This is a genomic window from Arthrobacter sp. 35/47, from assembly GCF_000520475.1.
Classification (GTDB): Bacteria; Actinomycetota; Actinomycetes; order Actinomycetales; family Micrococcaceae; genus Arthrobacter_D; species Arthrobacter_D subterraneus.
This window is the reverse complement of the sequence record NZ_KI914585.1, coordinates 28,457-79,355: the sequence shown is the minus strand read 5'-3', so window position 1 is coordinate 79,355 and position 50,899 is coordinate 28,457. Positions and strand designations below refer to the sequence as shown.

The following is a 50,899-nucleotide window of genomic DNA, read 5'->3' as shown; positions in this document are numbered from 1 at the left end:
AACTCAACGCGGGGGTGGTGGTTCTAGCTGCCTTGCGTCACGGGGTTGGTCAACGTCCCCACGTTCGACACCCGGGCCTCCGCCACATCCCCGGGCTTGATGTGGATGGCGCCCGGCGTGCCGGTGGAGATGATGTCGCCCGGGAAGAGCGGCATCACCTTCGAGTGGAAACTGACCAGGTACTCCGGGCTGTACCGCATGTGGGATACGGTGTTGGTCCGCAGCACCTCGCCGTTGACCACGGTGGACACCTCCATGTCCGCGAGCGTCCCGTTCCCCACGGCCTCGGCAAGCGGCACAATCCGCGGCCCGAAGGAGAAGAAGCCCGGGAAGTTCTTGGACCGGGTCAGGAACCGTGGGTTCCGCTGCAGGATGTCCTCGGCGGTCTGGTCCAGCACGGGCACGACGCCGGCAACATAGTCCAGCGCCTCCTCTACCTCCACATTGCGGCAGTATCGCCCGATGACGACGGCGACCTCCCCCTCCGCGGTGGTCCGCTCGCTCTGCGACGGGATGGGGATGTCCTCGCCCGGGCCGATGACTGTGTGGTCACCCTTGATGAACGACGCCGGTTCCTCCGGCACACCCTCGGACAGGTCGGACGCGTGCTCCATGTAGTTCAGCCCGATGCCCCACAGCATCCGCGGGTGCCGGTAGGGGGCACCGTAGGTGACGGAATCGGGGTCGCGGAAAGCGCCGTCGTCGACCGTTGAAACGAGGCTCTCCAGCTTATCCAGCAGTTCCTCGCTGAGGATGTCGCGGACGTCGCCGTGCCAGCCGGGCAGCAGGTCGCGGACCAGGGCGAGGCCGCGTTGCGGGTGCACGACGGCGGCCAGCTCGTCCGAGCCCTCACGGACGGAGCAGAGGTTCAGGGTGTGGTTCATGTTGCTCTTTCTTTTCTCTCAACGGGGGAGGGGAGGGGATGGGTTAGTAGCTACGGACCAGGCCGCCGTCGCAGCGGATCTGCTCACCGGTGACATAGGCTGCGGGCACGCTCGCCATGAACGCGACGACGGCGCCGAACTCCTCCGGCTTCCCGTACCGGCCCGCGGGGATGGTCGCTTCCGACGAAGCACGGGCTTCCTCGGGCGTCTTCCCGGTGCGCTTGGCAGCGCCGGCATCGAGGGACGCCACGCGGTCGGTGTCGATCCGCCCGGGCAGCACCATGTTGACGGTGATGCCATCGGCAGCGACCTCGTTGGCGAGCGTCTTGAGGTACCCGGCGAGCCCGGCACGGCCGATGTTGGACAGCGCCAGGTTGGGCAGCGGCGCCTGCACACCGGAAGATCCGACGGCGACAATCCGGCCCCAGCCGCGCTCCCGCATGCCAGGGAGCACCAGGGACACCAGCGTGATGTGCTGCAGCAGCAGCTGGTTCACGGCCGCGAGCGTCTGTTCACCGGTGACGTCGGTCGCTCCACCCGGGGCGGGTCCGCCGCTGTTGAGCACCAGCACGTCGATGGGCCCAAACGCCTTCTCCGCGGCGGCCACCAGCTGCTCCGGCGCGCCGTCCAGGTTCAGGTCGATCCCGACCCCGACGGCGGACGGCAGCTTCTCCGCCTCGGCCCGCACCAGGTCCTCCCGGCGGGCGGCGAGCACCACGTTGGCGCCCTCCTCGGCCAGCGCCTGCGCAATGGCCAGCCCGATCCCGGAGCTTGACCCCGGCACCAGTACGTTCTTCCCCTTAAGTCCGGTATCCATTTAGCCAAGCTCCTTCACAGCGTCGAGGTGTGCATCGATCATGTCGGCCAGTTCCGCAGGCAGTTTGGGCGACGGCGGGCGGACGGAAGCATCGGCAATGATCCCGCGCCGCTTGAGAATCTCCTTGCGCAACGCCAGGCCGATGCCGGGCTGACCCTCGAAGTTCGCCAGCGGCAGCCACGGCGCAAAGGCGTCGCGGGCAGCGCGGAAGCCGCCGTCGTCGTTCGCCTGGATGGCCACCTGCAGCGCTTCCGGGTGGGAGAAGCCGGTCATGGCGCCCGAGGCGCCGGCGGCGAGCTCATCAATGAGCCCCACGCCGCCGAGCCCGCCGAAGACGGGCACATCGGTCGCGCGGGTGAGAGCGGCAATCGCCGCAGCGGTGGGCGGCGCCTCTGACTTCACGGCCGCAATGAACGGGCAACGCTCGACGACGGCGAGAATCTGGGCGGTGCTGATCTTCACGCCGGACGCCACGGGGTAATCCTGCAGCACGATGTCGGCGCCGGTTGCCTCGTGGATGGCGGTGAAGTGGGCGGTCAGCGCGTCCGGCTGCGGCGTGTTCACCTGCACCATGAGCGCGGCAAGGTTGGACCCGGCAGCTTCTACGGCGGTGCGGGCCTGCTCGATCGCCACGTGGGTGGACCGCGCCGACAGACCGACCACCAGCGGGGTGTCTCCGGCCGCCTCGGCGACGGTCGAGACGATGAGCCGCTGCTCGGCGGTGTCCAGTGTGCTGCCCTCACCGAACACCCCGAGCACCACCATGCCGGTGGACGGGATGCCGGTGTACAGCGCCACCTCGCGCTTCAGCGATTCGGAATCGACATCGAACGACGGCCCGGAGAACGGCGTGGCCAGCACACCCCAGAGCCCCTTCTTCAAGTGCGTCATGCAACTTCCTTACTATCGGAATCCAGTACAAGGGAAACAATGTGTTCGGCGATCGCCAGCGATGACGTTGCCGCCGGGGACGGCGCGTTCCGCACCGCCAGCACCGAGCCCTGGCGGGTGATGCGGAAGTCGTCCACCAGCGAGCCGTCGCGGTCCAGCGCTTGGGCACGGATGCCGCTGGGCCCGGGAACGACGTCGTCAATGGTCAGCTCCGGCACGTACTTGCGGGCCTCGGCAACGAAGCGGCGCTTGCTCAACGAGCCCACCATTTCGACGGCGCCGGTCTTCCAGTGCTGCTTCGCGAAGGCCCGGAAGCCGGGGTAGCCCACGGCGTCACCGAGGTCGCGCGGGGACACGGTGCCCCAGCCGTAGGCCTCACGGGCCAGGGCCAGCACCGCGTTGGGTCCCACCATGACCTCGCCATCGGTGCGCGGGGTGAGATGCACGCCGAGGAACGGGTAGCGGGGGTCCGGCACCGGGTACACGAGCCCGCGGACCAGGTCCCGCTTCTCGGGGCGGAGGAGGTAGTACTCGCCGCGGAAGGGCACAATCTTCGGGTCTTCCCGGTCCCCGGCCAGCTTCGCCACGCGGTCCGCGTGCAGCCCGGCGCAGATGATGACCGTGTCGAAGACCTCCCAGGTGTCGGTCCCAAGATGCGTCCCGGTGATCAGGGTTTCCTCGCCGCGGCGGGTGATGCCGGTGACCTCGAACCCGGTGTGCACGGTGCCGCCGGCGGCCTGAACGTCCTCGGCGAAGGCCCGGGTGACGGCGCCGTAGTCCACGATTGCCGTGTGCGGGGAGTGCAGGGCGCCTACCCCCTCAACATGCGGTTCAAGTTCGAGCAGCTCGGCACGGCCGATGATCCGCACGCCCGGGACGCCATTGGCCTGGGCGCGGGTCATGATGTCGCCCAGCCGCGATTCCTCCACCGCGTTCCGGGCGACAAGGACCTTGCCGATCTCGTCATACGCCAGGTCTTTCGAGCCGCAGTACTCCTTGAGCAGCTCCACCCCGCGGCGGCACAGCTTCGCCTTCAGGGACCCGGGCGTGTAATACAGTCCGGCGTGCACCACGCCGGAGTTCCGGCCGGTCTGGTGCGCGGCCAGCGAGGATTCCTTTTCGAGGACGGTCACTGTGGCGTCCGGCTGCTGCTGGAGGAGCCGGCGCGCGACGGCGGTGCCCAGAATGCCGCCGCCGATCACCGCGAAGCGAGTGGATGTCATGAAGTCTCCTTGACAGGGTTGGTGAATGGACGCCGCAGCGTAAACACCGGAACACCCCGCGATTTGCGGATCATCCGGCGGCCGATGCGGAAGGTAATGGCAGCGGCCAGCGCTACGAAGCCGGCCACCACCCATGCAGTGGAGTAGGAGGTGGCGCTGACCAGCAGCCCGAACAGCAGCGGCCCGCCGGCGGCGCCGAGCGACAGCCCGGTCTGCACCACGCCGGTTGCCGAGGCGGCTGCCAGCCGGTTATCGCGGACGACGGCGAAGTGCAGCAGCCCGGGCCAGGTCCACCCTGCGCTGTAGGCGAGGAGGGTGCCGATCACCATCAGCGCGGCGGAGCCGACACTGAGCATCCAGTAGCCGACGACGCCGGCCACCAGCAGGTTGGCGATCAGTACGTAGGGGCTCCGGGTGGGCATCCTGTCCATGAGTGCGCCGAGGAGGATGCGGATGCCAAGGCCGATGACCGCTGCCCCGGCGAAGAGGTACCCGGCAGTGCTCGGCGCGATACCGGACTGCACCATGGAGTCCACGAGGAACACGCCGAGCGAGGTGGCTGCCGCTGCGGCGAGCCCGGCCCCGATGGTGAGGACCACCAGACCCGCGCGTGGGGTGCCGCGGTCTTCGGGGTGGGCTGCCGCCGTCGTCAGTGCCATGGGTGCCTGGCCGCGGACCAGCGCCCAGAAGGCCAGGCACAGCGCCAGTGCGGCGCCGAAGAAGAAGGCGTACCGCCAGCCGAGCAGCAGTGCGACGCCGGGGACGGCGAGTCCGCCCAGCAGTGAGGCCATCGGGATGGAGGACTGCTTGACGCCGAACGCCAGGCCCAGCCGGTTGCTGCTGATGCTGCGGGAAATGCCGAGGTTCGCCGAGGGCTGGGCCATGGCGTTGGCCAGGCCGCCGATGAACAGCGCCGCCACCAAAACGGGAAATGACGGTGCTGCACCGGCGCCGGCCAACGCCACGGTGGCAAGGCAGGCCGAGTAGACCATGCCGCGCCCGGCTCCCACCCGCTGGACAATGCTGCCCATCGGGCGGGCGAGGGTGCCGGCCACCGCAAACAGGGTTGCCGCGGCGATGCCCATCTGCGCCGGCCCCAGATCGAGGTCGTCGCGGATCTGCACCGCCAGTGCGCCCAGAAGGAACGCAGGCAGTACCCCGGTTGTGGTGACCGAGACGGCCTGCAACAGGGTGGTCACAGGCCGTCCGGAGGACGGTAGGTTCACTGGGCTCGCGCGGGTGCCGGGCTAGCGGTGTCTTTGTGCGAGTGCCGCTTCACGCGGATGACATGCAGCACGAGGCCGACGGCGATCAGAGCGGCACCGACCGCGAGGAACATCGGCTCCATGACCAGCAGCGGCAGCGAGCCAAGGCCGATCAGCGCCCGCTCCAGCCAGTTGGCCGGTGCCATGATCCAGCCGCCTGTCGCCACGGCGAGGGAAGCGACGGCGACCGTCGACACCACCAGGGCAAACAGCACCGTGGCGATCCCGCCCTGCATCAGCAGGCCAATACCGGGGCCGGTGAGCACGAAGATGAACGGAACCAGGAACGCCGAGAGCGTGTACCGCCAGGTAAGCCACATGGTCTTGATGGGCTTGCCGCCGGTGATGGCCGACGCCGCGAACGGGGAGAGCGCGGTGGGAGGCGATACCTCGCTGAGCACCGAGTAGTAGAAGATGAACATCGCCGCGGCGAACGCGGGAACGCCGACGTCCTGCAGGGCGGGGCCGATGATCACCCAGGAGATGATGAAGCTGGCCGTCACCGGGACCGCCAGACCCAGCAGGATCACCGAGATGGCGGAGAACAGCGCCGTGAGGAACAGGGAGCCGCCGGCGAAGTCGACGATGATGTTCGCCAGTTTCAGGCCGAGGCCGGTCAGGGTCATGATGCCCACGATCAGGCCAGCCGCTGCCATCACCGGGATGACGGAGAGTGCGCCGGTAGCGCCGGTGGCCAGTGCGTCCCAGATTTTCTTGGGGGTCATCCAGGACTGCTTGTCGAGGAAGCTGAGCGCGAAGGCCAGGATGGTCGAGTAAACGACGGCGCGGAACGGGGTCATGCCCATGGCCATGAAGACCACGATCGCCACCAGCGAGCTGAAGTGGTAGCCGAAGCGCAGCAGCAGCTTGCCGGCCGGGGTGGTGTCGATCTCGACCGCGTGGGTCTTGAACTTCCTGGCGTCCATCTCGATGGCGAGGATGATGCCGAGGTAGTACAGCAGTGTGGGGATGGTGGCCCAGATCAGTACCTGCAGGTAGGACACTCCGAGCAGCGCAGCGATGATGAAGGCCGCCGCTCCGAGGGTCGGAGGCGACATGATGGCGCCGATACCGGCGGCTGCGAGCACACCGCCGCCGTGTTCCTTCGGGTAGCCGGCCTTCTTCAGCAGAGGCCAGGAAATACCACCGAGGGTCACCGTGGTGGCAACACCGGAGCCGGACACCGTACCGAGCAGGAAACCCGCCATGGTCACGGTACGTCCGGGGCCGGACTTGGACTGACCGAACGCGGAGAAGGACAGGTCAATGAAGAACTTCGTGGCTCCCGACGCCGTCAGCACGGCGCCGTAGATAGTGAACAGGATGATGTACGTCGCCGCCACATCCGTTGGCACCCCGAAGATGCCCTGCGTACCCATGACGTTGTGTCCCACGAGGCGAATCCAGCCGAACGAGGACGTCCCGAACGGCGCCGGGAAGTACGGGCCGAAGTAGGCGTAGGCGAAGAACCCAAGGACCACGATCGGAACCAGGATGCCGACCGTGCGGCGTGCCGCCTCCAGGACGATCAGGATAGCGATGGTGCCCATGATGAGGTCGAGGTAGGTGGGCACAATCGCACGACGGAAGAACGCGTCCCAGTCCATGATGATGTAGAGGAACGGAACAGCTGCGACGACGGCCAGCGCCCAGTCGAGAATGTGCGGGTTGTCCGCCTTGCCCTTCTCTTTGTCCTTGTCCGAGCGGCCCCAGCCGCGGTAGACGAGGAACGTCATCGACAGGCCGATCATCAGGAAGGCCGGGAGGTAGAACTGGGTGGCCATCGGGTTGAATACCCAGTACAGCCCGAAGACTGACAGTGCCACGCCGATGACCTTGATGATCAGCGCGGGCGTGCCGGTGAGATGCCGGGCAGGCTTCTCCGCCTCGAACTCGGCAATCAGGGCCTCTTCGTCCAGCTTGCCGTCGGTGTCCTTGTAGGGATCGGGAGACCCGTTGTACTTCTGGTCGGCGTTCCGGCTGTGGGTGGCCCGGTGTGCGCCGTGGGCATGCTTGTCCTTGGGGTGCGCCTCTTTGGCATCCACGCCTCCGGGCTGCGTCTCCCCCTGTTCGCCTGCTCGGGCGGGCGCGGCACCTTTGCCGTCGGGTCGCTCGGTCATCGGGTCTCCTTGATGTCTAGCACAATGAACGGATTGTCATTCCCGACGAGGGGCCACAGCTCAAGCGGCGGTTGTCCGGGAACGTGGAGAGTGCGCTGCCCGAGGTCCGTGGCAGCAATAGAGAGAGTGTCAAAGACCACCGGACGCTCCGGGTTCGGCGGTACAACGTAATTACGTCGGTCCTGTGATCCGGCGGATGTCGGGGCGCCGGGCACGCCGTAATACTCTTCGAGGACCGCAAGCTGGTCGGCCGCTATTTCAACCAGGCGGTAGGAACCGTCCGGCTGCGCCTCGTAGCGTTCCTCAGCGAGGGTCTGGTAGATCGAATTGCGGTAGCTCACCGCGAAGGTGTCCCCGTCAAGAGGCACCCGCGCCAGCTCGCCGTCGTCGTTGGTCACCGTGAGGAAGCGCTGGGATGACCCAGCGATCCCGGCAGTCACTCCGGCCAGTGTGCCGAGGCACAGGAGGACGGCGACGACGACGGCGAGCTTGCGCATGGTGGGTTGGTTACCTTTTAGCCGGCCTGGTCGAAGTAGGCCTGGGCACCCGGGCAGGTCTCGACGAACGGAACGTCACCGGCTGTGGCGGGGTCCATCTCCTCAGCGGCAGGATGTACCTGGACCAGCGCTTCCTTGTTCTCGAAGAGCGCCGTGGTGATATCCTCCTGGAGCTGCTCGTCCATGCTGGACGGGGCAACCAGGATGTTCGGCGACACGATCACGGAGACGGGTTCGGTCTGTCCCTCGTAGGTGTCGGCGGGGATTTCCTGCTCAACGTAGAACTCGCCGTATTCCTCGGCCATCGGTGCTGCGTACTCACCGATCGGCACGATCACCATGTCGCCGTCGGCAGCTAGGTCGATCATTGCGCCGGTGGGCAGGCCACCGGACCAGAATCCGGCGTCGATGGTGCCGTCACGCAGTGCGGCGACGGTTTCGGCGACACCGAGCTGGCGGCGGTCGATGTCAGCCTCGGGGTCAAGGCCGGCGGCTTCGAGGGTGCGCAGCGCAGCAACTTCCGTTGCCGAGCCGGGGGCGCCCACCGAGACGACCTTGCCCTTCATGTCCTCGACGGTCTGGATGCCGGTTTCCTCGACGGTGATCGGCTGCAGGTAGTTGTTGTAGACGTTGCCGAGCGAGCAGATCTCCTGGGGCTTGCCCTCGAAGTCGTTGACGCCTTCAACGGCGTCCGAGACAACGTCGCCCACCGCGAGGGCCAGCTGCGCGGCTCCGCTTTCGAGCAGCAGGATGTTGTCAACGGAGGCGTTGGTTTCCTGGACGGTGGCGTCGTAGCCCTCGACGTTGTCGCGGATGACGGTCGCAAAACCGCCGCCCAGCGGGTAGTAGACGCCGCCGGTGCCGCCGGTGGCGATGGAGAGCGCGCCTCCGCCGCCGTCAGCCGGTCCTCCGCCGCCGTCGCCGCCGCCGCTGGGTGCGGGGCTGCCGCAGGCGGTCAGGAACAGAGCCGGTGCAAGGACAGCGGCGGCAACGATGCGCGATCCGCGGACCTTGTTCTTGGTGCTGGACATGGATTTCTCCCTTGATTGGTAATTGATACTCGGTGCGGTGTCCATCTTCATTGGTGATGCCCCTCCTTTGGAGCGGTGTCAGCCGGGGCCCGGACGTCAGCCACGGCCAGCAGTCCTGCGAGGGTGCGGTAGTACCCCACGAGGACTGTCAGTTCTGTCAGTCCATTCGGACCGAAGTGTGTGTGCGCCTTCGCGCGGACGCTGTCCGTCACGCCGGCCTCAGCGATCAGTTCCCGGGTGAGCTCGAGCGCCGCCCGTTCACTCTCCGAGGCACTGTCCGGAACGTTGCCCGCCTCCAGCTGGGCCAGCTCCTCTTCAGAAACGCCGACGACGACGGCCGCCCGGCTATGCGCGTACCACTCGTACTCGGAATCCAGGGCTGCCGCGACGGCGCAGATCACCAGTTCCCGGGTACGGCTGGGGAGCTCTCCCTTGAAGCGGAGCGCGGCGCCGAGTTCCTGCACGGCGTTTCCGATCCCGGGGGCAAAGAGGAGTGCGTTGAACGGGCCGGCGAGGGAGCCGTCGTCGTGCATGATCCGGAACGGGCCGTTGGCGCGGGGGCCGGCGGTGATCTTTTCGTAGAGATCCTGCTGATCCGCTGCCAGTTCGGCGGGCGCGAGGAGGGGGAAGGTGTCAGACAAGGGTCCGGCCTCCGTCCACGTAGAGGACGTGCCCGGTGACAAAGGATGCCTGGTCGGAGGCAAGGAAAAGGACGGGGCCGGTGAGGTCCTCGACGTAGCCCAGCCGCCCGGCCGGGACCAGCGAGGTGTAGTGCTCGCGGACGCCGGGCTTGTCCAGGTGGGCCTTGGTCAGGTCCGTCTCGGTGTAGCCGGGGGCGATGGCATTGACGGTCACGCCGCTGGCAGCCCACTCGCGGGCCATGACGCGCATCATCTGGTTGATGCCGCCCTTGCTCGCGGCGTAGGGGCCGTGATCCGGGTGGGCGAGGAGGCTGGAGACCGAGGAGCAGTAGATCTGGCGGCCCCAGCCGGCGTTGACCATGTGCTTCCCGGCGGCCTTGCCGAGGCGGAAGGCGCTGGTGAGGTTGATGTTGATGGTGCGCTGCCAGTCCTCGTCCGTGGTGTCGAGGATGGGGACACGGTGGTTGACGCCGACGGCGTGGAAGAGGATGTCGATCCCGCCGAGTGCGTCAACGATTGCCGCGACGGCGTCTTCACAGCCCTCGACGGTGGAGAAGTCGGCGCGGAGACCGTTCTCGTGGCGCTGGAGCCGGGACTCGTCGATGTCCGCAATGACCACGCGGGCGCCGGCTGCGCTGAAGGCTGCTGTGCAGGCTTCACCGATGCCGCCGGCGCCGGCCACCAGCACGCGCCGATCGGCAAGTCCTAGCCAGTTGTCCACGAATTGGATCCTTTGCTTCGTCATCGAATGCTTGTCAGCGGAGAGGGTTATTGGAGATTGTATACAAATTCAATATCCAGTGTAACCCTCGTCACACGAAAAGTTACCAGAGGTAACTGGGGTTGGAGGGGACTGTTATCAGAGTGTGACATGTTACTGACCTATCGCGCTAGGGGTCAGTACCTGGTTCCCTATGTGGCGTCGAGGAACTTGCGGAGGGCTTCGACGGCATGGTCGCGGTGCTCGTCCATGTGTTTCACCAGGCGGTCCGCGTCACGGTCGGCGAAGGCATCGATGATGAGGTTATGCTCCTCCTCGACGCGCTGCCGGTTGGTGGGCACGCCGTAGTACACAAAGCGGTAGGTGTCGGTGGCGTCCCAGAGAACCTGGATGAGCCGGTCGAGCCGTGGCATCCCCGAGGCGGAGAGCAGCACGAAGTGGAACCTGCGATTCGCCTCGGTCATGGGCAGGATGTCCGCCGACGCGCTGGCCGCTTCAACCTCGCGGGCGGCATCCTTCATGGCCTGAAGGACCGAGTCGTCCGCGCGTTCCACGGCGGCGTGGGCGGCTTCGGTCTCCAGGAGCTGCCGGATGCGGTACGTCTCAAGCAGGTCGGCGAGCGACAACCGGGCAACCTTGAAACCGCGGTGCGGCTCGTAGACAATCTGCCCTTCACCCTCAAGGATCTTGAATGCCTCGCGCAGCGGGACCCGGCTGACGCCGAGCCGGTCAGCGAGGGCGTCCTGCCTCAGAGGTTCGCCGGGCTGCACCTCTCCGGCGATGATCATGCGGCGGAGCTCGGCCAGGGCGAAGGCCTGGGCGGTTGGCGGGCGCCTTCGCGCTGTGCCGGCCATTCTCCGCCCTCCCTTTCCTGATCCTGCTGCGTTCTCGGTGTGCGTGTTCTGCGTTCTACGTCTTGTTTCTGCGTTCTGCGTTCTGCGTACCTCGTAGCGGTACCCCGTAGCGGTGTCCCCCAGTGGTGCCCCGTGGCGGTGCTCCGTGGGAGATCCTCCACTAAGTGCCGGCGCTATACCTCCTGTTGACTCTAGTTCAACACACCAGGCAATCCCGGACAGGGTAGGTGCTCCTGAAAAAGTGCATGCTCTGCAGTCATTGCATGCAACGACTGCAGTGCCTGCGCTCTAAAATACCGACGCCGCCTCCCGAGGCTCCCCGAGCAGTTGCGTCCGCACAGGCACCCGTCTCCCGGAGCTCGCCGAGCAGTTGCGTCCGCACAGGCACCGCCTCCCGAGGCTCCCCGAGCAGTTGCGTCAGCATCGGCCACCCCTCCCGGGGTGCGCCGAGCAACTGCCTCGTCCGCACAGATCGCCGCGATTCTTGAGGAAAGCTTCGCCCAAATGCGAGCGGAGCCTTGAGACGCGTGGTTCACAGTGGTATCAGACCTCTCCGGATCGGACCGTCCGCCGATCCGGAGACTGACGTGGGGCAACAGGTTGGGAGCACATGCGGTGGCCTGGCTGACGAACAAATTCAAGTCCGCGTTACCCGGGAATCTCTTCCACCCGTTGGCACCGGTGGATAGTGTGCCTGAACCGATGGCGCCGATGAATTGCATTCCTGAGGACCTCGCGGTGCACAGGGTCGAGGTTCTCGAGCAGTTGGCTGCAGAACTGCCGGCTGCCTCCGATGCCCTCCGCTACCGCGACAACTTTGCCCGGCTGCTGCCCCAGCGCATCGAGGAAGTCACCGTTGAGATCCGGTCCGGGAATCGGCAGGCGGCCGAGACAGCCCTCCTCAGCCTCAGTGTCGGGTCCCGGATGGTGGGGGCGCCGCGGCTTGAGTATGTCGTGGGACGCTGCCTCGCCGACATCCGCAGCGGACGCAGGGCCGAGTGCCTGCCGGCGCTCATCCGGGAGGCCGAGCGGTTCCTCACCCATGTCGCAGAGACCTTCAGCGCCGAAGCGCACCCCCGGGGTACCGGCCGGCACAGGCTGGACTCCTAGCTCCTCGGCGGGCGTCGCTGCCCGTCCGGGAGCACTACTCGACCTGTATTACTGCCCACCGGGAGCAGTACTCGTCCGGCATCACTACTCGTCCGGCACCACTGCTTGTCCGGCATCGCTACTCGACCGGCATCATCCGGTAGCCGACGCCCCGGACGGTCTTGATGAACCGCGGTTCCCTGGTGTCCTCGCCGAGCTTCTTCCGCAGGTTGCGGATGTGGACCTCAACGAGGTGATGGTCGTCCGTCCATCCCTCGCCCCACACCCGGGACAACAGCGTTTCACGTGTCCACACCCTGCGGGCCCCACTGATCAGCGTCGCCAGCAGGTCAAACTCGATCTTGGTCAGCGGCAGCTCATCACCGTTGATCCGCGCCACCCGCCCCTCGACATCCACGGACAGGGAACCATGGACGACGACGGCGTCATCAATTTCCGCTGCCTCTTCCGGCTCGTTGGCCTCGGCTGCTGCCGGTCCGGGTTCCCCAATCGACCTGGGGCGGCGGAACATTGCGGCGACGCGTGCCCGCACTTCCCGCGGGCTGAAGGGCTTGACGATGAAGTCGTCGGCGCCGATTTCCAGCCCCATCACCCGTTCGATCTCCTCCACCCGCGCCGTGACCATCACGATGTAGGCGTCCGTCGTCGGCCGCAGCTGCCGGCAGACTTCCATCCCGTCAAGGTCGGGAAGGTTCAGGTCAAGCGTCACCAGGTCCGGAGTGTGCTCGCGGGCCAGGGAGAGGGCATCGCGCCCGCTCGCACTCTCGATGACGTTGAATCCCACCATGGAGAGCGTGAGTGCAAGGAGTTCACGGATGTCGGAATCGTCTTCGACAACCAAGGCCGTGCGCTCGTAAGAATCAGTACCCATAGGTAGTACCTTGCCAGAATGCGCGGCAGTCGGGGACCGCTCGTGTCGATATTGGGCCGCAGGCGATTGTGACTCAGGCCGCAGCGCTCACGCGCGGGGCAGTTCAATGGTGACCGTTGTTCCCGAACCGAGTTCGGACTGGATCGAGAACGTGCCGCCGTGGCGTTCCACGGACTGCGCTGCGATCGGCAGCCCGAGCCCGGTGCCGGGGATCTCCGCAGCAACCGAGTTGGACGCCCGGTAGAAGCGGGTCAGCAGGTGAGGAAGTTCCTCGGCGGGGATGCCGATTCCGGAGTCCTCGACCGCTATGCGCACCATGCCGCGGGGCTCATCGGCAAGGTACGTAACGGTGACCGTTCCGCCGTCGGACGTGAATTTCACCGCGTTGGACAGGACATTCACGAAGGCCCGTTTCAGGAGTTCGCCCACACCCTGCACATGCTGCGGCGAATCTGCCGGGGATACCCGGACCGAGATGTGTTTCGCCGCGGCGAGAGGCATCAGGTCCGCGACCACCGACTCGATCAGGGGCACCAGATCGACCCGGGCGTTGCCAAGCCGGGTGCCGGCGTCGAGCACTGACAGCGCCAGGACATTCTCCACCAGGGTGCTCAGCCGCTGCCCATTGCGTTCGATGACCGAGAGCATTTTCCGCGCGGCTGCCGGCAGCTCACCGGCGTCGCCTTCCTGCAGCAGCTCAACGTAGCCGAGGATCGACGCCAGGGGAGTGCGCAACTCATGGTGGATGGTGGCGATGAAACCATCCCTGGCGGCGTCGAGTTCGCGGAGCCGGTCCACCACCTGCTGCTGGCCGAGGATCAGCTGGCCCTGGATGACACCGTGGGCCAGGTTCCCGATCAGGTGCTGAAGGAGCGCAATCTCGGCGCTGGACCACTTGCGGTGTCCGCGATCGACTGCGATCCAGAGCACCCCGAAGGAGGACGCACCCTCGCCGATGGGCAGCAGCAGTCCGCTGCGGGTGAACCCCTCCATCCGGGCGCGGATGTTCGTCAGTTGGCCGGGGACCTCGTGGAGTCTCCCGGGACCCACGGCCAGAGAGCCCGACGTTCGCCAGAGGTCTGTGCCCAGCGCGCGCAGTTCATCCTGCTCGGCCGTGACATCGCTGGGTTGTCCGCAACCCTCACCGCGCAGCCAGCGTGCGGAGCCGCAGGAGACCCGTTCGTCGTCGAAGATGTGCAGGGCTACCTCGTCCGCCTCGAGCGCCTCACCGATGCCCTGCAGCGTGAGCTGGACCATTTTTTCCGGCTCATTGGTGTGGCGGATCTCTTCGGAGATCCGCCTCACGCGTTCGCGAAGGAACGCGGACTCGTGGCTTCGCTTCTGGCGCAGCCGGTTGCGGTGGATGGCCGTGTTGACCCTGTGCAGCAGTTCAGCGGAGGCGATCGGCAGCAGAAGGTAGTCGCTGGAGCGCATTGCCAGTTCAGGGTGGGACGTGACCTGGTCAGCCGAGGAAGCGGTGAGCACCACCGGGATGTCCCGCGGCAGCATGTGGTCGGCCTCCTTGGCGATGGTCGCCAGATACTCCAGAGCCATTCCGGCGCCGACGATCGCGACATCCGCCGTGCGCTCGCGGGCCTCTTCGAGTCCACGAACCAAATCGCTGTGGGCCGCAACAGTGAATCCAGCCTCCCGGAGGCTGCCCGCAATCTGAGCGAGCAGGTCGACATCCGAGTCCACCACCAGTGCGTTGCCCACAGGAGTATCGCCGGTTGCGCCCAAGACTCGTCCCCTTCGGTCGAAAGACAGACCCGTGTGTTGATGCTGGTTCTGCCGAGTCTAGCGACGAGGCCGGTGCTGTGCTGAAAGTGGCGGTACTATCGTGCATCAGCCGTGCTGAGCGAAAGGCCTGAACGTGCGCCGTGGCACCAATCTCCCCCGGATGGGGGACTTTAACCAGAGCGTCATTCTCGATGCTATCCGCCGTTCCAGCGACGGATTAAGCAGGGTGGAGTTGGTGGATCTGATCGGTCTCTCGCCGCAGGCGGTTTCCAATATCACCCGGCGCCTGCTGGCTGAGGAACTGATCGTGGAGGCCGGGAAATCCGGCTCCGGCCCGGGCAAGCCGCGGACCATCCTGCGGATCAACCCGTCGGGCCGGTATGCGATCGGCGTCCACCTGGACCCGGCGTTGATGACGGTGCTGCTGATGGACCTGATGGGGGTAGTACTGCACCGCAGGGTCCGCGAAACACCGCAGGGGACAGAGCCGGGGGAGATCATCGACGCGATCGCCGGTGAAGTGAGCGCACTGCTCGCCGAGTCGCCGGTCGATCCCGCACGTATCGAGGGCATCGGCGTGGCACCTCCTGGACCGATCGATCAGCCGGCGGGCGCCGTCGTCGACCCTCCCCTCCTGCTCGGCTGGCATCGTGTCCCGCTGCGGGATGCTTTGGCAGAGGCCACCGGCATGCCCGTCTTCGTGGAGAAGGACGTGATAGCGGCCGCTGTCGCGGAGATTTGGGGCGGCGGCCAGGAAAGCACGCAGAGCTTTGTCTTTGTGTACATCGGTACGGGTATCGGCAGCGGCATTGTGGTGAACGGCGAGGTGATGCGCGGAACCTCCGGCAATGCGGGGGAGATCGGGCATATTGTCACCGATCCCAACGGCCCCGAGTGCGCCTGCGGAATGCGCGGTTGCATTGCGGTGACCTGTGATCCGCTGTCCCTGGTTCTTGAGGCTGAGCGGCTCGGTGTGCTGAGCGAGGAACGGCACCGTAACGGCGATGTGGCCGACGGGCTGCTGCAGCTCTGCGCGGCCGCCGATCAGGGCGACGACCTCGCCATCGAGATTCTCAACCGCGCGGCTCTGCGTACGGCCCGGGCGGTGTCGGTCCTCGCGAATGCGCTGGATGTGGACCGCGTGGTGTTCGGCGGGCCGTTCTGGGAACCGCTGGCGAGCCGGTATCTGGAGGTTGTGCCGTCGTCGTTGTTGGACTTCCGTGCCGCGCGGAGCATCCATCCGGTGGAGGTGGTGTCCACCGGAATAGGCGACGACGTTGCGGCGGTCGGGGCGGCATGCCTCATGCTCGAGCGCACCCTTGGCCCCCGTGCTGAACGCCTGATGCTGGCGCGCTGAATCCGATTGCTTTTGATCAGCGGATTCTCAGGCTTGACAGATACCCCCCAGGGGTATAAATTCAGGTCTACCGGAGCAGGTAGTCCAGGCCCCACGGGCCACACACTCCTTGAAGGTCTCTCGATGCAGGCACAGCCAGCGAAGGAGAACCACCATGAAGCATCACCCACAGGGCGGCAACCGCCCTTCAATCTCTGATTCCACCACGCACGGGCAGGCCATGCCCTCCCAGGAGCCCGAGTCCGCCCTCTCCGAGGAGCATGCCCACCACGGGCAGCTTGCCGGACACGCCGAGCGCTCCGACGCCGACCATGAAGTGCATACCCACGGCCAGCATGCCGGGCACTCGACGGCGATGTTCCGGAACAGGTTCTGGATCAGCCTGATCCTGTCGGTTCCGGTGGTCCTGTTCAGCCACATGTTTGCGATGATCGTCGGCTATACGCCGCCGGAGTTCCCCGGTTCGATGTGGATCTCGCCCGTCCTGGGGACCGTCATCTTTTTCTACGGCGGCGCACCGTTCCTTCGGGGCGGCGTCACCGAACTGAAATCGCGTCAGCCCGGGATGATGCTGCTGATTGCCATGGCGATCAGTGTTGCGTTCATTGCCTCCTGGATCACCACGCTCGGCATCGGAAACCTCAATCTCGACTTCTGGTGGGAGCTCGCGCTGCTGGTGGTCATCATGCTGCTGGGCCACTGGATGGAGATGCGCGCGCTCGGATCCGCTGCCGGAGCGCTCGACGCGCTGGCCGCGCTCCTGCCTGACGAAGCGGACAAGGTCACGGACGCGGGCATTGAAACCGTCGCCGTGAGCGAGCTGGTGCCCGGCGACGTCGTGCTGGTGCGGTCCGGCGCCCGGGTTCCGGCTGACGGCACCATCGTTGACGGCGCGGCCGAGTTCGACGAGTCGATGATCACCGGCGAATCCCGCACCGTGTCCCGTACCGTCGGTGGGACGGTGGTCGCGGGGACGGTCGCAACGGACAGCGCGGTACGGGTGAAGGTTACCGCTGTTGGCTCGGATACCACGCTCGCGGGGATCCAGCGTCTGGTTGCGGAGGCGCAGGCTTCCTCATCGAAGGCGCAGGCCCTCGCGGACCGGGCGGCGGCACTGCTGTTCTACTTCGCGCTGATCGCGGGCATCCTCACCTTCATCGCCTGGCTGCTGCTGGGCAGCCCGAATGACGCGGTAATCCGCACCGTCACGGTGCTGGTCATTGCCTGCCCCCACGCCCTCGGCCTAGCGATCCCGCTGGTGATTGCCATCTCCACCGAACGCGCCGCGAGGTCCGGGGTGCTGATCAAGAACCGGATGGCGCTGGAGCGGATGCGGACCATCGACGTCGTGCTGTTCGACAAGACGGGCACGCTCACCGAAGGGCGTCACGCCGTCACCGCGGCCGCGCCGGCCGGCGGCGTCAGCGAGGAGGAGCTGCTGGCGTTGGCCGCGGCTGCCGAGTCCGACAGTGAGCATCCGGTGGCCCGGGCGATCGTCCGGGCTGCTGCGGACCATCCGGCTGCCGCCGCTCTGGGCTACCGGGGGAGCGGTTTCTCCTCGATGACCGGCCGTGGAGTCCGCGCCTCGGTCAACGGCAGTGACGTGGCCGTCGGCGGTCCCAATATGCTCAGGGAGCTCGCTCTCGATACGCCGGCGGACCTGACGGACACCATCCGGGAGTGGGTGGACCGCGGCGCTTCGGTGCTGCACGTGGTCCGGGACGGTGGAATCATCGGTGCGCTGCGGCTCGAGGACCGGGTGCGCGACGAATCCAGGGCAGCGGTGAAGGCTCTGCAGGAGCGCGGCGTGAAGGTCGCAATGATCACCGGCGACGCACGCCAGGTCGCGGACGCAGTCGGTGCCGAGTTGGGTATCGATGAGGTCTTCGCCGACGTACTGCCGCAGGACAAGGACTCCAAGGTGGCTGAACTGCAGTCCCGCGGGCTGAAGGTCGCGATGGTGGGTGACGGCGTGAACGATGCGCCCGCGCTCGCCCGGTCCGAGGTGGGGATCGCGATCGGAGCGGGTACCGACGTCGCAATGGAATCCGCCGGCGTCGTGCTGGCGGGGAATGATCCGCGGTCGGTGCTGGCGATGATCGATCTCTCACGGGCGAGCTACCGGAAGATGGTCCAGAACCTCGTGTGGGCAACGGGCTACAACGTCCTGGCAGTTCCGCTGGCGGCCGGCGTGCTGGCTTTCGCGGGCATCGTGCTCTCACCGGCGGCCGGAGCGGTGCTGATGAGTCTGTCCACGATCGTGGTGGCGCTGAACGCGCAGCTGCTGCGCCGGGTGGATCTCAGCCCGGAACGGATTGGGGCGTAGTTCACTACAGTGGGATCGATGATCGGGAAGGCAACGCGATGAGCGGCACACGGACGGCGAGGGTAATCCTGGCCGTTCCGCGCGCCGTCGTCGGTTTTCTGGGCCTGACGGCTGTGATTGTCGGGATCCTGGCGATGCATGTCTGGATGGGCGGCCACGGACCGACCGCGGCACACGGTGTTCATGTGCTGCCGGCTCAGACTCAGGTGGCCGCCGTCGAGCATGTCTCCCATCGCGCGGCTGCCGTTCCGGCTTCACCTCATCAGGCTGCGCCTTCATCGGCGACCGCCGCCGTCGAACCTGCCTCCCACCACGCTGGGTCCGCTCCCGTTCTGGCGGCCGGTGCTGACTCCGGGCAGGTGCACGGTTGTGCCGGTTCCTGCGAGGACGACGACGCCATGGCGCTGGGGCTCTGTGTGCTGGCGTTCATTGTGGTTACCCTGTTGGCGTTCCTGCTTCCAGCGGGGAGGCTGGTGCCCGGTACGGTGCTGCTGCGCGGGCCGCCCCTGATTCGCCTGCGACCCCTGGCGATCCCTGCTCCCTGTCTGATCCGGCTCTGTATCAGTCGGACCTGAGCTGAATGAGCCGCGCCCTGTCAGCGGCACATCCAGCACATTTCAGACACAGAGAACAGAAGGATCAGATCACCATGAAGCGTTACCTTTCCCTTTCAGCGTTGGGCGTTGCCGCCGTCGTTTCCCTGGCCGGTTGCGGCGCGGGTGCGGAGTCGCAGCCCGGGACGTCCGGTAGCTCGAGTTCGTCCAGTTCGCAGGAGTCCGCCGCGCATAACGATGCCGACGTGATGTTTGCGCAGATGATGATTCCCCACCACCGGCAGGCCGTGGAGATGAGCGACATCGTGCTCGCGAAGGAAGGCATCAGCCCCGAAGTGATGGACCTGGCCACCCGGATCAAGGACGCGCAGGCGCCCGAGATCGATACCATGACCGGGTGGCTGGAGGCCTGGGGCGAACCCATGGCCATGGACGGCGGCATGGAGGGCCACTCCATGGGCGGCATGGATTCCATGGAGGGCATGCTGAGCGAGGACCAGATGGCGGAGCTCGAATCGGCCGAAGCCGATGACGCCTCCCGGATGTTCCTCGAGACCATGACGGCGCACCATGAGGGTGCAGTCGCCATGGCCGAGGAGGAGATCGAGAACGGGGAGAACCCTGACGCGATCGCGCTCGCCGAAGCCATCGTGGCCGCCCAGGAGGCGGAGATCGAGGAGATGCAGGAGCTGCTCGCGGGTCTCTAACCCTCTGCTCACCCCTGACCGTTGATTTGGCAGGACACGCCGTGAATAGTGGTCCATAAGGGGAGTGTCCTGCCGAATCAACGCAGGGCATTGTGGGTTAAATCCATTCGATGTACTATTCCTGCATAGCGGCAGCCTCCCGATGCCCAAGTTTCAAAGGAGAAACCATGCGCGGCGCCTCTCGAACCACTCCTGCAGCGGCGCTTGCCGCGCTCCTCGTCCTCAGCGGCTGCGCCGGCAGCAACGGCGGCGGCGGGGAGGAAGCTTCCAGCAACACCCTGCGGATCATCTACCAGAAGGCGGGGGACGCCTCCCCGCTGGACACCCTGATGCAGACCACCAAAGAGCAGTTCGAGGCCGCCAATGAGGGCGTCACCGTTGAACTGGAACCGGTCGAGGGCACGGACGAGGACTACAACACCCGCCTCGCCCTCTCGCAGCGCTCGCCGGACACCGCCCCGGACGTCTTCTACGAGGACACCTTCCGCCTCCGCTCCGACGTCGAGGCCGGCTACCTGCTGAACCTGGACGAACACCTGGCCGGCTGGGATGAATGGGACGCCTTCAACGAGGGGGCCAAGGAAGCAGGAAAGGCCGACGACGGCAGCACCTACGCGGTGCCCCTCGGCACCGACACCCGGGTCATCTGGTACAACAAGCAGGTGCTCGAAGACGCGGACGTGGAAGTCCCCTGGCAGCCCGAATCCTGGGACGACCTCCTGGAGATGGCGCGCACCGTCAAGGAAGCACAGCCCGATTCACGGCCCTTCAGTATGTACGCGGGAACCGGCACCGGTGAGGGCACCGTGATGCAGAGCTTCTACGAGCTGCTCTACGGAACGGAGAGCGGCGGTCTCTACGACGAGGAGTCGCAGAAGTGGATCGCAGGTTCGCAGGGCTTCATCGACTCGCTGGCCTTCCTCAAGACCCTCTACGACGAGGAACTTGCCGTCACCCCGGCCGAAGCCCTCGATCCGAACGTCTGGCAGGTGGTGCTCGGCACCATGCTCCCCGAGAACCAGATGGGAGCCACCGTGGAAGGTTCCTACGCGCCGTCGTTCTGGCAGGAAGGCGGCATGCTGGAGTGGCCGGAGTACGCCGACGTCATGGGCGTGGCGCCGTTCCCCACCCAGGACGGGCAGGAGCCGGGCGCCGTGAGCATGTCGGGCGGCTGGACGCTGGCGGTCGGCGCGGGAACCGAGAACCCCGACCTCGCGTTCGAGTTCCTCACCACCGCCATGAGCCAGGAAAACCTGCTGCAGTACACGGTGGACAACTCGCAGATCGCGGTCCGGACGGACATCGCCGACGCACCCGAGTACCTTGAGGCCAACCCGTTCGTCGAGGACGTCTCGGCTGTGCTCGACGTCACCAACTACCGGCCTGCAACCTCGAACTACGCCGAGATTTCGACGGCGGTCCAGGAAGCCACCGAAGCCGTCATCACCGGTGGCGCCACCCCGGAAGAAGCGGCAGCAACCTACGACGAGGCACTCAAGGCCATCGTCGGTGAAGAGAACGTCGTCGAGGAGTAGCCATCTCTTCCACGGTCACTTCCCGGGGCTCTTCCTCCGGCGCCGCGCGTCGGGGTAACCGCGGGGACAACAGGCAGGAGCGGGAGCGCAACGGACGGGGCTCCCGCTCCACCACCTCACTCATCAAGGCGGTGCCGCTGCTCCCGGCGGTCGTGCTGATTGGGATCTTCCTAGCCGGACCCATCGTGTGGTCTTTTTACGGGTCCTTTACCAACGCCGCGCTGACCGGTGCCAACGCAAAGAACCCCGAGTGGATCGGGCTCGACAACTACACCAGCCTGTTCGCCGACCCGCTCTTCCCGAAGTCGCTGCTGCTCACGGTCATCTTTGTGCTCGTCTCGGCAGTGATCGGCCAGAACTTCCTCGGACTAGGCCTGGCGCTGCTGATGCGGCGGGCACACCGGGGAGTTTCCGCCGTCGTCGGAATCTGCGTGGTGGCAGCGTGGGTGCTGCCGGAGATCGTGGCGGCGTTCGTGGCGTACGCCTTCTTCTTCCGCGACGGCACGCTGAACCAGCTCACCGGGTTTGCCGGCCTCCCGGCGGTGGACTGGCTCTTCGAGCACCCGATGTTCGCGATCATCCTCGCCAACATCTGGCGCGGTACCGCGTTCTCGATGATGGTGTACCAGGCCGCGCTCAATGACGTGCCGCAGGAGGTCACGGAGGCGGCGGAGATCGACGGCGCGGGCGGCGCCAAGACGCTGGTCTTCGTCACGGTTCCGATGATCCGGCGCAGCATCGCGACCAACCTCATGCTCATTACGCTGCAGACCCTCGCGGTGTTCACGCTGATCTACGTCATGACCGCCGGCGGCCCCACCAACCGCAGCACCACACTGCCGATCATGGCCTACGAGGAAGCCTTCCGCTACAGCGACATCGGCTACGGCACGGCGATCGCCGTGGTCATGCTCATCATCGGCGCCGCATTCTCCCTCGCCTACATCCGCCTGTTGCGCGAGAGGAACCCGGCATGAGCGTTCCCGTTTCAAGCACACCCACAAAGACGACGACGGCGGCACCCCTGACCGGCGGATCCCGCAGCTCCCGCGGTGCCCGCCGGGGCTCACCCAGCTGGACCGCGAGTGCCGTTCTGGCACTGATTGCCCTGTGCTTCGTGGTGCCGCTGAGCTGGCTGGTACTGGCCTCCTTCGATGCAGAGGCGACGTACGAGACTGCCCTGCCGGCGTCGTTCTCCCTGGCCAACTTCACCGCGATCCTGACACCGGAACAGACCTTTCTGCCGTTGTGGAACAGCGTCATTCTGTCCGCGGGATCGGCGGCCATCACGGTGATCGCGGCGGTCCTGGCCGCATATCCGCTGTCCCGGTTCAACACGCGGTTCAACCGGCCGTTCCTCTATACGGTGCTCTTCGGCACGTGTCTGCCGATCACCGCGATCATGGTCCCGGTCTACAGCCTGTTTGTGCAGCTGAATATGCTGGACTCGCTCGCGGCGACAACGTTCTTCATGGCCGCGACGTCTCTCCCCATGGCCATCTGGATGACCAAGAACTTCATGGACTCGGTGCCGGTGTCGCTGGAGGAGGCGGCGTGGGTGGATGGCGCGTCCGCCATGAAGGCGCTGTGGCATATCGTGGTTCCGCTGATGCGGCCGGGTCTCGGCGTCGTCTTCATCTTTGTGTTTATCCAGGCGTGGGGAAACTTCTTTGTGCCGTTCATCCTGCTGTTCTCCCAGGAGAACCAGCCGGCAGCGGTGAGTATTTTCCGGTTCTTCGGGCAGTTCGGGACGGTTGCATATGGGCAGCTGGCCGCGTTCTCGATTCTGTACGCGCTGCCCGTCATTGTTTTGTACGTCCTCGTCTCGCGTGTGTTCGGTGGCTCCTTTGCCATGTCGGGCGCCCTGAAAGGTTAGATCCACATGCATGACAATCGACTCCTGGTTGAGGCGCGAATTGTCCGCTTCCTCGCCGAACGGCTGACTCCTGCGGTGTGGCCGGTTTCCGTGCCGCTGGAGGTGTCCTTCTGGGAGGCACCGGGCGAGCCGGTGCCGTTCACGGACGCAGCGTCCCAGCGGTTTGAGCCGTTTGTCCTCGGGTCGGCCTGGGGGCGGCCCTGGGGGACCACCTGGTTCCGGTTCGCCGGGACGGTCCCGGAAGAATGGTCCACGGGCGTGACCGTAGAGGCCGTGATCGACCTGGGGTTCTCGACGATCATGCCCGGGTTCCAGGCAGAAGGGCTGGTGTACGCGCCGGACGGCCGGGTGATCAAGGCGCTGGAGCCGCTCAACATGTGGGTGCCGCTCGATGCGGCGCCGGGCAGCGCCGTCGAGTTCTATGTTGAGGCGGCCTCCAACCCCAACGTGATTGACGGGTTCGATTACCAGCCCACCCCGTTGGGTTCCCTGTCCACCGCCGGAGCCGATCCGCTGTACACCTTCCGCCGGGCGGAGGTGGCGGTGTTTGACCGTGAGGCCTGGGAGCTGGGCCAGGACGTGTGGACGCTGAACGGGCTGATGCATGAACTTCCCGTTGACCTCCCGCGCGGGCATGAGATCCTGCGCGCGCTGGAGAAGGCGATCAACGCCGTCGACCCTTCCGACATCAGCGGGACGGCTGCCGCCGGCCGTGCCTGCCTGGCCGGGGTGCTGGAATCGCCCGCGTATGCGAGTGCGCACCGGGTTCATGCGGTCGGGCACGCGCACATCGACAGTGCCTGGCTCTGGCCGGTCCGCGAGACGGTGCGGAAGGTGGCGCGGACCTTCTCCAACGTGCTGGAACTGATGGACCGCAACCCCGACTTTGTGTTCGCGGCGTCCTCAGCGCAGCAGTATGCGTGGCTCAAGTCCTTCTATCCGGACGTGTTTGAACGGGTTGCGGAGAAGGTCCGGTCCGGGCAGTTTGTGCCGACGGGCGGCATGTGGGTGGAATCCGATACCAACATGCCCGGGGGAGAGGCCCTTGCCCGGCAATTCGTCGCCGGGAAACGGTTCTTCCTGGAGAACTTCGGCGTGGAACCGCAGGAGGTGTGGCTGCCGGATTCCTTCGGGTACTCGGCGGCGCTGCCGCAGCTGGTGCGGGCGTCGGGATCGCGGTACTTCCTGACGCAGAAGATCTCCTGGAACGAGACCAACCTGTTTCCGCATTCCTCCTTCAACTGGGAGGGTATCGACGGCACCCGGGTATTCACGCACTTCCCGCCGGTGGACACGTACAACTCGGATCTCAGCGGGCCTGACCTCGCGCGGGCCCAGCGCAACTACCGGGAGAAGGGCGCCGCCAACACGTCGCTGGTTCCGTTCGGCTGGGGCGACGGCGGCGGCGGGCCTACCCGCGAGATGCTCGCGGCGGCGGAACGCACCGCTTCGCTGGAGGGCTCGCCGTCCGTGACACTGTCCTCGCCGACCCGGTTTTTCTCGGAGGCGGCTGCCGAGTATCCGGATGCGCCCGTGTGGTCCGGTGAGCTGTATCTCGAGTTTCATCGTGGCACGTACACCTCCCAGGCCCGGACCAAGCATGGCAACCGCCGGTGTGAGCATCTGCTGCGTGAGGCCGAGCTGTGGTGTTCCGTGGCTGCGCTCCGTGCCGGTTTCGACTACCCGTACAACGAGCTCGAAACCGTCTGGCACACCGTCCTGCTGCAGCAGTTCCATGACATCCTGCCCGGATCCTCGATTGCGTGGGTGCATGAGGAAGCGGAGCGCAACTACACGGCGGTCGAGGCATCACTCGAGTCGCTGATTGCAGCTGCGCTGGGTGCGCTGCTGGGTACCGGTGCCGCTGCCGTGTCGTTGAATGCAGGCCCGTACGCCGTCGGCGGCGTGCCTGCGCTGGGAGGTGCGGTGCCGCCGTCGTCGGCTGTTTTTGAACCGGTGCGGAAGGGATCTTCCTGGGTGCTGGAGAGTGATTCGCTGCGGCTCACGGTCGATGAGAACGGATTGTTCACCTCGCTGGTCAGCGGCGGTTCTGGGGTTAGCGGTGGCCGTGAAGTGATTCCGGCCGGTACGCGGGCGAATGTGCTGCAGCTGTTCCGGGATACGCCGAACCAGTGGGATGCGTGGGACATCGACGAGCACTACAAGTTCAACGTCACCGAGCTGACCGATGCGGTGGCGGTGGAGGCTGTCGGTGCGGTGTTGCGGGTGGAGCGGGTCTTCGGGAAGTCGCGGTTGGTGCAGCGCATTTCGTTGAGTGCTGACGGTACCGCGGTGGACATGGCGATCGAGGCCGATTGGCATGAGCAGCAGAAGCTGCTGAAGCTCGCGTTTCCGGTGGATGTGCTGGCGGACCGTGCGGCGTCGGAGATCCAGTTCGGGTATATTCAGCGGCCTACCGCCGTGAACACGTCCTGGGATGCCGCGCGTTTTGAGACGGTGGCGCACCGTTGGGTGCACGTGGGGGAGCCCGGGTTCGGGGTGTCGCTGGCGAACGATTCGACGTATGGGTATGACATTTCCCGGGCGGAATCGCCCTCCGGTGTGCCGCACACGCTGGTGCGGGCGTCGCTGTTGCGTGGACCGCTGTTTCCGGATCCGGAGGCCGACCAGGGATCGCACTCTTTCCGGTTCTCGCTGCGTCCGGCGTCCGGGGTTGCCGAGGCGGTTGCGGAGGGCTACCGGGTGAACCTGCCGGTTCGTGCGGTGGCGGGGGTGGCATCGTCGTCGGTTGAACCGGTGGTGACGGTGTCCAACCCGGCGGTGGTGGTGGAAGCTGTGAAGTTGGCGGAGGACCGCAGCGGCGATGTCATTGTGCGGCTGTATGAGGCGTTGGGCGGCAGGGCGTCGGTGATGGTTTCGGCCGGGTTCGGGTACTCGTCGGTGGAGGTGACGGATCTGTTGGAGCGGCCTCTTTCCGTTGATTTCATGAACGACGACGACGACGGTGTGGCGCTTTCGTTGCGCCCGTTCCAGTTGGTGACGCTGCGGTTTCGGGTTGGGGCTGCTTAGGCCGGCTCTGATAAGGCCGGGTTGGGTTTGGCGTTGGTTCGGGTTCGGCGTTGGTTCGGGTTCGACTGATTCACTTCGGACAGTAACCGGGTGCCGTTGAGCCGATTCGTTCTTTGACGTTCCGCTTTTCTTGCCTTGCCGGTTCCCTTCCTGGATGGCCGGTGGGAGCATGGTTGGCATGAGCGAGACTTCCCACGAAGACGAGCACAACGTCGCTGACCGACCCAAACCGAAGACTCCTGATGATCACAGCAGCAATCAGGATGAACAGGCTATGCTGCATCGGCGTCAGGAAGCAGAACAGAAGCTGCAGGAGCGCCAGGAGGAAGCCGGCCGCGAGGGTTCTTCGGGCGGCGACTAACCCACGCCGGTTACGTTGGGCTTGACCTAACCGGTGACGTCCGCCAAGTTTGTTGCGCCCGCCGGCATCATTCGGCTCCGCCCAGCAAAAGCGCCCCACCGGGTGATGAACTTTTTTGACCTCCCGCAAAGAACGGCGTTTCTTCTCATCCACAACAGCCCCACATTGCGCAGAAATGCTGGAGAGTGGAGGGGACATCCGGCAAGGAAAGGCACACCATGACGAAGTGGCGGGTTCGAGACTTCCATTCGACTGACCTGGACGGCATCCTGCACCTCTGGGAGACCGTCAAGGCAAACAACGTCGAGCCCGTCTATTCCCTCTCGGAAGTGCTGGCATCCTGCGAGAAGGATCATGCCGTCGTCGCGGTTCAGAACGACCAGGTGATCGGCGCGGCAGTGGGGCGCGCTGCACATGACCAGGGCTGGATCGTATTCCTGGCCATCCTCCCTGAATACCGAAGCCGCGGGATCGGAACCGCGTTGCTCGCTGCCGTGGAAAGCCGGATGGCTCCGCACGGGCTGACCAAGCTCTCAGCGCTGATGCCGGAAGCCGAAACGCGGGTGGGCGCCTTCATCAGCAGAGGCTTCGCGATGAAGCAGAACCTGCGCTATTTCGAACGGATCATCCCGGTCCAGCGTCAGGAACTTGAGCCCTTGAGCTCCCTGGGCGGCAGGGTGCTTGCTCGCGGACTGTGGGAAAACGTGTCCGGGATGCATAGGGAAAAGGAACTGCTGGAGCGTCGTCTGGTTCTGCCCCTGGCCAAGGCCGATCTGGCGGATGAATTCGGCGTGGTGCCGCCGCGCGCCGTCGTTCTCTTCGGTCCGCCTGGAACGGGTAAGACCACCTTCGCAAAGGCGATCTCTTCCCGGCTGGAATGGCCGTTCGTGGAGGTTTTCCCGTCGAGGCTGGCAGCTGATCCGCAGGGGTTGGCGGGGGCGCTCCGGGAGACGTTCCTGCAGATCGCGGAGCTGGAACACGCCGTCGTCTTCATCGATGAGGTGGAGGAAATCGCGTCGCACCGGTCGGGAGAACCGCCGTCGCCGCTGCAGGGAGTCACCAACGAGCTCCTGAAAATCATCCCAGCGTTCCGCGAACAGCCGGGCAGGCTGCTCATCTGCGCCACGAACTTCATCCGCACCCTCGACTCCGCTTTTCTGCGCCACGGGCGCTTTGACTACGTCATCCCCATCGGTCTGCCGGACCACCAGGCCCGCGAGGCCATGTGGCAGCGCTTCATTCCGGCATCCGTAGTGAACGACGTCGATGTGGACCTTCTGGTGCGCCGCACCGATGGCTTCACCCCGGCTGACATTGAGTACGCAGCCCGGAGCGCTTCGCAGCGTGCGTTGGAGAAAGCCGTCTATGGGAACGGCAACGGCAGCGGGCCGGGGGAGCGGGAACCTGGAAAGGGTCCGTCCACGCAGGACTATCTCGACGCGATCGATGACACCAGAACTACCGTCAGCGAACAGGTTCACGAGCAGTTCCTGGAGGACATCGGCGCCCTGGGGCGGGTGTAGCGCTCGGTATAAAACACGCAGCTTTTGGCGCAGCTCGGTCAGCTTTCCCCGAGGGTTTCCCAAGATCCGAGCCGTAGCGTCTGGCGCACGGATAGCTTGGTTCTGGGAAAGTCATCCGGCGACCAACCGCCGTCGAACTTGTCCGTCCACCTTCGGTCCTGAAAGGTAAACCGTGCGCCCATCATTCCGCGCTCTCACTGCCGCAACCATCACAGCGGTCGCCCTGAGCGCCTTCGTTCCAGGCGCCGCAACCGCCGCACCCGCAACCGGCGAAGACCCCGTCCGTTACCTGGTCCGCTATGCGCCAGGCACCGATGTTGCCGCAGCCGCCGCTTCCCTGCGGAAATCAGGCAAGGCCGTTGGGCGCACTTTTTCCACTGCCGTCCGTGCAGCCGTGATTACGACGACGCCGGCACAAGCCGCAGCGCTCGCTACCGCACCGAACGTCGTGGCCGTCGAGCAGGACCTTCCCGTCCGGATCTCGAATACCCAGTCCAACGCTCCGTGGGGACTGGACCGCAGCGATCAGCGGACCCTGCCTCTCTCCTCCACCTATACGCCGCCGGCCGCCGGCGCGGGCGTCAACGTGTATGTCGTGGACACCGGTGTTCTGGCTTCCCACACGGACTTCGGCGGTCGGGTCGCCGCCGGATACACCACCATCGCGGACGGCCGCGGATCATCCGACTGCAACGGGCACGGCACTCACGTGGCCGGCACGGTAGCCGGCACCACCTACGGCATTGCGAAGTCCTCCACGGTGATTCCGGTCCGCGTTCTGAACTGCGACGGCGGTGGGTACATGTCCGACGTCGTCGCCGGTCTGGACTGGGTCGCCGCCCACCATGCTTCCGGCGTGCCCGCCGTGGTGAACCTGAGCCTCGGCGGCGGGGCGAACTCCACCGTTGATGCCGCGCTCCAGAGTGTGATCAACGACGGGGTCACCGCCGCCGTGGCTGCCGGGAATTCCTCTGTCGACGCGTGCACCAGCTCACCGGCCAGGGTTTCAGCCGCTCTCACTATCGCAGCGAGCGATTCCTCGGACCGGCAGGCCTCCTTCTCCAACACCGGGTCCTGCGTTGACCTCTATGCGCCCGGCGTCGGAATTGCATCGGCCTATCACACCTCCAATACCGCGGTTGCGACCCTGAACGGCACCTCGATGGCTTCACCGCATGTGGCCGGTGCTGCCGCCGTCGTGCTTTCCCAGAATCCGGCACTGACGCCGGCGCAGGTGGCGACCAATATCGCCGGAGCCTCCACGACGGGCGTCATCGCGGGAGCATCGACGGGCACGCCGAACCGGCTGCTGTATGTCGGCACAGGAACGACGACGACGGCCACCAAGCCGGCGGCCGCTACCAATGTGAAAGCCACTGCGGGCAGCAAGTCGGCCACGGTTACGTGGACCAAGGGCAGCGACGGCGGTTCGCCGCTGACCGGGCAAACCCTGCACGTCTATTCGGGCACAAGCAGGATCGCGGCGCTGTCCGTCTCAGCCTCGGCGACCAGCGTCACGGTGACCGGCCTGCGGTCACGCAGCTACTACTCGTTCAGCGTTGTGGCCACGAACAAGATCGGCAGCAGCCCGGAGTCGGCGCGGTCCAACACGATTCGGGCGAAGTAGTAGCGGTCAGGAGGGCGGCGCCGTCGTCCTCCTGATCACGAGGTGGGGTGGATGCGCGCGTCCAGAGCATGGAAAGTAGCGGTCAGCCATAGGTCCGTGAATTGCCGATCTCTTCGGAAGCAACGCGGTCGATCCGCGGTATCCGCAGGCAGCGCATGATCACACCTCCGGCAAGGTGTCACCTCGGCGTCCGATCAAAACTGTCAGTAGCGGCATCTACAGTTCCCCCAACCGAAAGATCCACCAGGGGGAGACACGCATGTACAGCATCGGCGAGAGACCGGGAATCGGCTCGTACCGGGATGAAGCAGGCCATACCGTCACTCTGAACCGTCCGGACGTACCGCTGACGCCCTGCCCACGCTGCAGGTTTGGCCACATCACCACCTGGAAACGGGTGCCATAGGCCCGGTTGCTGGATGAGCGACGGGTGGGGGCGTTTCTCATCCCGCGACTGTCAGAAAAAGTTGGGCAATAGCACGGGGCGCGAGGATCAATCCGAACCGGGCCCGCAGAAACTGCCCGTAGGTGCAAAACCGCCGCTTCGAACCGGCGATCCTGCACCTGCGGGCAGTTTTTGCATCTGCGGGCGAGAACTGCATGCCTGAGTTAACTAACTGTCCGCATGGTGTTCAAATCCGGGTGGCGGGGAGTTCGGATGCGCCCGATTCAATGGTGGCAGTCGCCTATCCGGAGGTCCTGCCACCATGTTCGATGCCCTTTCCGCCAGCACTGACCGACGCCGTTTCCTCAGCCTCCTGGGAGGCGGCACGCTCGCCGCCGCCGTCGGCATGGCTGCAACCCAGCCAAGCCGTGCCTGGGCCAATCCGCAGTTCTCCGACTATCCCTTCTCGCTGGGAGTGGCCTCCGGGGAGCCGGTGCCTGACGGCGTCGTGCTCTGGACCAAACTGGCACCGGAACCGACAGCACCGGATGGCAAGGGCGGAATGCCCAACAAGGCCGTTCCGGTGAACTGGCAGATCGCCGAGGATCCCGCCTTTGCCCGGGTGGTCCGTGCAGGCGCGGAGATAGCCTCACCGGATCTCGGCCATTCAGTCCACGTCGAAGTGAGCGGCCTGCGGCCTGACCGCGAGTACTGGTACCGCTTCCGCGCAGCCGGACAGCTCAGCCCGGTGGGCCGGACCAAGACGGCGCCTGCCGCAGGTGCGGCGCTCGCCTCCATGGCGTTCGCATTCGTCAGCTGCCAGAACCTTCCCGCAGGCTACTTCACCGCGTACAAGCATCTGGCGCAGGAGGACCTGGACGTGGTCCTGCACCTCGGCGACTACATCTACGAAGGTGACGGCCAGGGCCAGCTTGGCCGGGGACACCTGCCTGTATCGGAGATCTTCTCGCTCAGTGACTACCGGGTACGCCACGGCCAGTACAAGACGGACCCGGATCTGCAGGCCGCGCATGCGGCCTTCCCCTGGCTGGTCACGCTCGATGATCACGAGGTGGAGAACAACTGGGCCGGCAGTATCTCGCAGGAAGACAACGAGCCGGACCAGGATCCCGCCGTGTTCCTCGAGCGCAGGGCAGCGGCGTTCCAGGCGTTCTACGAGTTCCAGCCGCTACGTCTTGCCAACAAGCCGAACGGCCCGGATATGCAACTGTTCCGCCGCGCCAAATTCGGGAACCTCGCGGAGATCAACATGGTGGACACGCGGCAGTACCGGGACGATCAGGTCTGCGGCGGCGGCCGGGCCATCGACTGCGACGAGCGTCTGGACCCCACCCGCACCATGCTCGGGGAAACGCAGGAGCAGTGGCTTTTGGACGGCATGGAACGCTCAGACTCCACCTGGAACGTCATGGGCAACCAGGTCTTCTCCATGCAGGTGGACGCCACACCCGGACCTCAGGTGGGGCTCGGAATGGACACCTGGAACGGCTACGCCGCTGCCCGGCAACGCCTGTACGACGGCGTGCAGCAGCGCGGAGTCGACAACTTCGTCATCCTCACGGGAGACGCCCACCGGAGCGCCGCCGCGGACCTCAAGCTCAACTTCGATGACCAGTCATCCCCAACGATCGGCACCGAATTCCTCGGGACCTCCATCAGCTCGGGCGGGAACGGACGCGATATGGACGCGACCGGCCAGCAGTGGCTCGCAGAAAATCCGCACCTGAAATTCCATAACGCACAGCGCGGCTATGTGCGGTGCGAACTGACCCCCACCCAGTGGCGCACCGACTACAAGGTGGTGCCCTACGTGACGACGCCGGACGCACCCCTGACCACGAACGGAACCCTCTACGTCGAAGCAGGACGCCCGGGCATCGCCCAGGTGGAAAAGAACGCCTGACCCTCCCAACCAACCAATCCCGACAGTCTGGAACCCCATGAAGCTCCTTCACCTCACCGCTGTATGCGCTACCCTAGCCGCCTTCACCATCAGCGCCGCGCCGGTGGCAGCGGCACCCGCCCAGCCCACCGCCGTCGTACTCGGTGAACCGCAGGCCGCCGCCCACGCACACAACGACTACGAACATGATCGCCCGCTCTTCGACGCACTGGAACAGGGCTTCACCAGTGTGGAGGCCGACGTCTGGCTGGTCGACGGGGAGCTCCTCGTGGCCCATGATCTCGATGACGTCGAGCCCGGCGTCACCCTCGAGAGCCTGTACCTGGACCCGCTGACCGACCTCGTGAAGGGCCAGGGACGCAGCGTCTACCCGGGCTGGGACGGTGAATTCCAGCTGCTCATCGACATCAAGAGCGAGGGCGAAGCAACGTACGCCGCCATCGAGGAAGAACTCGCAGAACACCGGCCGATCCTGACCCGGTACAGTCACGGGTCAACCAAGCAGGGACCGGTGACTGCGGTGATCAGTGGAAACCGGCCTCTTGCGACCATGGAAGCGGCCACGCAGCGATTCGGGTTCTATGACGGTCGGGCCTCGGACCTCTCCTTGGGGATGCCCGCGGAACTCATGCCGCTCGTGAGCAATAACTGGACGCAGCTCTTCACCTGGCGCGGCGAAGGCCCCATGCCTGAGGAAGAACGCACCAAACTCCAGACCTACGTCGAAACAGCGCACGACGCCGGGTACCGCGTCCGCTTCTGGGCTACCCCGGACACCGAGGGCGCTGCCCGTGACGCCGTGTGGACCGAACTCGTCAACGCCGGCGTGGACCACATCAACACTGACGACCTGGCGGGTCTCGCCGACTTCCTGCGGCAGCAGTAACCCGACTCCGCACAGAAACTGCCCGTAGGTGCAAAACCGCCGCTTCGAATCGGCGATCCTGCACCTGCGGGCAGTTTCTGCGTCCGAGACCTGTCAGGAGGGGTCAGGAACCGGGGGGCCCACAACGCCCGGGACCAGCCAGAGCCGGACGCCGGGGCCGTCGCCGCGGAAGCTGACGGAACCCGCGCCCGAGCCCGCATCGGAACCCGCGACGAGCTCCCACTCCGCCGCGATACAGCCGGTACCCCATAGGTCCACGGCGCTATCGGGAGCCTCGACACCGACAGAGTCCAGGGGCAGGGTCACGTCATCGAACCCGGAACGGCACGCCACCACCAGCACCGACCCCGAAGCGTGCTCACGGATATAGGCCAGCACGTCGCCCTGCGCGTACAGCCACCGCAGTCCTCCGAAAGCAAGCGCCGGCACGTCGCGACGCAGACGTCCAAGGTGAGCCGCGGCGTCGTACAGGTCATGGTGTTCCCGGGAGAGCGAATCCCACGGCATCGGCGTCCTGGAATCCTCACCGTTGACGCCCTGCAGCCCGAACTCGTCACCGGCAAACAGGGTGGGAATCCCGGGCATCGAGAACAGAATGCCCAACCCGACCAGCTGCCCACCGGGAATCATCACCGTCGCAGCCCTCGCGGTGTCATGCGTATTCAGCGCAATCATGTTCTGCGTCCGCACCTGCCAGGGGAACGCGGCGGCAAACACGGAGTGCAGCTCAACGAACTGCTCGGCCGGAATGCGGTTCGGCCCGGGCAGGGGAGTACCGAAGAAGTTCACCCGGTCCGCAGCGGAACCTGCCAGCCACTGCCACAGCGGGCGCGTGAAGTTCGAGTACGTCATGGCCCCATGCCAGGTGTCGCCGCCGAAATCGAGCGCCGCATCGTTGGTGGACTCGGCCAGCAGCAGCGTGTCCGGATTGACGTCCCGCATGGTCGAACGCACGGCCGAGGCCACCGAACGGTTCAGGTCAACCGCACCGTGGCGCCCAGTCATGTTCGCGACGTCGATCCGCCAGCCGTCCAGATTGAACGGCGGCTGCAGGAACCGCGCGACGACGGACGAGGGCCCACCGATAAATCGTTCCCGGAGCGCGGGGGAGAGCCAGTTCAGCTTCGGCAGGCTCGGCACGCCGAACCAGGCCGCGTAGTCGGAGCCGTTTTCGGAGAAGTAGTAGAAGCCCGCTTCCTCGGAAGCAGGATCCAACGACGCCGCCTGGAACCACTCGTGCGCATCGCCCGTGTGGTTGGTGGTCAGGTCGCCGATCACCTTCAGGCCCCGGGCATGCGCAGCCTCCACCAGACGGATCAGCGCCTCATCGCCGCCGAGCAGGGGATCCACCGAGGTGAAGGTGGATGCGTCATACCGGTGGTTGGACCGCGCCGGGAAGAACGGCGTCAGGTAGACAACGGTGGCGCCCAGGGAGGAGATGTGATCGAGGCGCTCGGTGATTCCATCGAGGTCTCCGCCGTAGAACTGGTACGGGGTGTCCGCACCCGCCGGCTGGACCGGCGTATCCCAGGTGCACTCGACCGCCCACTCGGGCAGCGCACGGGATGCAGCCCGAGCGGACCGGGCGAACCGGTCGGGAAAGATCTGGTAGATCACGCCGCGCCGAGCCCATTCCGGTGCGGGCTCGTGGGTCACCAGCCGGAAGTCGTGGACATCGGCGGTGTCGCGGAAGAACAGTCCCTCCGCATTGAGCCACTGCCACGATGATCCCTCGGACGACCCATCGGACGAGGCTACCTCCAGCAGGAACCGGTACTGGGTCACCGGGTTGACGAGCTGAAGCGACGCCTCCCACCAGTCCCAGGCGCCGGCGCAAACCAAAGCCCCAGCACCCGAAACGGCACCCGAACCATCACCCGAAAAAAGCAACACAGCCTCGTCATAGTGCGGTTCCGCATCCCGCAGCGACCGGACAAAGACCCGCAGCACCGGACCGTAGGACTGCGGCACCCGCAGACGGACCGGCACCGGGGATCCCAGTGCGGGCGGGAAGGGCACATACAGCGCCGATCCGTCATGGTGCGGTTGGGCGAACATCAGCCCTTGACGGACCCGGAGATGAGACCGCTGGTGATGTACTTCTGCAGGAACAGGAACAGCGCCATCACGGGCAGCGCAGCCAGCACCGCACCGGCCGCAAATACGCCCCAGTTCTCCGCACGCTGCGTCGCCACGTACGAGTACAGGCCAACGGCGAGGGTCTGCGCATCCGGATCCGTCAGTACCACCGACGCGATGATGAAGTCGCTGGTGATGCCGATGAAGGACAGCAGGCCCACCACCGCGAGGATCGGGGTGACCAGCCGCAGGATGATAGTGAAGAAGATCTGGGCGTGGCTGGCACCGTCAATCCGTGCAGCCTCATCCAGTGACTTCGGCACCGTGTTGAAGAACCCGTACATCAGATACGTATTCACGCCGAGCGCGCCGCCGAGGTACACCATGATGAGTCCCAGCTGGCTGCCGAGACCAAGCCAGGGAACGACGTCGGAAATCCCGCTGAGCAGCAGGAAGATCGCCACAATGCCCAGCAGCTGCGGAAACAACTGGACAAGCATTAGGCTGAGCAGGCCAAGCCGGCGTCCGGTGAAGCGCATCCGGGAAAAGGCGTACGCGGCCAGCGCACCGAGGAGCACGCTCGCAACTGAGGTGACAATGCCGATGAACAGCGTATTCACGAACCAGCGGCCAAAGGGCCGGGTGGGGTCGGAGAACAGTGCCTGGAAGTTGCCGAAGCTGCTGTCGAAGTCGCTGAAAAGCGCGTTGCTTCCCGCCAGTGTGGAGGACGAGCTGAGCGCTGCGGACAGCACATACAGCAGCGGGAAGATCGCGAACAGGGCCATGACAACCCCGACGGCGTGGCGCCACCCCTTGTCCCGGAGCCAGAAGCCGAAGCTGCGCCGCGGCTGGCCGGTGCTTTCAGGGCTGCGCCGCGTTTCTTTGACGATGGTGGCAGTCATTAGTGCACTTCCTCGAGGGACTTGGTCTGCCGGAAGCTGACCGCGGAGATGATGGCAACGATGATGAAGATGAGGATGGCCAGGGCGCTCGCCAGACCGTAATCGCGGCCCGCGCCACCTCCGAACGCCACCTTGTAGACCAGGGTGATCAGGATGTCGGTGGCACCGATGTTCATGGTGCTGCCCTCGATCCGCGGCCCGCCGCCGGTCAGCATGAAGATCACGTTGAAGTTGTTGAAGTTGAACGCGAACGTTGAGATCAGCAGCGGCGCCACGGAGACCAGCAGCAGCGGCAGCTTGATGGCTCCGAAGATGCGCCAGGAGCTTGCACCGTCCATCCGGGCGGCCTCGTCCACATCCTCGGGCAGCGACTGCAGGGCGCCGGTGCACACCAGGAACATGTACGGGAATCCCAGCCAGAGGTTCACCAGCAGCACGCTGATCTTGGCGATCACCGGGTCGGTCAGCCAGGGGATGGACGCACCGCCCAGCAGCACCTCGTTGATGAAACCGAACTCGGGGTTCATCAGGCCGGACCACACCAGACCGGAAAGGAACACCGGGAAGGCGTAGGGGAGGATCATGAGCACGCGGTAGATGCGCTTGCCCTTCAGATCCTGCCGGTTGAACGTGATGGCCAGGAAGAGCCCGAGCGCAAAGGTGGTGGCAACCGAGGCCACTGCAAAGGTGAAGGTCCACAGCGCAACCTGCAGCAGCGGTCCACGCAGGCCTTCGTCGGTGAAGGCGCGGGCAAAGTTGGCGAATCCGACGTCGATCTTCCAGCCCGGATTGATGGCCTGACCGTTTTCATCGACGTAGTTTCCGCCTCCGCCGTCGACGTAGGTCATGCCCGTTTCGATGTTGGTGAAGGTGTCGGTCTCCTCGTCGTACGTCATGGTCGGCGCAAAGATGTAGGCGTTGCTGCCGTCCGCGGTCTGGAGGGAGCCGGCTCCCGGATCATCCTCGTCGAACGGGATGACCTGTCCAAGAACCTTGTCCTGGTTGGCCAGGATCTGGCCGAGGTCGAGGGTGTTGTAGCCTTCGACGCCGATGGCTTTGCCGGTGGAATCGCGCTCGGCGTCGGGCACCTCGGTCAGTGAGGTTTCATTGTTGCCCAGGAACGCATCGCCCTCGGGATCGGTGAACAGCAGCGAGACTTCGCCGTTCTGCTCCAGCACCGCAACGCGGTACGCAGGCGAATCCGGGACGCGCTGCTGCGCCGTGAGCTGGATCGCGGCGATGGCGTCTTCCTTGGTGCTGTTGTGCCCGTCCCCGTAATTGGTGAAGGCCACATAGCCGGTGAATACCACCACAAAGATCTGGAAAACGATCAGGAAGAACACACCGGGCGCCAGGTACTTCGCAGGAAGCCCGCCGCGGCGCAGGTAGATCCAGTTGATGAGTACGGTGACCGCAGCAGATACGACGAACAGCGCCCATTTCTCCTGCATGAACAGGATGATCAGGACATAGACCGCGAAGGCGTCGACAAGACCGAGCAGCGCAATCTTGATGAGAATTCCGGTGAGCGAGTCAGGTCCGCGGAGCGTCCGCGGGCGGGAATGGGGCCCCGGCGTCAGCGGCGCGGGCTTGGTGTCCAGTGCATTCATCGTGGCAGCAGGCTTTCGGGATGGGAACGAGAGGGTGGTGCTGGTAAAGGGTGGTACTTGCAGCAGGGGCCGGTCCGTCAGATGCGGACCGGCCCGTGCCGGGGTCCGTCGGTAAGGCTGACGGTGTTACTGGCCGATCTTCGCTTCGACGTTGCTGACCATGGTCTTCCACGCCTCTTCGGGATCACCCTGGCCCTTGATCAGCGCCAGTTCGGTGCCGCCCCAGTCCGCCCAGACAGCGTCCATCTCGGGAAGCGCCGGCATCGGAACGCCGTTCTGGCCGTTCTTGCCGAAGGCCTCGACGATGGGATCGGAAGCGGCCTTCTCGAAGGAGGCCTTCAGTGCCGGCGGACGTCCGCCGGCCGCGAACATCGCGTCCTGGACCTCTTCAGTGGTCAGGTAGTTGACTGCGAACTCGTTCGCAGCCAGGGAATTCTGGCTCTTGGAGCTGATGAAGAAGCCGTTGACGCCGATGAAGGCCTGCGCGGGCTGGTCGCCTGCAGTGGGCAGGGGATCGACGGCGATGTTGATGCCGGCTTTCTGGATGTCGGGAACGTTCCACGGTCCGGTCAGGAAGTAGGGGGAGTTGCCCTCGATGAACTGCTGCTTGGCAATGTCACCGGTGATGTTGGAGTTCAGGATCTTCTCTCCCGACTCGCCCCATTCCTTGAGCTTCTTGGCGAACTCAACGCCGCCCTCGTTGCCGAGCTCCAGCTTGGAGGCGTCGTAGCCGCCGTCAGGTCCGGTGCCGAAAACGGGTGCACCCATGGAGGTCTGCAGCGGGTACAGGTGGTAGGGGTCGCCTTGCTTGGGGTCCAGGCCAATCAGTACCGGGTACTCGGCTTCGCCGTCAGCGACAACCTGCTTGCCGTTGGCGATGACCTCGTCGAAAGTCTCAACCGGATCGGCGACCATGTCAGTGTTGCGGACCAGTCCGATGTTCTCGATGGCGAACGGGACACCGTAGGTGGCGCCCTCGTAAGTCATCGCCTTGATGGAGGATTCAGCGAATTCATCGGCCTTGTCACCCAGTTCGATCGGCGCGACGACGCCGTTCTGCACCAGCTGACCCAACCAGTCATGCGCGCCGACAATCATGTCGGGGCCTTCGCCGGTGGGTACGGCGGTGATGAAGTCCTCGCGGACGGTTTCCTTGCCGACCAGCTCCACGGTGATGCCGGTGTCTTCCTTGAACTTCGCCGCGATGTCCTCAAGGACAGCGACGCGCGGGGTATCCACCCACACTGTGATGGTTGACGAGCCGCCCTCGGCAAGATCCTGGGGCGCCTCGGACGCGCCGGCGTCGGGAGCTGCACTGCCGCCTCCGCAGGCGCTGAGAAGAAGTGCGGCGCTGGATGCCAGGCCGATGGCAAAGGTGCGGCGGGATGTGGACGCCGCCGCGGTGGAAATCACCTTCATTGGTGTACCTTTCTGGGCACGGTAGACAGGGCTGCTCTTTCGGGGAGTTAGCCGAGGAATTGCCCACTCGCAGATAGTGAGTGAAGCACGTCACAAGTGTAAGCGCTTCCATTCTGAGATGTCCACCCCGGTTTTCGGTCCGCGCGGCGATGCTCCGGTTTTCGGTGAAAACCCGCGGAACGGCGCGGAGCACGGACCCTCTCGGACAAATGGTGAAGTGAAAGCGCTTCCAATTCCGACCGCTATGCCCGTACACTTTTCCGCATGTCGCTTTCTCCCTCCCCCGTTCTGCCTGCCTCCGGCCCTGCCCTGCAGACTCTCGACCTCACGCTGATCCACCCTCAGGACTCTGATGCGCGCTGGTGGCGGTCCTCGGTGATCTACCAGGTCTACCCCCGCTCCTTCCGTGACCTGAGCGGCGACGGGATCGGTGATCTCAGCGGGATCACCGCCGAACTGCACCAGCTCGCGGAACTCGACATCGACGCCGTCTGGCTTTCGCCCTTCTACACCTCACCGCAGAAGGACGGCGGCTACGATGTCAGCGACTACTGCGACGTCGACCCCATCTTCGGCAATCTCGAGGACTTCGATGCCCTCGTCGCCCGCGCGGACGAGCTCGGCATTCGGGTCATCATCGACCTGGTACCGAACCACTGCTCAAACGAGCACCCGCTCTTCCAGGCGGCCCTCGCGTCCGACGCCGGCAGCCCGGAACGCGAAATGTTCATCTTCCGGGACGGTACCGGGGAGGACGGGAACTTCCCGCCGAACAACTGGCAGTCCCACTTCGGCGGTTCCGCCTGGACCCGCACCCAGAACGCCGACGGCACGCCCGGCCAGTGGTACCTCCACCTCTTCGACTCCTCGCAGCCGGACTTCAACTGGGACAACACCTCCGTCCGGGACGAGTTTGAGCGAATTCTTCGGTTCTGGCTCGATCGCGGCGTGAGCGGCTTCCGCGTGGACGTCGCCCACGCGCTCGTGAAGGCCGCGGGCCTCCCGGACTGGGGCGGCCGGGCTGACGGAATCAGCACCCCCGGCTTCCCGGGCGCGGACGCCCCCATGTTCGGCCAGGAAGAGGTCCATGCCATCTTCCGCAGCTGGCGCGCCATTCTTGACACGTACGACGGCGACCGCGTCCTCTGCGCGGAAGCTTCCATTGACCCCCTGCCGCGCCTGGCTGACTGGGTTCGTCCCGATGAGATGCACCAGACCTTCAACTTCGCCTACCTGGGGGCGCCCTGGGACGCTTCCGGCCTGCGCAGGGTCATCACCGACTCGCTCTCGGCCTTCGACGCGGTCTCCGCGCCGACCACCTGGGTACTCTCCAACCACGACGTCGTCCGGCACACCTCACGGCTGGGACTCTCGGAGCCGGTCCGTGGCGGCGACGGGATCGGCGCTGCCGACCCGCAGCCCGACACCGCGGTGGGTCTCTCCCGCGCCCGCGCCGCATCCCTGACCATGCTGGCCCTGCCCGGCGGCGTCTACCTGTACCAGGGCGAGGAACTCGGGCTGCCCGACCACACCCGGATGGCAGCCGCTCACCGCCAGGACCCGTCCTTCCTGCGTACCGGCGGCGAACGCCTGGGCCGCGACGGATGCCGTGTCCCCCTTCCCTGGAACGCCAACGCTGAAGGCGCCTTCGGCTTCAGCACCACCGGACAGTCCTGGCTTCCGCAGCCCGAGGACTGGGCTGAGCTCTCCCGCGAGGCGCAGGTCAGCGACAGCAACTCGACCCTGAACCTGTACCGCACCGCCCTCCGCATGCGCCGGGAACGTGCACTCGGCTCCGGCTCCCTTTCCTGGGCGGGAGGCTTCCCCGAGGACGACGTCGTAGCTTTCCTCAACGGGGACACCCTCGTGGTGCTGAACATGGGCAGGGATGCGGTGCAGCTTCCGCCGCTTGGTATCGTCGTAGCGAGTGAAGGCGGCGCGGGAGCGGACGGCAGGCTTGACAGCAATCACGCGGTCTGGCTTGACCTGTCCACGGAGCGCAGCGCTTCAGTCCAGGACTGAATCGCGGGCGGTACACCCGCGGCGGTGCACATTTAAAATCGAGTGAGGGGGCGGCGTGGCCAGTATCAAGGACGTCGCCGCACGGGCAGGGGTTTCCACTGCCACCGTCTCGCGTGCGCTCAGCGGGAACGGCCATGTCTCGGAAAAGTCGCGTCAGCGGGTGCTCGCCGCCGCCGAGGCGCTGGGCTTTGTGATGTCCTACTCGGCTTCCAGCCTTGCCTCCGGGAGGCACCGGAATGTCGGCGTCGTGGTCCCGACTGTGGCGCGCTGGTACTACTCGGAAGTGATCGAGGGTGCCTCCAACGCGCTGCTGGAGGCGGGTTACGACTTCACGCTGTACAACACCGGGAGTATCCCCACCTACCAGCAGAGTGTGCTGAAGGACTTCCTGCTGCGGCAGCGGCTCGACGCCGTGATCGTGGTGTCCATGGAGCTGGACGCGGATGAGATCGCACAGCTCCTGTCGATCAAGCGGCCCGTCGTGGGTATCGGCGGGCCGCTGCCCGGTGTGCCCTCGATGGGGATCAACGGATTCGACCTCGCGTCACTGGCAACCGAGCACCTCCTCGCCCTCGGGCACACCAGGATCGCCCACATCAGCGGAACCCAACAGCAGGAAGTGCGGGACTTCAGGGTCACCGGGACACGGCGTGAGGGTTACGAGGACGCCATGCGCCGCGCCGGCCTGACCGTGCCTTCCGGTTACATCTGCGACGGCGACTTCACCATTCCGGGCGGCTACCGGCAAGCCAAGCAGTTGCTGTCCAATCCCCGTGCCCGGCCGACGGCGTTCTTCTGCGCGTCGGATGAAATGGCGATCGGCGCCATACTGGCGGCACGGGACCTGGGCCTGCAGGTCCCCGGGGACGTATCGGTGATCGGCATCGACGGACACGAGCTCGGTGAGCTGTTCGGGCTGACCACCATTGAGCAGCACCCCCGCAGGCAGGGTGAGCGGGCGGTGCAGCTCCTGCTGCAGGCACTCAAGTCGCAGGACCCAACGTTCCACGGTGAGAACGAGCTGGTGTCCACCAACCTCCGGGTCCGTTCCAGTACGGCGGTGCCGCAGTCGGGTTCAGCCCTCGCCTCGGGTTATCCGTCGCCGGGTTCCACGGGCGGGAGTTCATCGGAGTAGGGCGCACGCGGTCCCTTCCCGTCGGGCAGGAGCTCGTTGGTGGCCATGGCCAGCAGATCCCGCTCCAGCCTGGGTAGGGAGAGCAACCCCTGCAGGTATGCGTCCACCTCGTATTCACCGGCGGAACCACCGATGCTGAAGTAGCGTAGCCACAGCTCCCCGGTGGTGATGTCGCCGGTCTTCAGCGCTGCCTTCAATCGCTGCCGCTGCTCGGGTTCGTAGCTTTCGAATGCCACGGCGGACCTCAGTGCCCGCCGGCCGCAGTTCCGGCCACAAGGTCAGCGCAGACATCCACAAGCGATTTCTGCTGGGTGCGGGCCATGGTCATGAGTTCCGACAGCGCCTGCTCCGCGGTGCCGCTTCCCCGGGCGAGGAGGATCCCGCACGCCCGGTTGACCAGGTCGCGGCTGTAGAGCGCTGCCTGGAGGCTCGCGCTGATCTGGTTGACGGTTTCGGTGCCCTGGATATGGGACAGGAGGGTGGCGGCAGGAGCGGCAAACTCCTCGAGCAGGCGGGCGTCGTCGTCGTCATAAACGTTCGGCGTATCGGCATAGACCTTGATTGCCCCCAGCACCTGCTGGCCGGCGACCAGCGGTACACTCAGCACCGAACGGATAGGCAGAGCCGATACTGCGGCGCTCCATTCCGGCCAGCGCTCGTGAGTGGCGACATCAGCAACGACGACGGGCACTTCTGCTGCCCAGGCGGTGAGGCAGGGGCCCTGCCCCAACTCGTACTGCAACCGGTCGGCCTCGGCAACCACCTCATCAGTGAACCCGGTGCTGGTCCTGTGACCCCGCGCATCGATCAGGCTTACCCCGGCCCCGATTGATCCCGGAATAGCGTGCCTGATTCCCTGGGCGAGATGAAGGACGGCGTCATTCACCTTCTCCTCGGTCAGCAGCAGGCCCATGATCCGGCCGACTGCCGCGGACAGTTCGTCCAGCGGGGCTTTCCTGTTCATGATGTGCCTTCAACGTATCGGGAGTCAGCTGACGCCCATCCAGTGGAAGCGCGGGCCGTGTTCGCTCTTACAGCGTAGGCTTTTGCGACTCGTTCAACCACCCGGGCAGCTGCCACAACTATTCCTGGAAGCTCGACCCCTGTCCGCTGTCGCCCCCGACCTGGTCGACAATGTTCTCAGCCAGGACACGCAGTTTGACGTTGCGATGGCTGCTGGCGTCCACGAGAACCTGGAATGCCTTGTCACGCGTGCACCGGTTCTCAGCCATGATCACCCCTACCGCGGTGGCAATGATGGTCCTGGATTCCAGTGCGGCGGTGAGGTCATCCCGCAGCTCACTCAGCTGGGCGATTTTGAGTGCGAGGTGGAGCGCTCTCGATGCTTCGCCCGCTACGCCTTCTGCCGCGGCGATGCTCTCCTCGGAAAACCCCAGGACACGGGATGAATAGAGGTTCAGGACGGCTTGTCCGGTGCTCTTGACGTCCATGGGAACCGCCAGGATGGACACGACGCCGTTTGCTGCTGTTGCGCGGAGGTACCGCGGCCACCTGTTGTCGGAGTAAACATCGGGGACCAGAATTTTGGTTCCCTCACGGAGTGCCGTGAGACAGGGGCCGTCGCCGTAGCTGTTCTGCAGCTCATCGAGTGTGCGGGCACGGGGATCGCTGCTCGCCACCGTTACAGGCCTCTTGCGCCGGATCACGGTCACGCCACAGGAGACCTCGTTGTCCGGGGTGGACAGCCGTTCGGCGGCTGCCCGGGACATTTCACCCAGAAATTCCCGGACTTCAGCACTGCCGGACAGGAGGTCGTCCAATTGCACCAGGATGTCGGGGTGCTCTACGCCGCCAGCATGGGAATGGCGGTTCTGGGTATCCATCTCACTCTCCCTTTCTTCCGTGGCTGTCTTTCCATCGTCGCCCGGATGTCATCCTCGGCGAAACCCCAGCGCTCTTTCGCGCTGGAGAGTTACCCGGTCTCGGCCGCACGGCTGACCACTGTGGTCGCCGCCGATTTCCTGAGGAGTTCATCTGCCACGTCCTGGATTTTGGTGTCGTGATGCCGGGACGCCACCTGCAGCAGCGTCATTGCGGCTTCCCGGCTCAGATGGTTCTGGACCATCACCAGCGCGACGGCGGCATCCACTACCGCCCGTGACTTCATGACCGCGCGCAGGTCATCGGGATAGTGGTCGGCCGGGTGAACGCGCAGGGCCAGCCTGAGAATTTTCGAAAGTGAAACCGCGTGCTTCTCGATGGACGCAACCATGTTCGGCGTGAAAACAGTGGTGTCATTGGCGTAGCAGTTGAGTGCTGCCTTCGCTGTACTGTCCGTGGGGATGGGCACTGCGAGGACTGACCGGATTCCTTCATTCGAGATGGCTTCCGCATACCGGTGCCAGCGTTGGTTCCCGCCGAGGTCCGGAATCAGGACAGTATGTTGCCCGCGTAGAGCAGTGAGGCAGGGGCCGTCGTCGAACGCGTACTGCTGTTCATCCAGCCGCCGGGCTGTGGTGCTGCTGCTTGCCACGGTAGTTGGGCCACCGTCACGTTCGACGGTGATGGCGCAGTGGACGGAACCGTCCGTGCTGAACAGGGTGGCCGAGATGGTGCTGAGGCCCAGCAGGAACTCAGTGAAGCCGGGGCTCTTCAGGAGCAGATCCTGCAATTGCTCAGGTCCGGGTGCTGGATCGTTGGCGGCCAAGACGGCCTCGATTCTGTACAACGTCAGAGCAACGGACCCCGACTGACGGCCGTGTACTCGCTCCGCACGCGGCCCGTGGTGGAAACCTGGAGTATCTCTGCCGAGCAGCTTCCTGTTATCGAGCCTACGCCCGATCGTTCGCCCTGCGCCGGTTTCACCGGTACCAATCCGACTATCAATACACAACAGGGTGGTAGCCGGCACGCGGCTACCACCCTGTTGGGAGGGAAAACTATTCAGCGCGGGTGTTCTGCGTGGCGAGAGTGTCCCAGAAGGAGGTATCCGCCGAGTTGATCGAACCGTCTGCGATCGCCCGTACAGACGCATCAAGGGTGGTGATGGTCTGCTTGATCAGGTAGCCGTTGCTCTTCTGGCCGAGCACAGCGCCGTCATTGAAGTGATCGGACATGCCGCGCATTTCGAAGAGCAGGGTGGAGATCCCGTATTCGACGGCGATGCCGTTGCGGCTGATCGTTTCAGCTGAACCGCCGTTGTACTTGCCGAGGTGGCCCCACCCGGTGGAGTCCACGGCGCCGAACACCACTGCCCCGAGCCGCTTGGACCCTTCCAGCACGGCCGGATCCACGTTCGGGGTGGTGGGGTGCAGGATGGAGCCGGAAACCAGCTCGCCGTCGCGCTCGCTGCTGGTGCCCTGGTGGTGGAGGTCGATCATGTAGTCGATGCCGTATTTCGCCATGACGTTGGTGTGCAGTGCCCGCGTCTCGGGCTGGATCTTGCTGACATGGTCCCGGTTCAGGTCCACCCCAAGGGCGTTGTAGCGGGTGAGGTGGCGGTCGCCGCTCGCGATGTAGTCATCGAGCGGGAAATCGACATCTCCCATGGCGCCGTCCGGGTTGAGCATCGGCACAATGAGGACGTTGACGCCGGCGAGCACGTCACCGGTCTTGCCGGTGCCGAGGTGTTTGATGAACTCGAGCGCGCCCTCGGTGGTGAGCTGCTCGTTTCCGTGCTGCTGGGTCAGGAAGAGGATGGTCGGATTGTCCGGGTTGGACATGTACTTTGCGAGGTAAAGATCCCGGCCCTTGACGGACTGACCAATCACCTCGAGCTCCATGGTTTCCTGCTTTGCGTCCTGCGTCTTCAGGTAGCTCGCCAGCTCGTCATACGTGCGGAGGATGGACGTGTTGATTGTTTCGTTGCCGTTGTAGTTGGGCCCTTCACCTACCGCGACGGCGGGGCCGGCAACGGAGGAGATGGTGAGCGCGCCGGCCAGAACGGCGGCTGCGAGAGTTTTCTTCACGGGTGGATCTTTCCTTTCAGAGCGGTCAATCACAGGAGGGAATGCGAGGGAGAATCAGAAGGAGACCGGGATGGTTCCTGCGTAATCGGTGCTGTAGCCGGTGACGGGAGCGTGCGGGATCTCCTCCCAGACGCTCGGGTCAACCTGCTGCACCTCATCCGTTGCCAGACCGGACAGGAGGGTCCTCATGGCGAGGACGTTCTGCTGGATGCTCTTGCCGCGTGCCTTCTGGCCCAGCGAACCGTCGCTGGTGTTGCCTGAGGTTTCGAAGAACACCACCGGGTTCGAGTGGCCGGTGGGATTCATGCCCTGGTAGTCCAGGCCCAGCATCATGGCGGACACCACGCCACCCTTGATATCGATCTCCAGCGATCCGCCCACCTGGTAACGGTCCATGGTGATGTAGCCGTACTTCGACAGTTCCTGGAAAACGTAGCCGTGCATCTGGCGGGTCAGGACGTCATACGCGCCGTCCTCCAGCGTCGGGAGGGTGGGGCCGTCCGGGGCGAGGGAGATGCCGAGGGAGAGCGTGACGTCGTCGCCGGTTCCGTATTGCTTCTTCAGACCCTGGTGGTGGATATCCATCCCGAAGTCGGGCTTGATCATGGTCCAGTACTCGTAGAACGCAAGCGATTCATCGGCCTGGAACTTGTCGGCGACCCAGTCCCGGTTGAGGTCGATCCGCTGCTGCTGACCGGCACTGTTCAGGAGCGGTTCGCCGGTGGCGTCGTCATACAGGACCGTCTGGCGGATGTTCATCTCGCTGCCGTCGGGGTTGTACATCGGGATGAAGTGGATGGTGAACGCGTCGCGGATCTGCTGGTACTCGGCGGAGCCGTTGGTGCCCAGGTCCTTGAGGAGCGTGAGGATCGATTCGGCGCCGTAGGGCTCATTGCCGTGGATGCGTCCCTGTACCCAGACGTCCTCGGGGCCGTTGCCGACGGTTGCGACGTAGAGATCGCGGCCCTGCTCGCTCTTGTTGACCGCGGTGCCCGCTTCCTCAAGGGTGAAGACATCCACGGGGTACCGGCTGGTGGCTTCCAGCCTGGTCAGTTCCGCGATTGTGTCGTCATACGTGAGAATGCTGGCGGTGTTGGTGTTTCCCTCGGTGGAGGGGAAGTTTGCGGCGGCGGGCGGGCCGGCAAGCACGGGCGCGGCCAGGGCGGCGGTGCTCAGGAGCGCGAGTTTGGCATAGAACGGGAAGGGCTTTCCCATGGTCGTGAACCTCCGGGGTCTCAGAAAGAGGGGGTATCACGACGTTAGTTGGGGCAAGCAACTGATAGAACAATCTGGTCTGAAATGAAGCCAATATCGCTCCGGCATCTTGACGGAACGGTTCGCGCACTTTAATGCGACGCTTACCTGCTGCGCCCTCCCGTCCAGGGGCAGCTCCTTTTCCTCGGGTGCGGTACTCCGGTTACGGTGCGGTAACCAGCGCGGGATCAGGCTCGCGCGCAGGCTCAGTGCCTATGACACCCGCTGCAGTGGACGTTGATGCGGAAGCGGAAGCCGATGCCGATGCCGATGCGCACAGTTCTGAAGCCTTGACGGGTTCACCGGTCACCGGGTCAAGGACCGGCTCACCGGTGACCGGGTCCACCACAATGGCCTCCGGGTCAACCGCGGGATCGCAGGCTTCCAGCGGGTCAGTGACCGAGATGGTGGGTACCGGGGCCGGAACGGCGGGGTCTGGGTCCGGAACAATCGGGTCGGGAGTGGGAACGGGGTCAGCAACGCTCGGGGCCGGTGTCGGATCGGGCACCACCACCTCGGGTGCAGGTTCCGGCGCCGTCACCACGGGCGGAGGCGCGGGCTCGTTGACCGGCGGCGTGGGCGTATTGTCGGTGACCGGTGGCGTCGGCGTGGGATCCGCTACCGGCGGTGCCGGTGCCGGATCGGTGGCTGTCGACGCCGGCGGAGTCGGAGTTGAAGGGGCGGAATCCGCGCCACCGGAAGCCTTTGGCGGCGTAGGAGTGGTTGTCGGAGTGGAGGAGCTGGTTCCGGGAGCCGACGTCTTGGGTGTGGGGGACGTGGTGGTGGACTTCGTTCCGGAGGGCGAGGGGGACGGCGTGGCGGCCACGGAGATGGATGACGACGGCTTGCCCGAGGTTGTCGACCGGTTTCCGCCGGCGGTAGTGGTCCGCGTGGATGACCGGGGGCCCTGGGCGGCCATGTCCGCGTCGACACGTGAAGGTGACTTCACGGCCACCGGGTGGATGGCTTCGGCCGAAGCCAGGTAGGCGACCCAGGCAGTGTTGCCGTCTTTGCCGCCACCTGTCCCGGGGGTGTAGTTCACCAGGGCCGGCATGTCGGCCGGGCCGCTGTTCTCCACCGGAATCAGCTTCCACGCTGACGGGTCGGTGTGCTCACCGTCGAGAATGGTCTCGAAGTGCAGGTGGCATCCCGTGGACAGTCCGGAGGTGCCGATGGTGGCAATGACCTGACCCGCCCCGACGCGGTCGCCGGTCTTCACTGCGATGCCCTCGAGGTGGTTGTAGGTGGTGACCAGGCCGTTGCCGTGGTCGAGCTCAACGCGGTTTCCGCCTCCCCAGGGGTGCCAGCCGACGGCGCGCACAACACCGGCGTCGGCCGAGAAGACACGGGTGCCGCAGGGTGCCGCGAAATCCTGCCCGGAGTGGAACTCGTCATGCTCACCCGTGATGGGGCTGGTACGCAGACCGAAGGGAGAACTCGGCGAGAGGAACTGCAAGGGCGAGATGAGCATGCCTTTGCCGGGGCGCTCCATGCCGCCGGTAAGCCCGGCAATGCCGGCGGTGCTCTGTCCCGTTGACCTGTCTGACCCGGCCGGGCCGGGGAGGTCGCGACCAGGAACGAGGGAGTCGGTTGTGCCGAACGGGAACGTTTGCGACGGCTGTCCGAGTACCTGCGCACCGACATATCCGGTATGCGGGAGTCCTGCCTCCATTGACAGAGCACTAGCCTGCGCGAGGAGCGTGCCGCTGGAGCTATCCAGGCCTGAGGTGACCGCGCCGGTGACGCCCACGCCGGAGGTCAGGGGGGTGGATCCGGGATGGCCGAAGGAGTAGATTACGGCCAGCGCAAGACACACGCTCATGCCGGACCGAACTGCACGCGGCCGGTCCTTCACAGCGCGGCGGCGGCCGGATACCGGCTTCACATCACTCACAGGTCACTCCCCATTTGTTTCCCCTATCGAAGGTGGTCACAGGACCCCAACCCAAGGGAAGGAACTCGAATAATCAGCCTTCGCTAGGTGCCCGCGAGGGGCACGTCATTGCTGTAGCTGGCACTCAGCCTACGTGGCTGATTGCCATGGAAACAGAGTCCTCTCACTCTCTTGTGGAAACCTTGAGTGATTCCAGACCTGCCTGGAGAAACAGCGGAAAATCCGTGCCCATTACTGCGGCGCGATGACCTGCCACGCATCACATTCCACTTCCCAGCGGCGGTGGGTGAAGGGGCCCAGAAGTTCGCCGTCATTGCTGATCCGGAAGCCGCGGCCGTCCACCGCCTTGACCTCCACGGTCCGTCCGCGGCCGATCCGCACGTCACTGCGGCGCGCATGGTCACCGTCCTTGAGCCCGAGGGCATACCCCACCCGCGCTGCCCTGCCCACCGATTCCCACAGCACGACGTCGACAAGCCCGTCATGCGGGTTGGCGTCCGGTATGAGGCGCGCACCTCCGCCAACGGTGCCGCCGAGGCCGAGCGCCGCCATCAGCAACGGTCTGGAACCGTCATGGAGAAGCTCACCATCCACCCGGACGGTGAGGTTGAGTCCGGGAGAACTGATGCCGGCCGCGAGGGCGCCCAGCGGATAGCCCAGCTTTCCTGCCTTCACCTTCCGCAGCTGCTTCTTCACCTCGGCACCCTTGTCAGCGGCATCCGCGCCGATTCCCATGTGAACGGCGTTGACGGCGACGCGGTCCCCGCTCAGCAGCAGCTCCATGGACCGCGGCCGGCCGGACAGCACACATTCCGCGGCCTGCAGCGGCTCGAGCGGAATCTCCAGCGACCTGGCCAGGTCATTTCCGGTGCCGACGGGAATGATGCCGATCGGTCCCACCGAGCCGAGGGTCCCTGCCTGATGGAGGCACTGGATTGCCGCGTGGATGGACCCGTCACCGCCGAGCAGTATCAGCTGCCGTCCGTCGAGGCTTCCCAGAGTGGCGTCCAGGGCGTCAAGGTCCTCGGTGCGGGCAAGATCGAAGGATGTACGGCGCCTGGCCGCCGCCGAGGCAAGGAAGGAGGCGACGGCGTCAACACTGCGCCGGTTCGCTGTTCCGGCGGACGCATTGACGACCGCCAGTATGCCCTGATGATGCACAGGTGCTCTCGTCTGCCGGAGGAATGGGACAACTGGGCCCCACAATAGTACGTCCGCTCAGACAACCGCGAGGGGCGCCGTCATACCGTCCGTGACGCGGAGCAGATCAGCCGGTGCCAGCTCAATTTCAAGGCCCCTCCGCCCACCGGAGACCAGGATGGTCGCAAAGGCCAGGGCGGACTCATCAAGCATCAGCGGGCTGCGGTGCCGCTGCCCGAGCGGAGAGATGCCGCCCAGAACGTAACCGGTCCGGCGCTCCGCGGCGGCGCGGTCGGCCAGCGTCACCCGCTTGCTTCCGCAGGCGGCGCCCATCGCCTTCAGATTCAGTGACCGGTTGACGGGTACGACGGCGACGGCCAGGTGGGTGCCGGCGTCGACCATCAGTGTCTTGAAGACTCGTGCGGGATCCGCGGCCAGCTTTTCCGCGGCTTCGGCTCCGTAGGACCCGGCTGCGGGATCATGCACATAGCTGAGGGTGCGGAAGGGAATCCCGAGCTGTGTCAGCAGAACCGTGGCGGGAGTCCCGGTCGAGGCCTCACGCTTTCCCATCCGGCCCAGTATCCCATCCGTGCCTCCCCGCCGCCACGAAGAGCACTTGCCCCGAGTATCTTTAGGCAGGACCAACCTGGTGAGAGGCAACTGACGTGCTCAAACTTTTTGAGGGACCGAGCATCATCTATACGGTTCTCGGCATCATCGTTTTCGCGGCAGCCCTCCTGCCGCGCCTGCTGCGGCGGG

42 protein-coding genes are annotated in these 50,899 nt (G+C 65.4%); 16 read left to right on the top strand and 26 right to left on the bottom strand.

What is annotated here, in order from left to right; genetic code table 11:
* Positions 1 to 23 precede the first annotated feature (23 nt).
* From X803_RS0103890 to X803_RS0103840, 11 genes are all read right to left on the bottom strand, one after another.
* Positions 24 to 884, bottom strand: a complete 861-nt coding sequence (locus X803_RS0103890; RefSeq protein ID WP_026544116.1) for a fumarylacetoacetate hydrolase family protein — start codon at positions 882 to 884, stop codon at positions 24 to 26.
* A gap of 43 nt (positions 885 to 927) precedes the next feature.
* A complete protein-coding gene (locus tag X803_RS0103885) occupies positions 928 to 1,701 on the bottom strand; it encodes an SDR family oxidoreductase (protein WP_026544115.1) in 774 nt (257 codons plus the stop codon).
* Positions 1,702 to 2,592 carry a dihydrodipicolinate synthase family protein gene (locus tag X803_RS0103880; protein WP_026544114.1) on the bottom strand — a complete coding sequence of 297 codons (891 nt, stop codon included), beginning with the start codon at positions 2,590 to 2,592 and terminating at the stop codon, positions 1,702 to 1,704.
* Positions 2,589 to 3,815 (bottom strand): L-2-hydroxyglutarate oxidase, encoded by a 1,227-nt coding sequence (gene lhgO, locus X803_RS0103875; RefSeq protein WP_026544113.1) that lies wholly within the window; start codon positions 3,813 to 3,815, stop codon positions 2,589 to 2,591. Before lhgO ends, X803_RS0103880 begins: the two co-directional genes overlap by 4 nt.
* Entirely contained in the window at positions 3,812 to 5,014 is a 1,203-nt protein-coding gene (locus tag X803_RS0103870) for an MFS transporter (RefSeq protein ID WP_026544112.1), read from the bottom strand. The genes lhgO and X803_RS0103870 overlap by 4 nt, the downstream gene beginning before the upstream one ends.
* Positions 5,015 to 5,037: 23 nt before the next feature.
* On the bottom strand, positions 5,038 to 7,200 hold the full coding sequence (locus X803_RS17630) for a TRAP transporter permease (protein ID WP_156929952.1): 2,163 nt from the start codon (positions 7,198 to 7,200) through the stop codon (positions 5,038 to 5,040).
* Positions 7,197 to 7,697 carry a hypothetical protein gene (locus X803_RS0103860; protein ID WP_026544111.1) on the bottom strand — a complete coding sequence of 167 codons (501 nt, stop codon included), beginning with the start codon at positions 7,695 to 7,697 and terminating at the stop codon, positions 7,197 to 7,199. The genes X803_RS17630 and X803_RS0103860 overlap by 4 nt, the downstream gene beginning before the upstream one ends.
* 17 nt (positions 7,698 to 7,714) lie before the next feature.
* A complete protein-coding gene (locus X803_RS0103855; RefSeq protein WP_026544110.1) occupies positions 7,715 to 8,728 on the bottom strand; it encodes a TAXI family TRAP transporter solute-binding subunit in 1,014 nt (337 codons plus the stop codon).
* A gap of 47 nt (positions 8,729 to 8,775) precedes the next feature.
* Complete coding sequence (locus X803_RS0103850) at positions 8,776 to 9,369, bottom strand: carboxymuconolactone decarboxylase family protein (RefSeq protein ID WP_026544109.1); 594 nt, start codon at positions 9,367 to 9,369, stop codon at positions 8,776 to 8,778.
* Positions 9,362 to 10,090 (bottom strand): SDR family NAD(P)-dependent oxidoreductase, encoded by a 729-nt coding sequence (locus X803_RS0103845; RefSeq protein WP_026544108.1) that lies wholly within the window; start codon positions 10,088 to 10,090, stop codon positions 9,362 to 9,364. Before X803_RS0103845 ends, X803_RS0103850 begins: the two co-directional genes overlap by 8 nt.
* A 191-nt stretch (positions 10,091 to 10,281) precedes the next feature.
* Positions 10,282 to 10,944 (bottom strand): GntR family transcriptional regulator, encoded by a 663-nt coding sequence (locus X803_RS0103840; protein ID WP_026544107.1) that lies wholly within the window; start codon positions 10,942 to 10,944, stop codon positions 10,282 to 10,284.
* 711 nt (positions 10,945 to 11,655) lie between these two features.
* Between X803_RS0103840 and X803_RS17625 the strand changes: the two genes are divergently transcribed.
* Entirely contained in the window at positions 11,656 to 12,054 is a 399-nt protein-coding gene (locus X803_RS17625) for a hypothetical protein (protein WP_156929951.1), read from the top strand.
* Between the two features lie 118 nt (positions 12,055 to 12,172).
* On the opposite strand, the gene X803_RS0103830 is transcribed toward X803_RS17625, so the two are convergent.
* Positions 12,173 to 12,925, bottom strand: a complete 753-nt coding sequence (locus X803_RS0103830; RefSeq protein WP_026544106.1) for a response regulator transcription factor — start codon at positions 12,923 to 12,925, stop codon at positions 12,173 to 12,175.
* Positions 12,926 to 13,012: 87 nt separating this feature from the next.
* Positions 13,013 to 14,665, bottom strand: a complete 1,653-nt coding sequence (locus X803_RS20915) for a sensor histidine kinase (RefSeq protein ID WP_156929950.1) — start codon at positions 14,663 to 14,665, stop codon at positions 13,013 to 13,015.
* A 160-nt stretch (positions 14,666 to 14,825) separates the two neighbouring features.
* Here X803_RS20915 and X803_RS0103820 point away from each other — a divergent pair, with 160 nt between their 5' ends.
* The 13 genes from X803_RS0103820 (at position 14,826) to X803_RS0103760 (ending at position 32,756) form a co-directional block, all read left to right on the top strand.
* Complete coding sequence (locus X803_RS0103820; RefSeq protein ID WP_035777870.1) at positions 14,826 to 16,022, top strand: ROK family transcriptional regulator; 1,197 nt, start codon at positions 14,826 to 14,828, stop codon at positions 16,020 to 16,022.
* Between the two features lie 154 nt (positions 16,023 to 16,176).
* Positions 16,177 to 18,348, top strand: a complete 2,172-nt coding sequence (locus tag X803_RS0103815; RefSeq protein ID WP_026544103.1) for a copper-translocating P-type ATPase — start codon at positions 16,177 to 16,179, stop codon at positions 18,346 to 18,348.
* Positions 18,349 to 18,386: 38 nt separating this feature from the next.
* Positions 18,387 to 18,923, top strand: coding sequence for a hypothetical protein (locus X803_RS0103810; protein WP_026544102.1), 537 nt, complete (start codon positions 18,387 to 18,389; stop codon positions 18,921 to 18,923).
* A 74-nt stretch (positions 18,924 to 18,997) separates the two neighbouring features.
* The gene (locus tag X803_RS0103805; protein ID WP_026544101.1) at positions 18,998 to 19,609 is read left to right on the top strand and encodes a DUF305 domain-containing protein; all 612 of its coding nucleotides are present in this window, start codon (positions 18,998 to 19,000) and stop codon (positions 19,607 to 19,609) included.
* A 167-nt stretch (positions 19,610 to 19,776) separates the two neighbouring features.
* On the top strand, positions 19,777 to 21,144 hold the full coding sequence (locus tag X803_RS0103800) for an extracellular solute-binding protein (RefSeq protein WP_026544100.1): 1,368 nt from the start codon (positions 19,777 to 19,779) through the stop codon (positions 21,142 to 21,144).
* A gap of 122 nt (positions 21,145 to 21,266) precedes the next feature.
* Positions 21,267 to 22,121 (top strand): carbohydrate ABC transporter permease, encoded by an 855-nt coding sequence (locus X803_RS0103795; RefSeq protein WP_026544099.1) that lies wholly within the window; start codon positions 21,267 to 21,269, stop codon positions 22,119 to 22,121.
* On the top strand, positions 22,118 to 23,020 hold the full coding sequence (locus tag X803_RS0103790; protein ID WP_035777845.1) for a carbohydrate ABC transporter permease: 903 nt from the start codon (positions 22,118 to 22,120) through the stop codon (positions 23,018 to 23,020). Before X803_RS0103795 ends, X803_RS0103790 begins: the two co-directional genes overlap by 4 nt.
* Positions 23,021 to 23,026: 6 nt before the next feature.
* Positions 23,027 to 26,050, top strand: a complete 3,024-nt coding sequence (locus tag X803_RS0103785; RefSeq protein WP_026544097.1) for an alpha-mannosidase — start codon at positions 23,027 to 23,029, stop codon at positions 26,048 to 26,050.
* A gap of 178 nt (positions 26,051 to 26,228) precedes the next feature.
* On the top strand, positions 26,229 to 26,411 hold the full coding sequence (locus tag X803_RS0103780; RefSeq protein ID WP_156929949.1) for a hypothetical protein: 183 nt from the start codon (positions 26,229 to 26,231) through the stop codon (positions 26,409 to 26,411).
* A 218-nt stretch (positions 26,412 to 26,629) separates the two neighbouring features.
* Positions 26,630 to 27,934 carry an ATP-binding protein gene (locus X803_RS0103775; RefSeq protein WP_026544095.1) on the top strand — a complete coding sequence of 435 codons (1,305 nt, stop codon included), beginning with the start codon at positions 26,630 to 26,632 and terminating at the stop codon, positions 27,932 to 27,934.
* A gap of 172 nt (positions 27,935 to 28,106) precedes the next feature.
* Complete coding sequence (locus tag X803_RS17615) at positions 28,107 to 29,561, top strand: S8 family serine peptidase (protein ID WP_051470421.1); 1,455 nt, start codon at positions 28,107 to 28,109, stop codon at positions 29,559 to 29,561.
* 707 nt (positions 29,562 to 30,268) lie between these two features.
* The gene (locus tag X803_RS0103765) at positions 30,269 to 31,870 is read left to right on the top strand and encodes an alkaline phosphatase D family protein (protein ID WP_026544094.1); all 1,602 of its coding nucleotides are present in this window, start codon (positions 30,269 to 30,271) and stop codon (positions 31,868 to 31,870) included.
* Positions 31,871 to 31,907: 37 nt separating this feature from the next.
* On the top strand, positions 31,908 to 32,756 hold the full coding sequence (locus X803_RS0103760) for a phosphatidylinositol-specific phospholipase C/glycerophosphodiester phosphodiesterase family protein (RefSeq protein ID WP_026544093.1): 849 nt from the start codon (positions 31,908 to 31,910) through the stop codon (positions 32,754 to 32,756).
* A 93-nt stretch (positions 32,757 to 32,849) separates the two neighbouring features.
* Here X803_RS0103760 and X803_RS17610 read toward each other — a convergent pair whose 3' ends face one another.
* From X803_RS17610 to X803_RS0103740, 4 genes are all read right to left on the bottom strand, one after another.
* On the bottom strand, positions 32,850 to 34,814 hold the full coding sequence (locus X803_RS17610; RefSeq protein WP_035777843.1) for a glycoside hydrolase family 13 protein: 1,965 nt from the start codon (positions 34,812 to 34,814) through the stop codon (positions 32,850 to 32,852).
* Positions 34,814 to 35,737 (bottom strand): sugar ABC transporter permease, encoded by a 924-nt coding sequence (locus X803_RS0103750; protein WP_026544092.1) that lies wholly within the window; start codon positions 35,735 to 35,737, stop codon positions 34,814 to 34,816. The genes X803_RS17610 and X803_RS0103750 overlap by 1 nt, the downstream gene beginning before the upstream one ends.
* Entirely contained in the window at positions 35,737 to 37,347 is a 1,611-nt protein-coding gene (locus X803_RS0103745) for an ABC transporter permease subunit (protein ID WP_026544091.1), read from the bottom strand. Before X803_RS0103745 ends, X803_RS0103750 begins: the two co-directional genes overlap by 1 nt.
* A 126-nt stretch (positions 37,348 to 37,473) precedes the next feature.
* Complete coding sequence (locus tag X803_RS0103740) at positions 37,474 to 38,766, bottom strand: sugar ABC transporter substrate-binding protein (RefSeq protein WP_026544090.1); 1,293 nt, start codon at positions 38,764 to 38,766, stop codon at positions 37,474 to 37,476.
* 264 nt (positions 38,767 to 39,030) lie between these two features.
* Between X803_RS0103740 and X803_RS17605 the strand changes: the two genes are divergently transcribed.
* Together X803_RS17605 and X803_RS17600 are read left to right on the top strand one after the other, a co-directional pair.
* Positions 39,031 to 40,788 (top strand): glycoside hydrolase family 13 protein, encoded by a 1,758-nt coding sequence (locus tag X803_RS17605; RefSeq protein WP_035777840.1) that lies wholly within the window; start codon positions 39,031 to 39,033, stop codon positions 40,786 to 40,788.
* A gap of 55 nt (positions 40,789 to 40,843) precedes the next feature.
* Entirely contained in the window at positions 40,844 to 41,923 is a 1,080-nt protein-coding gene (locus X803_RS17600) for a LacI family DNA-binding transcriptional regulator (RefSeq protein ID WP_051470420.1), read from the top strand.
* Here X803_RS17600 and X803_RS0103725 read toward each other — a convergent pair.
* The 9 genes from X803_RS0103725 to ybaK all read right to left on the bottom strand — a co-directional run bounded on the left by X803_RS0103725 (position 41,881) and on the right by ybaK (position 50,710).
* Positions 41,881 to 42,159, bottom strand: coding sequence for a hypothetical protein (locus X803_RS0103725; protein WP_026544089.1), 279 nt, complete (start codon positions 42,157 to 42,159; stop codon positions 41,881 to 41,883). The genes X803_RS17600 and X803_RS0103725 overlap by 43 nt on opposite strands.
* Positions 42,160 to 42,167: 8 nt before the next feature.
* Positions 42,168 to 42,887: a GAF and ANTAR domain-containing protein gene (locus tag X803_RS0103720; RefSeq protein WP_026544088.1), complete on the bottom strand. Its 720-nt coding sequence runs from the start codon at positions 42,885 to 42,887 to the stop codon at positions 42,168 to 42,170.
* A gap of 118 nt (positions 42,888 to 43,005) precedes the next feature.
* A complete protein-coding gene (locus X803_RS0103715; protein ID WP_026544087.1) occupies positions 43,006 to 43,767 on the bottom strand; it encodes a GAF and ANTAR domain-containing protein in 762 nt (253 codons plus the stop codon).
* A gap of 89 nt (positions 43,768 to 43,856) precedes the next feature.
* Positions 43,857 to 44,591 carry a GAF domain-containing protein gene (locus X803_RS17595; RefSeq protein ID WP_035777839.1) on the bottom strand — a complete coding sequence of 245 codons (735 nt, stop codon included), beginning with the start codon at positions 44,589 to 44,591 and terminating at the stop codon, positions 43,857 to 43,859.
* 232 nt (positions 44,592 to 44,823) lie between these two features.
* Positions 44,824 to 45,852: a M14 family zinc carboxypeptidase gene (locus X803_RS0103705; protein WP_026544086.1), complete on the bottom strand. Its 1,029-nt coding sequence runs from the start codon at positions 45,850 to 45,852 to the stop codon at positions 44,824 to 44,826.
* Positions 45,853 to 45,906: 54 nt separating this feature from the next.
* Positions 45,907 to 47,067, bottom strand: a complete 1,161-nt coding sequence (locus tag X803_RS0103700) for a M14 family zinc carboxypeptidase (RefSeq protein WP_026544085.1) — start codon at positions 47,065 to 47,067, stop codon at positions 45,907 to 45,909.
* A gap of 202 nt (positions 47,068 to 47,269) precedes the next feature.
* Positions 47,270 to 49,000: a M23 family metallopeptidase gene (locus tag X803_RS22495; protein ID WP_051470419.1), complete on the bottom strand. Its 1,731-nt coding sequence runs from the start codon at positions 48,998 to 49,000 to the stop codon at positions 47,270 to 47,272.
* Between the two features lie 231 nt (positions 49,001 to 49,231).
* A complete protein-coding gene (locus X803_RS0103690) occupies positions 49,232 to 50,161 on the bottom strand; it encodes a diacylglycerol/lipid kinase family protein (protein WP_026544084.1) in 930 nt (309 codons plus the stop codon).
* A gap of 57 nt (positions 50,162 to 50,218) precedes the next feature.
* Positions 50,219 to 50,710, bottom strand: coding sequence for a Cys-tRNA(Pro) deacylase (gene ybaK / locus X803_RS0103685; RefSeq protein ID WP_026544083.1), 492 nt, complete (start codon positions 50,708 to 50,710; stop codon positions 50,219 to 50,221).
* Between the last annotated feature and the right edge of the window lie 189 nt (positions 50,711 to 50,899).

Excerpts from the sequence above, each read along its gene's own strand:
- X803_RS0103890 (WP_026544116.1), bottom strand. The coding sequence starts at position 884 with ATGAACCACACCCTGAACCTCTGCTCCGTCCGTGAGGGCTCGGACGAG.
- X803_RS0103885 (WP_026544115.1), bottom strand. The coding sequence starts at position 1,701 with ATGGATACCGGACTTAAGGGGAAGAACGTACTGGTGCCGGGGTCAAGC.
- X803_RS0103880 (WP_026544114.1), bottom strand. The coding sequence starts at position 2,592 with ATGACGCACTTGAAGAAGGGGCTCTGGGGTGTGCTGGCCACGCCGTTC.
- lhgO (WP_026544113.1), bottom strand. The coding sequence starts at position 3,815 with ATGACATCCACTCGCTTCGCGGTGATCGGCGGCGGCATTCTGGGCACC.
- X803_RS17630 (WP_156929952.1), bottom strand. The coding sequence starts at position 7,200 with ATGACCGAGCGACCCGACGGCAAAGGTGCCGCGCCCGCCCGAGCAGGC.
- X803_RS0103860 (WP_026544111.1), bottom strand. The coding sequence starts at position 7,697 with ATGCGCAAGCTCGCCGTCGTCGTCGCCGTCCTCCTGTGCCTCGGCACA.
- X803_RS0103855 (WP_026544110.1), bottom strand. The coding sequence starts at position 8,728 with ATGTCCAGCACCAAGAACAAGGTCCGCGGATCGCGCATCGTTGCCGCC.
- X803_RS0103840 (WP_026544107.1), bottom strand. The coding sequence starts at position 10,944 with ATGGCCGGCACAGCGCGAAGGCGCCCGCCAACCGCCCAGGCCTTCGCC.
- X803_RS17625 (WP_156929951.1), top strand. The coding sequence starts at position 11,656 with ATGAATTGCATTCCTGAGGACCTCGCGGTGCACAGGGTCGAGGTTCTC.
- X803_RS0103830 (WP_026544106.1), bottom strand. The coding sequence starts at position 12,925 with ATGGGTACTGATTCTTACGAGCGCACGGCCTTGGTTGTCGAAGACGAT.
- X803_RS0103820 (WP_035777870.1), top strand. The coding sequence starts at position 14,826 with ATGGGGGACTTTAACCAGAGCGTCATTCTCGATGCTATCCGCCGTTCC.
- X803_RS0103815 (WP_026544103.1), top strand. The coding sequence starts at position 16,177 with ATGAAGCATCACCCACAGGGCGGCAACCGCCCTTCAATCTCTGATTCC.
- X803_RS0103810 (WP_026544102.1), top strand. The coding sequence starts at position 18,387 with ATGAGCGGCACACGGACGGCGAGGGTAATCCTGGCCGTTCCGCGCGCC.
- X803_RS0103805 (WP_026544101.1), top strand. The coding sequence starts at position 18,998 with ATGAAGCGTTACCTTTCCCTTTCAGCGTTGGGCGTTGCCGCCGTCGTT.
- X803_RS0103800 (WP_026544100.1), top strand. The coding sequence starts at position 19,777 with ATGCGCGGCGCCTCTCGAACCACTCCTGCAGCGGCGCTTGCCGCGCTC.
- X803_RS0103790 (WP_035777845.1), top strand. The coding sequence starts at position 22,118 with ATGAGCGTTCCCGTTTCAAGCACACCCACAAAGACGACGACGGCGGCA.
- X803_RS0103785 (WP_026544097.1), top strand. The coding sequence starts at position 23,027 with ATGCATGACAATCGACTCCTGGTTGAGGCGCGAATTGTCCGCTTCCTC.
- X803_RS0103780 (WP_156929949.1), top strand. The coding sequence starts at position 26,229 with ATGAGCGAGACTTCCCACGAAGACGAGCACAACGTCGCTGACCGACCC.
- X803_RS0103775 (WP_026544095.1), top strand. The coding sequence starts at position 26,630 with ATGACGAAGTGGCGGGTTCGAGACTTCCATTCGACTGACCTGGACGGC.
- X803_RS0103765 (WP_026544094.1), top strand. The coding sequence starts at position 30,269 with ATGTTCGATGCCCTTTCCGCCAGCACTGACCGACGCCGTTTCCTCAGC.
- X803_RS0103760 (WP_026544093.1), top strand. The coding sequence starts at position 31,908 with ATGAAGCTCCTTCACCTCACCGCTGTATGCGCTACCCTAGCCGCCTTC.
- X803_RS17610 (WP_035777843.1), bottom strand. The coding sequence starts at position 34,814 with ATGTTCGCCCAACCGCACCATGACGGATCGGCGCTGTATGTGCCCTTC.
- X803_RS0103750 (WP_026544092.1), bottom strand. The coding sequence starts at position 35,737 with ATGACTGCCACCATCGTCAAAGAAACGCGGCGCAGCCCTGAAAGCACC.
- X803_RS0103745 (WP_026544091.1), bottom strand. The coding sequence starts at position 37,347 with ATGAATGCACTGGACACCAAGCCCGCGCCGCTGACGCCGGGGCCCCAT.
- X803_RS0103740 (WP_026544090.1), bottom strand. The coding sequence starts at position 38,766 with ATGAAGGTGATTTCCACCGCGGCGGCGTCCACATCCCGCCGCACCTTT.
- X803_RS17605 (WP_035777840.1), top strand. The coding sequence starts at position 39,031 with ATGTCGCTTTCTCCCTCCCCCGTTCTGCCTGCCTCCGGCCCTGCCCTG.
- X803_RS0103720 (WP_026544088.1), bottom strand. The coding sequence starts at position 42,887 with ATGAACAGGAAAGCCCCGCTGGACGAACTGTCCGCGGCAGTCGGCCGG.
- X803_RS0103715 (WP_026544087.1), bottom strand. The coding sequence starts at position 43,767 with ATGGATACCCAGAACCGCCATTCCCATGCTGGCGGCGTAGAGCACCCC.
- X803_RS0103700 (WP_026544085.1), bottom strand. The coding sequence starts at position 47,067 with ATGGGAAAGCCCTTCCCGTTCTATGCCAAACTCGCGCTCCTGAGCACC.
- ybaK (WP_026544083.1), bottom strand. The coding sequence starts at position 50,710 with ATGGGAAAGCGTGAGGCCTCGACCGGGACTCCCGCCACGGTTCTGCTG.